Raw genomic sequence first — 54,014 nt, 5'->3', positions numbered from 1 at the left:
GGCGGGGGTGGTGGTCGTCGGGGCGGTAGCGGGCGCTTCCTCGACCGAGATGGCGTCGTCCACGGCTTCAGCGGCGTCGTTAGCCGACTGGGCAGCGGCATCGGCCGCGCTGTCGGCCGCATCGCTGGCGGCAGCGGCCGCGTCCTGCGCGGCGGTACCGGCAGCATCGACCGCATTATCGGCAGCCGATGCGGCGCTGTCGGCCGCGCTCTCGGCAGCGGCGGCAGCGTCTTCGGCCGCTTCCTCGGTCGCGGCGGTCGCATTGTCGACGGCATTTTCCGTCGCGGTGGCGGCACTGTCGGCGGCGGCTTCCGCATCGGCCGCGGCAGCCTCGGCATCGGCCGCAGCGTCGCTGGCAGCGCCGGGGGCGGCGGGCGCGTCGGTCGTGGTCACGGTGGTGGTGTCGCCATCGACGGCCACGGTGTCATCGCCGGTAAAGCGTTGCAGCACGAAATACGCCAGGGCCAGCGCCAGCAGGACGCCGATGATCAGCGGCAGAGGCGAAGAGCGACGTTCGACCGGTTCCACATAGGTCTCGTTGCGGACCAGCGGATCGGCGGGACGAGCGGGATCGGCGGGCCGGGTGCGGTTCGGGTCGTTTGGATCATGGGTCATTGCTGGCCTCCAAATTTCTGTGTTGAGACACCGGTTTCAGTGCCGCCTCCGGTCTGTCCTGCCTGCCGTCCGCTGTCAATTCGACCTGTCGGGCGGTAAGCGAAGCCAGCCGACTTGCGACCCGGCCTTCATGCGACTAACACCTTGGTCCTGATACGGTTCCGCCAGCCGGAGCAGCTTTCTTCATGCCGAGGATGCGATGACCACCAACCCAGGGAAAAATGTGCAATATCTTGCCGATTACCGGCCTTATCCCTTTGTTTTGTCGGCAACCCGGATGCGGTTCGCCCTGGCCGCGACCGACACGCGGGTGCGCACCGAACTGTCGCTGGCACCCCGCGACCCCGAATGGTCCGAGGATCTGGTGCTGGACGGCGGCAAGGCGGTCCGCCTGCTGTCCCTGACCATCGACGGCGAGGCCCCCGATCCCGCCCATGTGACCCGCGACGGCGAAACCCTGACTGTCGCCGCAGCCGCCCTGCCCCGCCATCCTTTCCTGCTGGAAACCGAGGTCGGCATCGACCCCTCGGCCAATACCGCCTTCGAGGGGCTGTATATCTCGAACGGGATGTTCTGCACCCAGTGCGAGGCCGAGGGGTTCCGCCACATCACCTTCTATCCCGACCGCCCGGACGTGATGGCGACGTTCCACGTCACCATCGACAGCGACCTGCCGGTGCTGTTGTCGAACGGCAATCCGGTCGGCCAGTCGCAGGGCCGGGCGGAATGGCACGACCCCTGGCCCAAGCCCAGTTATCTGTTCGCGCTTGTCGCGGGCGATCTGGTGGCGGTCAGCGACAGCTTCGCCACCCGGTCGGGGCGCCAGGTCGCGCTGAACGTCTGGGTCCGTCCGGGCGACCAGGACCGCGCGGGATTTGCGATGGAATCGCTGATCAAGTCGATGAAATGGGACGAGGATGTCTATGGCCGCGAATACGACCTGGATGTCTTCAACATCGTCGCCGTCGATGACTTCAACATGGGGGCCATGGAAAACAAGGGGTTGAACATCTTCAACTCGAAACTGGTTCTGGCCAGCCCGGAAACCGCGACCGATGGCGACTACGAGCGGATCGAGGCCGTGATCGCGCATGAATATTTCCACAACTGGACCGGCAACCGGATCACCTGCCGCGACTGGTTCCAGCTCTGCCTCAAGGAAGGGCTGACGGTCTTCCGCGACCAGCAGTTCACCAGCGACATGCGCTCTGCCGCCGTCAAGCGGATCGAGGATGTCCAGGCCCTGCGCGCCCGCCAATTCCGCGAGGATCAAGGCCCGCTGGCCCATCCCCCACGCCCGGACCGCTATGAGGAGATCAATAACTTCTACACCGCGACCGTCTATGAAAAAGGCGCCGAGGTGATCGGGATGCTGAAACGCCTTGTTGGCGACGACGGTTACCGCCGGGCGCTGGATCTGTATTTCGACCGCCACGACGGTGACGCCGCCACCATCGAGGACTGGCTGAAGGTGTTCGAGGACGCGACTGGCCGCGACCTGGCGCAGTTCAAGCGGTGGTATACCGATGCCGGCACCCCGCGCCTGACCATGACCGAGGATTGGCGGCCCGGCGAGGCGGGCGGCACGCTGACGCTGACCTTCAGCCAGCAGACGCCGCCAACGCCCGGACAGCCGGAAAAACCGTCGCGCGTGGTTCCGGTCGCCGTTGGCCTGATCGGACCCAATGGCGACGAGGTGACTCCGACCCAGGTGCTGGAACTGACCGAAGCCAGCCAGACTTTTGCCTTTGAAGGACTGGGCGCGCGGCCGGTCGTATCGGCCCTGCGCGGCTTTTCCGCCCCGGTGATGCTGTCGCGCGACCTGGACGACGCCACCCGCGCCTTCCTATTGGCCCATGACACCGACCCCTTTGCCCGCTGGGAGTCCGGGCGCGACCTGGCGCTGTCGGCGCTGACCGCCGCCGCGCAGGGACAGGCCACCGGCGGCAATTACGTCCAGGCCATCGGCCGCCTGATCGCCGACGATGCGGCCGATCCCGCCTTCCGCGCCCTGTGCCTGAACCTGCCCGGAGAGGAGGAGATCGCGACCCGCCTGTCCACCGGCGGAATCACGCCGGACCCGGATGCGATCCACGCCGCGCGGGAAAGCCTCGCCCGGCAGATCGCAGAAACCCACCTGGACCTGCTGGCGCGCATCTATCAGGACATGACGGTTGCCGGGCCCTATCGCCCCGATGCCGCCGATACCGCCCGCCGGTCCCTGCGCAATGCGGTGCTGGCGCTGCTGACCCGCATCGACGGCGGCGAACGGGCCGAGGTGCTGTTCGGCGTCGCGGGGAACATGACCGAACGGATGGCCGCCCTGACCGCCCTGCTGCGGCGCGGGCGCGGGCAAGCGGAACTGGCGGCGTTGCATGACCAGTTCGCCGACAACCGGCTGGTCATGGACAAATGGTTCGCGGTGCAGCCGATGGCCGCCCCGCCCGCCCAGGCGGCGCAGATCGCCCGCGACCTGGCCACGCGGCGGGACTTCGACTGGAAGAACCCCAATCGCTTCCGCGCGCTGCTGGGCGGCCTGTCGGCCAATCACGCCGGTTTCCACGCGGCGGACGGGTCGGGCTATGACTTCACCGCCGACTGGTTGCTGCGGATGGATCCGGTCAACCCCCAGATCGCCGCCCGCATGTCCACCGCCTTTGAAACCTGGACCCGCTACGACGCCGGGCGGCGCGCCAAGGCCCTGGCCGCATTGGAACGAATCGCCTCGACCAAGGGTTTGAGCAGGAACACCCGCGAGATGGTGTCGCGGATGATCGCGGCGGGCGCATGATGCGTCTTGCGGCAGGCCCCGCGCCGGGGCAGAAAGGCCGGAATGACTGACCGCCACGCCGATGCCAAGGCCGAGATGCAGGCCCGTCTGGACCCGCTGATCGCCGAGCGGGCGCCTTGGCTTTATTCCGGCAAGCCGCATCACCGGCTGGCGAAATGGGCGATGATGGGCCTGCTGCGCTATCCCACGACGTTGCGCCTAGGCGCCGAGTTCCGCGACCTTCCCACGGCCGAGATCATGCGCCGCATGTCGGATTTGATCGTCCGCGACGTGCGGGTCGAAGGGATGGAGCACATCCCCGCCAGCGGCCCCGCGTTGATCGTCGCGAATCATCCGACCGGGATCGCCGACGGGATCGTCGTCCATGCGTTGATGTCGCATCTGCGCGACGACCTGTTCATCTATGCCAACCACGACATGATCCGGGTGCTGCCGCAGACCGCCGACCTGATCGCCGGGGTCGAATGGCGCTTGGAAAAGCGCAGCCATGCCAAGACCAAGGCGACGATGGACTATACCCGAGAGGCGCTTGCGGCGGGGCGGATCGGGCTGATCTTTCCATCCGGGCGGCTGGCCAAGCGGCACGGGATGACGCTGCATGAACGGCCCTGGATGGCAAGCGCGGCGATGATCGCCCGCAAGTTCGGCGTGCCGGTCATTCCGATGAACATCCGCGCCCGAAATTCGGCGCTGTTCTATCTGCTGGACGCGATCCATCCGACGCTGCGCGACGTGACGCTGTTCAACGAGGTGCTGAACAAGCGCCGCCAGCCCTATCGCATCGCCATCGGCGCGCCCATCGACCCCGCCACCCTGCCCAAGGGAGAGGACGCGATCACCGTCCTGCGCGACCGGGTGCTGGCCCTGCCCGCGCCCGGCCCGGACGCCGCGCGCCTGATGCAGGATCGCGGCAAGGCCCGGCTGGTGCGCGGTACCAAGGGCCTGGCCTGAACATCCGGCCCGCGACCCGCCTTATCTTTTGTGCGGAAATATCCACGGGGGTCCGGGGGCAGTCAGCCCCCGGCCTTCGCCTGGCTGCTCAGATCGCCGCCTTGCGGCTTTCCTCCAGATAAATCTCGCGCAGCCGGGTGGCGACCGGACCCACCTGCCCCGTGCCGACCGCAGCGCCGTCGATTTCCACCACCGGCATCACGAAGGCCGAGGCCGAGGTGATGAACGCCTCGTCCGCCGCCTGCGCTTCGGCGATCGTGAAGCTGCGTTCCTCGACCTGCATCTGCGCCTCGGCGGCGAAGCGCAGCACGGCGGCGCGGGTGATGCCGTGCAGGATGTCGTTCGACAACGCGCGGGTCACGATGGTGCCGTTCTTCACGATATAGGTGTTGTTGCTGGTGCCTTCCGTGACCAGCCCGTCCTCGACCAGCCAGGCATCGTCCACGCCGCGCGCCTTGGCCTCCATCTTGGCCATCGAGGGATACAGAAGCTGCACCGTCTTGATGTCGCGGCGCGCCCAACGCTGATCGGGAATGCTGATGATCTTCCAGCCGGTTTTCGCGGCGGGGGCATCGGCCAGGCCGGGTTTGGACTGGGTGAACATCACCACGGTCGGGCGGGTGCCCGCGGGCGGATAGGCGAAATCGCGGTCGCCCGGATTGCCGCGCGTGACTTGCAGATAGATCATCCCGTCGGTGATCCCGTTCCTTTCGACCAAGGCGCGGAACGCCGCCAGATAGTCGTCGTCGGACAAGGGGTTATCCATCGACAGTTCGTCCAGGGACCGCTTCAGCCGGACCAGGTGGCCGTCGAAATCCAGCAGCTTGCCGTCCAGGACGCTGACGACCTCGTAGACGCCATCGGCCATCAGGAAGCCCCGGTCGAACACCGAAACCGTGGCCTGATCCTCGGGAAGATAGTCGCCATTCACATAGACCGTGCGCGTCATGATGCCCCCAGCGTCGCTTTTTCGTCGCTGCGGTCCTGCGCCCAAAGCTAGGCCGCGTCAAGTCGGCCAAGATGCTGCAACGCAGCCCTTGATGCTGCGGCTGCGAAATATTATTGCTGGACAGGACGCAAATCTTTTCGGAACGGATCCCATGAGCTTTCGCACCCAACCCCTGCCCCCCGCCCGCCTGAACCGCTGCCAGTTGTTCGGCCCCGGTTCGCGGGAAAGCCTTTTCGAGAAGATGGCGAAATCCGCCGCAGACGTGATCAACCTGGATCTGGAGGATTCAGTCGCCCCCGACGACAAGGACCGCGCGCGGGCGAACGTCATCCAGGCCATCGGCGACATCGACTGGGGCGACAAGACGCTGTCGGTGCGCATCAACGGGCTGGACACGCCCTTCTGGTATCGCGACGTGGTGGACCTTCTGGAACAGGCGGGCGAGCGGCTGGACCAGATCATGATCCCCAAGGCCGGGAATGCCGGCGACATCTATGCCGTGGACGCGCTTGCGACGGCGGTGGAACGCGCCAAGGGCCGGACCAAGCCGATCAATTTCGAGGTCATCATCGAAAGCGCGGCGGGCATCTGCCATGTCGAGGAGATCGCGGCGTCCTCGCCCCGGATGCAGGCGATCAGCCTGGGTGCCGCCGATTTCGCGGCCTCGATGGGGATGGCGACCACAGGCATCGGCGGGACGCAGGAAAACTATTATATGATCCGCGAGGGGCAGAAATACTGGCCCGATCCCTGGCACTGGGCGCAGACCGCCATCGTCGCCGCCTGCCGCACGCATGGGCTTCTGCCGGTCGACGGCCCCTTCGGCGATTTCAGCGATTCCGACGGCTTCGTGGCCCAGGCGCGGCGTTCGGCCACCTTGGGCATGGTCGGCAAATGGGCGATCCATCCCAGCCAGGTGGCGCTGGCGAACGAGGTGTTTTCCCCCAGCGAATCCGCCGTGACCGAGGCGCGAGAGATCCTGGCCGCGATGGAAAAGGCCAAGGCCGAAGGCGCGGGGGCGACGGTCTACAAGGGCCGCCTGGTCGACATCGCCTCGATCAAGCAGGCCGAGGTGATCGTGCGCCAAGCGGAACTGATCGCGGGATAAACGCGTCCTGCGGGGGCGTCACGCCCCCGCCTGCCACGCCTTCACCGCATCCATGGGCCACAGCAGCATCAGCACGTTCAGCGCCAGCCCGTCGCGGATCAGCCAGATCGTCAGGATCTCGAACCCGATGACGATGGCGGCGGACAGCCAGACCGGCAGCCAGCGGGCCAGATAGAAGCCCGCGACCATCGCCAGGATGTCGGCGACCGAATTGATCACGCTGTCGCCGTAATAATCCAGCGAGATCGTGACGCTGCGATAGCGTTCGATCACCGCATCCGAATTCTCGACGATCTCCCAGGCGGCCTCGATGACCGTGGCGATCAGCAGCCGCCAGCCAAAGCGCAGCCGCCGCGCCACCAGCCACAGCGCCGCATAGAAGATGATCCCGTGCAGCAGATGCGAGGGCGTGTACCAGTCGCTCAGATGTTGCGAGTTTTCGGAACTGACCGTCTGGCCGTGCCACAGCTTCACATGGCCGCAGTCGCAGATCGGCGCCCGGCCCGCCGCCAGCAAGATCAGCGCCGCCGCGGCAATCACAGCGGCCACGCACCAATAGGGAAAAGCCCTTTTCGTGAACACGTTGCGCTGAATTCCTTACGGTCGCCGCAGCTTCATGAATGCCGCCGACGCGCCCCATCCGGCGAACACCGCGACCGCCAGCGACATCAACCCGTAAAGGAACGGCTGGTCGAAGGCCAGACGGTACAGCCAGCGTTCCAGCCCCACCTTGCGCACGTTGATCGGCGCCACGAACACGTCGATCACCTGCCCGTCGCGCAGCAGGAAGATGCGGGTCTTGTAGGCGCCCTCGACCAGGTTGGCGGGCAAATTGACATCGGCCCGAAACAGCGTCTGGTCGATCAGCGACACGCTGCCCTCGTCCAGGCGGTACAGGCCCTGGTCCTCGCGGATGCGGATCAGGGCCTCGGTGAATGGCACCGCGCTTTCCACCGCGATCTGGCCCGCGAAGGCGCGCATCGCGTGCGACAGCGAAATCCGGTACCGGCTGTCCCATTCGGGCAGCAGGATGTCGTCCAGGGCGGCGGATGTGGCGACGGCATAGAAGCCCGGCGCCGCCCCGATCCGCACGGATTCGGCGTTGACCCAGATCCCCGCCTTGCGTTCCTTGCGCCAGACCGTGACGCCTCGGGACGGGGCCTCGACGGTGACGATCACCTGCAAGGGCGGGCCGGGGGGGATAGGGGTTTCGCGCTTGATCGCGCCATAGATCAGGATGTCGGATCCATCGAAGCTGGCGGTGATCGCCACGCTGTCGCTGGACAGGCCCGCGACCACCGTCTCGGCCGGGGGCGGATCGGCGGTGGGCGTGGCCTCGATCGGCGGCACGGGGGATTGCGCGCTTGCGGTGCAGGCCAGGACCAGCAGCAACAGCCCGGCGATCCGGCCCCGCATCAGCCGATCCCCGGCTGGATGACGTAAAAATCGTCCGGTGTCAGGAACAGGTCAAGCGCCAGCTTGCCGCAGACCGCCAGCACCAGCAGCGCCAGCAGGATCCGCAGTTGCTCGGCCCGCAGCTTTGCGCCCAGCGTGGTGCCGAACTGCGCGCCGACGACGCCGCCGACGATCAGCAGCACCGCCAGCATGATGTCCACGGTGTTATAGCTGACCGCGTGCATCAGGGTGGTGAAGGCCGTGACGAAGGTGATCTGGAACAGCGAGGTGCCGACGACGACCTTGGTCGGCATCCCCAGCAGATAGATCATGGCAGGCACCATGATGAAGCCGCCGCCCACCCCCATGATGGCGGCCAGCACCCCCACGGCCACCCCCACCAGCAGCGGGGGAAAGGCGCTGATATACAGGCCCGAGGCGCGGAACTTGATCTTCAGCGGCCAGCGGTGGACCCAATTGTGCTGGTGCAGCCGCCTGCGATAGCCGGGCGCGTTCGACCGCCGAAGGGCGCGAATGCTTTCCTGCAACATCATCGCACCGATCAGGCCCAGAAAGACGACATAGCAAAGCTGGACGACCAGATCGACCTGGCCCACCCGTTGCAGCAGGGTAAAGACCCAGACCCCCAGCCAGGAACCGACCAGGCCCCCGGCCAGCAGCACCCCGCCCATCCTGAAATCGACGCTCTTGCGTTTCACATGGGCCAGCACGCCCGATACCGACGACGCGACCACCTGGTTCGCGCCGGTCGCCACGGCGATGGCGGGCGGGATGCCGATGAAGAACAGCAGGGGCGTGATCAGGAAACCTCCGCCCACGCCGAACAGGCCGCTCATCAATCCGACGAGACCGCCCAGCCCGATCAGCGTGAAGGCGTTGACCGATACCTCTGCGATGGGAAGATAAATCTGCATGACCCGCGCCGTTTGCGTCGGCGGAAAGGATGCAACGCCCCGGCAGTCCCGTCAAACCGCTTTCGGGCCTTGCCTGTCCTTGAGCGCTTGAAGCGGGCGGGTCGCCCGGCTAAGCAGGAACGACAATGTGAACGGGCGCTGTCGCGGCGCCGCAGGACCGTGCGGACGGACGATGCGCATCTTGATCACCAATGACGACGGCATCAACGCACCGGGCCTGGCGGTGCTGGAGGAGATCGCCGCGACCCTGGCCGGTCCCTCGGGGCAGGTCTGGACGGTGGCCCCCGCCTTCGAACAGTCGGGCGTCGCCCATTGCATCAGCTATGCCCACCCGACCATGGTCGCGCGCCTGGACGAACGCCGCTATGCGACCGAGGGAAGCCCGGCGGACTGCGTGCTGGCCGCTTTGTGCGACATCATGGCGGACGGCCCCCCCGACCTGGTGCTGTCGGGCGTGAACCGGGGCAACAACTCGGGCGAAAACGCGATGTATTCCGGCACCATCGGCGGCGCGATGGAGGCCGCGTTGCAGGGCCTGCCCGCCATCGCCCTGTCACAGTACCTGGGTCCGCAGACGGCCAGCCTGGCCGACCCGTTCGAAAGCGCCCGCCGGCATGGCGCGGCGGTGATCCGGCGCCTTCTTGATTACGGCGACTGGACCTCGGACGCGGATTTCCGGCTGTTCTACAACATCAACTTCCCGCCTGTCCCGGCGGCGGCGGTGCGCGGCGCCCGCGTCGTGCGGCAGGGGCGCAGGCGGGGGACGAATTTCGGCGTCGTGCCCTATACCGCGCCGAACGGCCGGCGCTTCATGTGGGCGGCAGGCGGCGCGCAGGATGCCCCGGCCGCGCCCGAGACCGACGTGGCGGTGAACATGGACGGCTTCATCTCGGTCACGCCGATGCGGGCGGATCTGACCTGCCACGCCTCGCTGCTGGAAATGACCAATCTGTTCGATGACGTCCCCATCGGGGCGGGCGCCCCATGACCGAAGGCCATGACGATCCCGCCGAACGCAAGATGCGGTTCCTGTTCCAGCTGCGCTCTCGCGGGGTGACCGATCCGCGCGTGCTGGCGTCGATGGAAAAGATCGACCGGGGCCTGTTCGTGCGCGGCCAGTTCGCCGACCGCGCGTACGAGGACACGCCCCTGCCCATTCCCTGCGGCCAGACGATCAGCCAGCCCTCGGTCGTGGGTCTGATGACGCAATCGCTGCAACCCGGCCCGCGCGACACCGTGCTGGAGATCGGGACGGGATCGGGCTATCAGGCGGCCATCCTGTCGGGGCTGTGCCGCCGCGTCTATACCGTGGACCGCCACCGACGCCTTGTGACCGAGGCCGAGGCGATCTTCCGCCAGTTGGGCCTGCACAACATCACCGCGCAGGTGGCCGACGGGTCGCGCGGCTTGCCGGACCAGGCCCCCTTTGATCGCATCCTTGTCACCGCCGCCGCCGAGGATCCTCCGGGGCCGCTGTTGGCACAGTTGAAGATCGGCGGTATCATGGTCGTGCCGGTGGGCCAGTCCGACGCGGTCCAGACGCTGATCCGCGTGACGCGGACGGAAACCGGCTATGACTATGACGAATTGCGTCAGGTGCGATTTGTGCCGCTGGTCGAAGGGTTGGGACCGACATGACCCGGATCTGCGGCATGGCAGGTTAAGGACGACGGACATGAGCAGCAGTTTCAGACAGGCCGCCAGCATCGGGGCCGCGGCCTTTCTTTTGGCTTCCTGCGGGGCGACGGGATTTGACCCGGATCTGCGCGGCTGGATGCCGGGGGCGCTGAACACGGCCGATGCCGCCGCCCGCGCCGCCCCGCGCCCGCAGCCCGACGACCGTGGCGTGATCACCTTCCCCACCTATCAGGTCGTCGTCGCGCGCAGCGGCGATACCGTGGGCAGCGTCGCGGCGCGGCTGGGCGTCGATGCCGCGCGGCTGGCCCAGCACAACGCCCTGCCCGCCAACGCCCCGCTGGGCGCCGGGCAGACCCTGGTCCTGTCGCAGCGCGTGGCCGCAGGCGGAGCGGCGGCGGGGCGCGGCGGCATCGTCACCGATCCCTTCGCAGGACAGGCCGCGCGATCCGGGACGACGCCCGCCGCCGCCGCGAAACCGGCGTCCAGCCCGGCCAATCCGGCGCAGCATGTCGTCGCCTCGGGCGAGACGGCCTGGTCCATCGCCCGCAAATACGATGTCAGCGTGCAGGATCTGGCAGCCTGGAACGGGCTGCCGTCGTCCATGTCGCTGCGGGTGGGTCAGCGGCTGATCGTGCCGGTGGCCGGGCAAAAGGCCCCCGATCCGGCGGCCGTCACCACCGCGCCCGGCACCGGCAGCCCGACCCCGCGCCCGCCCTCGGCCGCCGAACCGCTGCCGTCGGAAACAACGGCACCCGCCGCCGCCCCCGGACCCAAGGCGCCCGTGACCGACCTGGGGGCCACTCGGACTGCCGCATCCGCCAGCGGACGGTTCCAGATGCCGGTGTCGGGGTCGATCATCCGGGTCTATGAAAAGGGCCGGAACGACGGCATCGACATTTCCGCTACTGCCGGGATTGCGGTCAAGGCTGCGGGCCGTGGCACGGTCGCGGCGGTTACGAAGGACACCTCGGGCGCGCCCATCGTGGTGGTGCGGCACGATGGGAACCTCATGACGGTCTATACGGGGCTGGACGGATTGGACGTGGCCAAGGGCGACAGCGTCTCGGCAGGCCAGTCCATCGGCAAGGCCGGTCGCGGCGGTTTCGTCCATTTCGAGGTCCGCCAGGGCTTTGACAGCGTGGACCCGGAAAAATACCTGAACTGACCGGATGGAACGCCCCCCAGTCCCGGACGTTTGCCTGCCACACGCAGTCCAACGGAGGATAGGACATGGATCATTCCCAACATCCCCGGCTGTTGCCGGATGAAATGACCGACGCGGTTCTGACCGGCGCCACCGTCTATGGTCCCGGAGACGAGACGGTGGGCACCGTGTCCCATGTGCATGGATCGGGCAGCAGCGCGCAGGTGGTGATCGACGTGGGCGGGTTCCTAGGGATCGGATCGAAGCCGGTGCTGGTTCCCGTGTCCGATCTGGACGTGATGCGGGACGGCGACGGGGTGGTCCACGCCGTCTCGCGGTGGGACAAGGAACACCTGAAGGCCCTGCCCGAACACCGGGATTGACGCAAAGGGCGGCGGTTTTTCCGCCGCCTTTTCAGACGGTGTCCAGATACAGTTCGACCGTCTCCTCGTCGGACAATTCGGCCATGTAGTGCAACTCCTGCCGCTTTGTCATGACGAAATTCTCGATCAGATGGGCCGGAAAGATGCGCCGCATTTCCGGGCACGCATGGAAGGCGTCGATCGCCTCGCCCCAGCTGGCGGGCAGTTGCGCAAGGTTCTGATCATAGGCGTTGCCCCGGAACGGTTCTGGCGCCTCCAGCTTTTCCTGGATGCCGTTCAGCGCTGCGCCCAGGATCGCCGCCACCGTCAGATAGGGATTCACATCGCCGCCCGCCACGCGATGTTCGATCCGCCGCGCCTTCGGCCCCGATGACGGGATTCGGATCGCCGCCGTGCGGTTTTCATAGGCCCAGCCGATCCCGGTCGGCGCATGGGCGTTCGGCACCAGCCGATCATAGCTGTTCTCGTGCGGGGCGAACAGCAGCGTGGAACCTGGCATGGCGCGCAGGCATCCGGCGACCGCGTGGCGAAGTTCCGCCGTGCCCTCGTCGCCGCCATTGTCGAAGATGTTGCGTCCGCTCCGGTCCAAGATCGAGAAATGCATGTGCATCCCGTTCCCCGAAAACGCCTCGTAAGGCTTGGCCATGAAGCTGCCCGCGAAGCCGTATTGGCGCGCGATGCCCTTGACCAGCATCTTGAACAGCCAGCTGTCGTCCGCAGCCTTCAGCGGGTCCGGCTGGTGCATCAGGTTGATTTCGAACTGGCCCGGCCCTGCTTCCGAAATCGCGGTGTCGGCGGGAATGTCCATGCTTTCGCAGGCGTCATACAGCGTGGTGAAGAACTGGTCGAAGGCGTCGAGCGCCCGCAGGCTGAGAACCTCGCCGCCGGTACGGCGCTTGCCGGATCGGGGACTGGGCGGCACGCGCAGGTGACGGCCCGAATCGTCGATCAGGAAGAACTCCAGTTCCGTCGCCACGACCGGAGTCAGCCCCGCGTCGTGATAGCGTTCGACCACGCGGGCCAGCGCCTGCCGGGGATCGCCCTCATAGGGGCGGCCATCGGGGTGGAACATCCACAGCGGCAGCAGCGCGGTCGGCGCGTCCAGCCAGGGCATCGGCAGAAAGCCCCGTTCCGTCGGCAGCAGCAGCCCGTCCGGGTCGCCGATCTCGAATACCAAGGGGCTGTCCTCGACATCCTCGCCCCAGATGTCCAGGTTCAGCACGGAATAGGGAAACTTGGTGCCTTCTTCCAGCAGCTTGCCGGCATAGCGGGCGGGGATGCGCTTGCCGCGCGCGACGCCGTTCAGGTCGGCTGCGGCGACGCGGATGGTCTTGACCTCGGGATGTTCTTTCAGCCAGTCCATAACTTTACCGGATCACTTGCGGACGATAGCGGATGCGCCGGGCGGCACCCGGAAGATGGCGGTTCAGGCGCCGGTTCACGATACCGAACAGCCCGATCAGCGCCAGCGTGCACAGGATGAAATATCCCGCCACGATGGGATAGGCGACGAAGGGGTTGAAGGTCTGGCCCGCGAAATAGCTGGCGTAATACAGGCTGTCGCCGCGCTGCTGGAACGCCGGGAAGCCCGAAAAGAACACCAGCGTCGTGGCGTGGAACAGGAAGATCGCCTCGTTGGTATAGGACGGCCAGGCCAGCCGCAGCATGGTGGGCCACAGCACGCGGCGGAACTTGGTCCAGCCGGTCATGCCGTAAGCCTCGGCCGCCTCGATATCGCCCTTGGGCACCGACATCAGCGCGCCGTGGAAGTTTTGCGCGGAATAAGCGGCCGTGTTCAGCGTCAGCACGATCAGCGCCCCTGCCCAGGCCTTGGCCAGCCAGCTTGTCGCGACGGTCAGGCCGAAGATCTCGACCCCCGCGCGGGGCAGCAGGACCAGGGCCTCGTAGGCCAGGAAGAACTGGATGAACAGGGGACTGCCCCGGAACAGGAAGATGAAGCCGTCGGCCGGCTTGCGCAGCCAGGGATTCGTGCTGGTCTTGGCAAGCGCCAGCCCGGTCGCCAGGAAGAAGCCGAACAGCAGCGCGAAGAAGGCGAAATACAGGTTCCAGATCAGCCCCGACCCGATCAGCGTGACCTGCTGGCACAGCGTGAAATCGCTGCGCGGCAGCAGCCGTTCGCCGATGCCCAGCGACCGCAACCCGTAATCCAGAATGGTCTGCGCGCAGCTCATGGGGCGACCGCCTTGCGCTGCGCCTCGCCCGCCAGGGTGGCCTGGCCTTGGGTCAGCCGCGCCGTCACCCGGCCCAGCACCCGTTCCGATACCCAGGTCATCAGCAGGTAAAAGACCAGCACGACCAGGAAATAGTAAAGCCGCCAGTCGGGATGCGGATAAGCAAACGAGCTGGTCTTGGCACCGCCCAGTTCCCGCGCCCAATAGACGATATCCTCGATCCCCAGCAGGAACAGCAGGGGCGTGGCCTTGATGAGGATCATCCACAGGTTCGACAGGCCAGGCAGCGCATAGGTCCACATCTGCGGGACCAGGATCCGCCGCGTGACCTGGCGGGGCGTCATGCCGTAAGCCTCGGCCGTTTCCAGTTGCGCGCGCGGCACGGCCTGCATGGCGCCATACAGCACATTGGCCGCGAAGGCGCCGAAGACGACCGAGAAGGCGATCACGGCCAGCGTCATTGCATAGATGTCATGGACCCATTCCGGGCTGGTGGACAGGGGCAGCTTGGCCGCCGCGCAGACGACGAAATCATTGCCCTGCCGCACCGGCGCATCGCTGTCGCACAGCGCCTTGTGACGCAGCCATTCCAGGCCCTGATCCAGGGCGATGGGCACGAACAGGAAGAAGATGATGTCGGGCACGCCGCGCACCATCGCGGTATAGATCCGCCCGAACCAGCGGATCGGCGCGATGCGCGACCGCGACGCCATCGCACCGCCGTAACCGAACAGCAGCGCGATGGGCGCGGTGATCGCCAGCAGCAGCAGGACCACCCCGAAGCTGGCATAGAACAGCATATGCGTGCCGGTCGTCAGATAGCACGACAACCACGCAAACCCGTCCAGCACCGAAGGATCGCTGCAATAGGAAAACATCATCCGTCCCGATCGGGGCCGCGGGTCGCCCCGCAGCCCGAGGCATCATTCATAGGTCTGCGCGTCGTCGCCGAAATGCTTCTTGATCAACGTGTTGAGGCTGCCGTCTTCCTTCATCGCGGTGATGGCCGCGTCCAGCTTCTCGCGCAGTTCGGTGTCGGACTGGCGCAGGCCCACGCCGATGCCTTCGTCCAGCTTGACCTGCTCGCCCACGAAGACCAGATCGTTGCTGTCCTCGACAAAGGGGCGCATGACCTCGTGGTCGCCGAAGCCCGCATCGGCCTCGCCGTTGCGGATGGCGGCCAGAACCTGGTCGATGTTCGGGAATTCCAGCATCGTCGCGCCCGTCTCGGCGATATGGGACGCCTGCACGGTGCCGGTCTGCACGGCGATCACCCCGCCCTCCAGGTCGACCCCCTCCTGCAACGCGACATAGGAGGAGGGCGCGGGCGGCAGGTAATCCTGGGTGAAGGCGATCACGGCCTTGCGTTCCTCGTTGATGCTCATCGCCGCCATGATCGTGTCATAGTTCGACGACACGAGGTTGGGGATGATCGAATCCCAGTCGTTCTTGACCCAGGTGCAGGACAGTTCGGCGCGCTTGCACAGCTCGTCGCCCAGCTCGCGCTCGAACCCGGCGACCTCGCCCGCCTCGTTGATGAAGTTGTACGGAGGATAGGCGCCCTCGGTTCCCATGCGGACGGTCGTCTGGGCCAGGCCCATGCCTGCGGTCAGGGCCAGGGCAGTCGCGGCAAGCAGCAGTTTCTTCATTGGTCGTCTCTCCTGTTGGTCGTTTTGTCAGTGCGTCGAGGCGCTGAGGAACTGGCGCAGCCGGTCGGTCCGGGGCGCGCCGAAAAGCTGATCGGGCGGGCCTTCCTCGGCGATCAGGCCCTGGTGCAGGAACACAACATGGTCGCTGACATCGGCGGCCAGGCGCATGTCGTGGGTCACGATGATCATGGTGCGGTGCTCGCCCGCCAGATCCTTGATGACGCGCACGACCTCTTGCTGCAATTCGGGATCAAGCGCGCTTGTCGGTTCGTCGAACAGCAGCGCCTTGGGGTTCATGCACAAGGCGCGAGCGATGGCCGCGCGCTGTTGCTGGCCGCCGGAAAGCTGCGCGGGCCAGGCGCCCGCCTTGTCGCCGATGCCCACCTTGTCCAGCAGGGCGCGGGCGCGGGCCTCGACCTGGGCGCGGTCCTGTCCCAGAACCGTCACCGGGGCCTCCATGACGTTTTGCAGGATCGTCATGTGGGACCACAGGTTGAACTGCTGGAACACCATCGACAGGTTGGTGCGGAACCGCATCACCTGTGCGCGGTCGGCGGGCACGCGGGCCATACCCTGCCCCTTCCACCGCACCGCCTCGCCCTCGAAGCTGATCTCACCGGCCTGGCTGTTTTCCAGCAGGTTGCAGCAGCGCAGCAGCGTGGACTTGCCGGAACCCGACGATCCGATCAGGCTGACGACATGGCCGCGCGGCGCGGTCAGGGATACGCCCTTCAGCACCTCGATCTGGCCATAGGCCTTGTGCAGCCCCTGGATCCGGATCACGGGCGCGGCATCGTTCAGGGCGGTATTGTCGTTCATCATCGGCGCATTGGGCGATAATCCCCGCGCTTTTGCAACGGGGTCTGCAAGGCAACCTGCCGATAAGCGCAGGTTGCCGCAGCGTCAGACGATCTCGACCGCGTATTTCTCGATCACGGTATTGGCCAGCAGGCCCTCGCACATCCGCTCGACCTCGGCTTTGGCGGCGGCGGCGTCGGTCGCGTCCAGGTCCAGTTCGATCAGCTTGCCCTGGCGCACGCCCGAGACGCCCCGATGGCCAAGGCCACCAAGCGCGTGGCGGATCGCCTCGCCCTGCGGGTCAAGGACGCCATCCTTCAGCATGATCGTGACACGGGCTTTCATGGCGTCTTCCTTCAATTGATCGCAGTCGGTTTCAGGCTGGTGGTGTTGGCGGGCATCAGGCCCAGACGGCGTGCGACCTCGGTATAGGCGTCGGTCAGGTTGCCCAGGTCGCGGCGGAACACGTCCTTGTCCAGCTTCTGCCCGGTCTTCATGTCCCACAACCGGCAGCTGTCGGGGCTGATCTCGTCGGCGACGATCAGGCGCATGAAGTCGTTGTCCCAGACCCGGCCGATCTCGATCTTGAAGTCGATCAGCTTGATGCCGACGCCGTAGAACACGCCCGACAGGAAGTCGTTGACGCGCAGGGCCAGCGACACGATGTCGTCCAGATCCTGCTGGGTCGCCCAGCCGAAGGCGATGATGTATTCCTCGGACACCATCGGGTCGCCCAGTTCGTCGTTCTTGAAGCTGTATTCGACGATGGGACGGGGCAGCAGCGTGCCTTCCTCAAGCCCCAGGCGCTTGGAAATGGACCCGGCGGCGAAGTTGCGCACGATCACTTCCAGAGGCACGATTTCCACCTGGCGGATCAGTTGCTCGCGCATGTTGATGCGGCGGATGAAGTGGTTCGGGACGCCGATATTCGTCAGCCCGTTCATGAAGAATTCGGACAGGCGGTTGTTCAGGACGCCCTTGCCTTCGATCACGGCCTTCTTCTGCGCGTTGAAGGCGGTGGCATCGTCCTTGAAATACTGGACCAGGGTGCCGGGTTCGGTGCCTTCGTACAGGATCTTCGCCTTGCCTTCGTAAACTTTCTTCCGGCGCGGTGCCATGGCGGGCGTCCTTTCGCATGTCCTTGTCCCACGGGCCTTACCTTACAAGCGGCCCTGGGGGCAATACGAGAGGCTTGCGCCCGGCGGCAGGCGGGCTAAGATCCCGACCAAGACAACCAGGAGGCCACGATGACCACCTTCGACGACCGCGAGCGCGGTTACGAATCCAAGTTCGCCCACGACGCCAACCTGCGCTTCAAGGCGGACGCGCGCCGCAACCGCCTGCTGGGCGAATGGGCGGCGGGCCTTCTGGGCAAGGAGGGCGACGATGCCCGCGCCTATGCGCTGACCATCGTCACCTCGGATTTCGAGGAACCGGGATACGAGGATGTCTTCCGCAAGCTGGCGGCGGATCTGGAAGGCAAGGCGGGCGAATCGGAAATCCGCACCAAGATGGCCGAACTGATGGAGGTCGCTCGCCGTCAGATTCTGGACGAGACCCAGTAACGGCCTTTCGGCGGCGCTGGATCGGGGGCCTTGCGGCCCCTTTTTCATGCCGCCGCAGCCTCGGCCCGTGGATAGCGCAGGGCCATGGCGACGCCGCGTGACAGGTTCAGGGCGGTCAGGGCTGCCCACAGCCCATGGTTTCCCCAGACCGGCGGCAGCAGCAGGACGGCCGCCAGGAACACCAGGGCCGACCAGATCATCGCCATGCGCATGTCGCGGGTCAGCGTGGCGCCGATGAAGATGCCGTCCAGCATCCAGGCGCCCACCCCGATCAGCGGCGCCGCGCCCAGCCAGGGCAGATAGACCCGCGCCTCGGCCCGGACCTCGGGCGAGGTGGTAAGCAGGTCGATGATCGCGCCGCCGCCGAACCAGAAGGCCAGGGCCAGGGCGAAGGCGCCGCCGATTCCCCAGGCTGATGTCAGCACGGACGCCCGCCGCACCCGGTCGGGCCTGCGCGCGCCCACCGCCTGCCCGACCAGGCTTTCGGCCGCGAAGGCGAAGCCGTCCAGGGCATAGGCGGTGATCGACAGGAATTGCAGCAGCACCTGATTGGCGGCCAGCGTTACGTCCCCCTGCCCCGCGCCCAGGAACACGAAGCTGGTAAAGCTGGCTTGCAGCAGCACCGACCGGATCATGATGTCACTGTTCACCCGCGCCAGCCGCGTCAGCTTGTCCCGCGCGAACAGTCCGGCCGCGGTCAGGCCCTGTGCGACGGCCTTGCGCGTCATCCACAGCCCCAGCATCAGCCCGCACCATTCAGACAGCAGCGTCGCCGCCGCGACCCCCTGTACGCCCCAATGCAGGCCCAGCACGAACCAGATCGACAGGGCCACGTTCAGCCCGTTCTGGATCAGGTTCAGCACCAGAACCGACCGGGCGCGCTCGACCGCGATCAGCCAGCCGGTGACGGCGTAAAGGCCGATGGTCGCGGGCGCCCCCCAGATGCGGATCGCCAGATAATCGCGCGCCAACGCCTTGACCGCGACGGATGTGGGGGCGATCCGAAAGGCCGCGCCAAAGACCGCGCCTTGCAGGAGGATGAAGCCCAGCCCCGCCGCCGCCGCGATGGCAAGCGCCCGCAGCAGATGCGCGCCGCTTTCCGCCCCCTGGCCCGCGCCGTGGCTTTGCGCCACCAGGCCCGAGGTGCCCATGCGCAGGAACCCGAAGATCCAGTAGATACTGGTCAGGATCACGGCGCCGATGGCCACCCCGCCGATCGCCTCGGGCCGGCCAAGCTGGCCGATCACGCCGGTATCGACCAGCCCCAGCAGCGGCACGGTGACGTTCGACAGGACGATCGGCAGCGCGATCGACAGCACCCGCCGGTTGGTCAGCCGGTCCATCCCGCCCGGCTCAGCCCTGCGGCATCAGGAAATGCCCGGTCGCCTGCGCCAGAAGCCGCGAGCGGTTGTCCTGCCAGGCCTCGACCTGCACGGACGCATAGCGCCGCCCGGACCGGACCACCCGCGCGCGCGCATAGGCGTCGCGCGGCAGGCCGCTGCGCAGGTAGTCCACGGTGAAGTCGATGGTCTTGGGCAGGCGCGGCGGGGCGATGGCGACCGCCGCATCGGGAACGGCACGGCCCGATTCCATATCTTCCCACATGGCGGTCCAGGCCAGTTCGATGATCGCGGTCGTCTCCAGGAACGCCGCCGTCACGCCGCCATGAAGCGCGGGCAGCAGCGGGTTGCCGATCAGCTTTTCGTCATAGGGCAGGATCGCGGTCAATTCGTCCCCGCGCCGGTCGAAGCGGATGCCCAGCCAGGCGAGGTAGGGCACCCCCGACACAAGCGCCGACAGCGCCGAATCGCGGCGCGACTTGATCTGGTCCAGCGGTTCGCGGCGGTCCATGGCCATCACCGTTCCACCGTGAAGGCGCCGGTGGCGGCGGCGACGGGCCTATCCTCGTCCTGGTCCAAGGCCACGGCGCGAACGAAGGCCACGGTGCGGGTGATGTGATAGCATTCGGCCCGCGCCGTGATCCGCTGCCCCTTCGTGGCGGACCGCATATAATCGATGCGCAGGTCGATGGTCGCGGTCGACGCCGGCCCTTCGGGATGGGCCATCACGGCCGCCCCGCAGCAGGTGTCCATCAGCGCCGACACCACCCCGCCATGCACGACCCCGCTGCGCGGATCGCCGACCAGATGTTCCGCCCAGGGCATGCTGATGGTCGCCATCCCCGCGCCAAGCGCATCGACCCGCATTCCCAGGGCGCGGGCATGGGGAATCGCCTCGATGAATTGCTGGGCGATCCGCGTCTGGTCCGAATCCGACATGCCTGCATCCCTGTCCATCGCGTTTTCCCCCGCTTGCCGCCTCCACGCTATCCGCGACAGGGGCGCGCACTCAACCCCCGTCCCTTGCGCACAGGCGCGCCAACCGGATAGCCTTCGGCCTGACGATGACGGGAGGGGCCGATGCCGGGCGAGCAGACAGTCAGCTTCAAGGAGATGTGCACGCGCTTCGACGTGACGCCCCGGACGCTGCGCTATTACGAATATATCGAACTGCTGAACCCCCGGAAGGAAGGCCGGTCGCGTTTCTACGGACCGCGAGAGATCGCCCGCATGACCCTGATCCTGCGGGGAAGGCGGTTCGGATTCTCGCTGGAGGATATCCGGCAATGGCTGCTGATCTATGAACAAAAGGGATCGCGCGAACAGTATCAGGTCTGGCTGGATCTGGCGGACCGGCAGCTTACGGTCTTGGATGAACAGATCGCCGACCTGACGGCCGCGCGCGCCGATCTGAAGGCCCTGCGCGAAACCGCGGCGCGGGAATTGTCCGATATGGCTTGACCATACGTCAGGTATCGCCTTGACTTCGCCTGTGACGCGGCGTCTCGCTTACGTTCGCGTCAACTTGCCCCTATATCTGTGGTCAAGGACGGCAGACGGTGAACGAGGAGGAACCGCGATCCATGTCCGACGAGCTGATGACGATTCGCCAGATGTGCGATGCGTTCGATGTCACCCCCCGCACGCTGCGTTTCTATGAGGCGCGCGAGCTGATCTTTCCCGAACGTCGCGGGCAGCATCGCCTGTACGACCGCCGGGACCGGGCGCGGCTGACATTGATCCTGCGCGGCAAGCGGTTCGGCTTCAGCCTCGAGGAAATCCGCCAGTTGCTTGAACTGTACGAGCCGGGCGGGACGAACAAGGCGCAGATCGCCGCGACCATCACGGTCGGGCGCCAACGCCTTGCCGACATGGAACGCCAATATGCTGAACTGAGCGAGGCGATTGTCGATCTCAAGTCCCAGCTTTCCGACGCAGAAACCCGACTTGCCGCCGCGTCCAACGACACGACCACAGGGTAATGCCATGACGATCTATATCCCGCCTGTCCGCGACATGCAGTTCGCGCTGCATGACGTGCTGAAGCTGTCGCAATCCGGCCTGCCGGGGCACGATGACCTGGACCGCGACTTCACCGAAGCCGTGCTGGACGCGGCGGGCAAGCTGGCGGCCGAGGTTCTGGCGCCGCTGAACGCGGTGGGCGACCGGCAGGGATGCCGGCTGGAAAACGGCGTGGTGCGCACGCCCGACGGATTCGACCAGGCCTTCCAGGCGATGAAAGAGGGCGGCTGGACCGCGCTCGACTGCGACCCGGACTATGGCGGGCAGGGAATGCCCTATGTGCTGGGCGTGGCCACGGGCGAGATGTTCGTGTCGGCGAACATGGCCTTCAACATGTATCAGGGCCTGACCCACGGCGCCTATTCGGCTATCCATGCCCACGGCACGAACGAACAGAAGGCGATGTATCTGCCGAAGATGGTCAGCTGCGACTGGACCGGCACCATGAACCTGACCGAACCGCATTGCGGCACCGATCTGGGGATGCTGCGCACCAGGGCCGAACCGCAGGAAGACGGCAGCTATCTGATCACCGGGACCAAGATCTTCATCTCGGCCGGCGATCACGACCTGGCTGAAAACGTCATCCACCTGGTCCTGGCCAAGGCCCCCGGCGGCGGCGAGGGCACCAGGGGCATCAGCCTGTTCATCGTGCCGAAATTCCTGGTGAACGCGGACGGCAGCCTTGGCGAACGCAACGGCGTAACGGTCGGCGCGCTGGAAGAAAAGATGGGCATCCACGGCAACGCCACCTGCGTGATGAACTATGACGGCGCGAAGGGCTGGTTGCTGGGCGACCTGCACAAGGGAATGCGGGCCATGTTCACGATGATGAACGAGGCGCGCGTGGGTGTCGGCCTGCAAGGCTATGCCTGCGCGGTGCCCGCCTATCAGAACGCGGTGGCCTATGCGAAGGACCGCTTGCAGGGCCGCGCCGTAACGGGGGCCGCGAACCCCTCGGGCCCCGCCGATCCGCTGATCGTCCACCCTGACATCCGCCGCAGCCTGATGGATCAGAAGTCGTTCCTGGAAGGCGCGCGGATGCTGGCGCTGTGGGGCGCGCACCTGATCGACAAGGGCCACAGTGGCGACGCGGATGCCGAGGGGCTGGTGTCGCTGCTGACGCCCGTCATCAAGGGCTTCCTGACCGACAAGGGGTTCGAAACCGCGGTGCTGGCGCAGCAGGTCTATGGCGGCCACGGCTATATCGAGGAACAGGGCATGTCCCAGTTCGTTCGCGACGCCCGGATCACGATGATCTATGAAGGCGCGAACGGCGTGCAGGCGCTGGACCTGGTGGGCCGCAAGCTGGCCCAGGACGGCGGCAAGCATGTCATGGCCTTCTTCGAACTGGTCAAGGGCTTCTGCAAGGACAATGCCGAAAGCGCCATCGCCGCCGACTTCGTCGCCCCCCTGAAAGCCGCGTCCAAGGATCTGCAGACCGCCGCGATGTTCTTCATGGAACGCGGCATGAAGAACCCCAACGACGCGCTGTCGGGCAGCTATGACTTCATGCACCTTTTCGGCCATGTCGCGCTGGGCTTCATGTGGGCGCAAATGGCGGCCGCCGCGCAGGCGGCGCTGGACGCGGGGACGGGTGACGCGGCGTTCCTGAAGACCAAGCTGGCCACCGGGGTCTATTATATGAAACGGCAGTTGCCGATGACCGCGACGCATCTGGCGCGCATCCAGTCCGGGGCCGCGCCGGTGATGGAGCTTGAGGCAGAGGCGTTCTGACGGGTTCGCGTGTGGCGGGGTCGGTATGGGTATTTGTGCAAAGAAGAAGCACAAGCAGGTGCGTCCCGGCCCCTCCTGCCTTCCGACAGGTATGGCATGTCTCAGCCAGGAACCGGGACGGCTTCTCCTTTGGCGGTCATCGGCTCCCCAGCCTGTACCGCGCCGACCGGGATAGGATGAAAAGCTTGAGGAAGACTTAACGGCTCTTCTTCTTTGCAGGAAATACCCCGCGGGGGTCCGGGGGCGCGAAGCCCCCGGCGGTGAAAGGAACAGGATGACCGCGCAACTCTGGTGCTTTGGCGAATCGGGCAATGCTTACAAGCCGGCGCTGACCATGGAACTGGCCGGTTACGACTGGTCGCCGGTCTTTGTCGATTTCTTCAACGGAGAGGCCCGCAGCCCCGCCTTTCGCGCAATAAACGCCATGGGCGAGGTGCCGGTCTTCCGCGAAGGCGACCTGACCCTGACGCAATCGGCGGTGATCCAGATGCATATCGCCGAACGGACCGGAAAATTCCTGGGCGCCGACCGCAATGAAACGCTCCGCTGGCTGATGTTCGACAATCACAGGCTGTCGGGTCAGGCGGGCCCGGCGCGGTTCCTGCTGAACTTCGTGCCCCAGGCGAAGCGCCCGGCAGGCGCGGCGGAATATCTGCAAGGGCGGCTGAAGGCCTCCTACAAGGTGCTGGACGACCACCTCGCCTCGCGGAACTGGATTGCCGATACCGCCCCCACGATCGCCGATTTCGCCTGCTGCGGGTACCTGTTCTATCCCGAGCCCTTCGGCTTCGACCGTCGGGACTGGCCCCATATCGACCGCTGGCTGAACGCGATCAGCGCCCTGCCCGGCTGGAAACACCCCTATGACCTGATGCCCGGCAATCCTGCCGACCGGGCGCCGAAGGAGGACACATGACCGACGCCTATATCTATGACGCCGCCCGTACCCCGCGCGGCAAAGGCCGCCCCGATGGCAGCCTGCACGAAGTCACGTCTCTGGCGCTGTCCGCCCGTCTGCTGAACGCCGTCAAGGAACGCAACAACCTGGAAGGCCATGCGGTCGAGGACGTGATCTGGGGCAATGTCACCCAGGTCAAGGAACAGGGCGGTTGCCTGGCGCGCAGCGCCGTGCTGGCCTCGGATCTGGACGAACGCATTCCCGGCCTGTCGATCAACCGCTTCTGCGCCAGCGGCATGGAGGCCGTGAACCTGGCCGCCAACCAGATCAGGGGCGGCGCGGGCAGCGCCTATATCGCCGGCGGGGTCGAGATGATGGGCCGCGTCGCGATGGGCAGCGACGGGGCCGCCATCGCGGTCGATCCCAGCCTGGCGATGAAAACCTATTTCGTGCCGCAGGGGATCAGCGCCGACATCATCGCCACCGAATACGGCTTCTCGCGCGAGGAGGCCGATAAGCTGGCCGTCGAAAGCCAGCGCCGCGCCGCCATGGCCTGGGACGAAGGGCGCTTCGCCAAATCCATCGTGCCGGTCAAGGACCAGAACGGGCTGACCATCCTGGACCGGGACGAATACATGCGCCCCGGCACGACCATGGAGGATCTGGCCAAGCTGAAGCCCGCCTTCAAGGACATGGGCGAGACGATGCCCGGATTCGACAAGGTGGCGATGCTGAAATACCCGCATCTGGACCGGATCGACCACATCCACCACGCCGGGAACAGTTCGGGCATCGTGGATGGCGCGGCGGCCGTGCTGATCGGAAACGCAGAGTTCGGCAAGGCCCATGGCCTGAAGCCCCGCGCCCGGATCCGCGCCACGGCGAAGATCGGCACCGATCCGACCATCATGCTGACCGGCCCGGTTCCCGTAACCGAGAAAATCCTGGCCGACAGCGGCATGTCCATCAGCGACATCGACCTGTTCGAAGTGAACGAGGCCTTTGCCGCCGTGGTCCTGCGCTTCATGCAGGCCTTCCAGGTCGATCCCGGCAACGTGAACGTCAACGGCGGCGCAATGGCGCTTGGCCATCCGTTGGGCGCAACCGGCGCGATCATCATCGGCACGCTGCTGGACGAGTTGGAGCGCCAGGACAAGGAAATCGGCCTTGCCACGCTGTGCATCGCATCCGGCATGGGCGCCGCCACCATCATCGAGCGGGTGTGATGCGAAAGCTTGATCTAACCGCGGTGCCGGTCAAGACCGGCTCGATCTATCCCGCGCCCTACGCGGCGATGATGGCGGGGCGGTCCAGCCTGCGCCTGGGCCAGGCGGCGGGGCTGACTCAGTTCGGCGTGAACCTGGTGACGCTGGAACCCGGCGCCCTGTCCTCGCTGCGCCACTGGCACCGGGCCGAGGACGAGTTCGTCATGGTGACCGAGGGCGAATGCGTCATGATCACCGAAGACGGCGAGGAGATCATGCGTCCCGGCGACTGCGTGGGATTTCCCGCCAACACCCCTGACGGGCATCACTTCGTCAACCGCAGCACCGCCCCGGCCCGCTTTCTGGTGATCGGCAGCAAGGCGGCCGAGGAAGTGGCGACCTATTCCGATGTCGATCTGGTGCTGACCCTGAAGGACGGGGTTGCGACCTATACCCACAAGGACGGGCGGCCCTATGCCCCCGAGGGAGAGAACGAATGACCGATTTCACCATGCAGAAGGACGCCGACGGCGTGGCCGTCATCACCTGGGACGTGCCCGGCAAGTCGATGAACGTGCTTTCTCTGGACGGCGCCGCCGAACTGAACGCGCTGATCGACGACGCCCTGGCAGATGATGCGGTGAAGGGCATCGTCATCACCAGCGGCAAGAAGGACTTCGCCGCCGGAATGGACCTGAACGTCATCGCGGGGATGAAGCAGGGTGGCGCGCAGAAGGTCTTTGACGGGATCATGTCGCTGCACCACGTCTTGCGCAAGATCGAGCGCGCGGGCATGGACCCCAAGACCCTGAAGGGCGGCAAGCCCATCGCCACCGCCCTGCCCGGCACCGCGCTTGGCATCGGGCTGGAACTGCCGCTGGCCACCCATCGCATCTTTGCCGCCGACAATCCCAAGGCCAAGATCGGCCTGCCGGAAATCATGGTCGGCATCTTCCCCGGCGGCGGCGGCACGATCCGCCTGACCCGCAAACTGGGCGCAATGGCGGCGGCGCCGTTCCTGCTGGAAGGCAAGCTGTCCGATCCGAAGAAGGCCAAGGCCGCTGGCCTGATCGATGACGTGGTCGAGGATCCCGTCGCGGCTGCCCGCGACTGGGTGCTGAACGCCAAGGACGCCGATCTGGTCAAGCCCTGGGATCAGAAGGGCTACAAGATGCCGGGCGGAGAGCCTTACCATCCGGCGGGGTTCATGACCTTCGTGGGCGCATCCGCCATGGTGAACGGCAAGACGATGGGCGTCTATCCCGCCGCCAGGGCGCTGCTGTCCGCCGTCTATGAAGGCGCGCAGGTTCCCTTCGACACGGCGCTGAAAATCGAGGCGCGGTGGTTCACGAATGTGCTGATGAACCCGTCCTCGACCGCGATGATCCGCAGCCTGTTCATCAACAAGGAGGCGCTGGAAAAAGGCGCCAACCGCCCCGAGGCGCCGGACCAGTCGGTCAGGAAGGTCGGCATCCTGGGCGCGGGCATGATGGGCGCGGGCATCGCCTATGTCAGCGCGATGGCGGGGATTGAGGTGGTGCTGATCGACGCGAAACAGGACAGCGCCGACCGTGGCAAGGCGCATTCCGCCGACCTGCTGGACAAGGCCATCAGCCGCCGGAAGGCGACCGAGGACAAGAAGGCCGAGGTGCTGGCCCGCATCACCGCCACCACCGACTACGCCGCGCTTGAGGGCTGCGACCTGATCGTGGAAGCCGTCTTCGAAGATCCCGCCATCAAGGCCGATGTGACGAAACGCGCCGAGGCCGTGATCCCCCCGGACGCGATCTTCGCCACCAACACCTCGACCCTGCCGATCAGCGATCTGGCGAAAGCCAGCGGGCGGCCCGATCAGTTCATCGGCATCCATTTCTTCAGCCCGGTGGACAAGATGGCCCTGGTCGAGATCATCAAGGGCCGCCAGACCGGCCCGCGCGCCGTCGCCAAGGCGCTGGATTTCGTGCGCCAGATCCGCAAGACGCCCATCGTCGTCAACGATGCGCGCTTCTTCTATGCCAACCGCTGCATCATCCCCTATATCAACGAGGGGATTCGCATGGTGGCCGAAGGGGTCAACCCCGTGCTGGTCGAAAACGCCGCCAAGCTGATGGGGATGCCGCTGGGTCCGCTGCAACTGGTCGACGAGACCAGCATCGACCTGGGCGTGAAGATCGCCAAGGCCACCCGCGCCGCGATGGGCGACGCCTATCCCGACGGCGCCGTGGACGAGGTGTTGTTCTGGATGGCCGACCAGGGTCGTCTGGGCCGCAAGGCCAAGGCGGGCTTCTATGCCTATGACGATGCGGGCAAGCGGCAGGGCTTGTGGGACGGCCTGGCGGCACGCTATCCGCAGTCGGACGATCAACCGGATCTGCACGATGTCCAGCACCGCCTGATGTTGGTGCAGGCTCTGGAGGCCGTGCGCGCCTTCGAGGACGGCGTGCTGGAGGACATTCGCGAGGGCGATGTGGGTGCGATCCTGGGCTGGGGCTTCGCGCCTTGGTCGGGTGGCCCGTTCAGCTGGCTGGACATGTTGGGCTCGGCCCGCGCGGTGCAGATTTGCGACCGGCTGGCGGCGGACCACGGCGACCGCTTCGCGGCGCCCAGGCTGCTGCGCGACATGGCCGACAGCGGCCAGGGCTTCTATGACCGCTATGGCAGTGGCGCGAAGGCCGCCTGAATGGCGCATGGCGGGCTGGAGGTCTTTTATGACGGCGACTGCCCGCTGTGCCGGAACTATGCGCAGATGCTGCGGCTGCGCGACGCCGTCGGTCCGGTGGACCTGATCGACGCGCGCGGCGACGATCCCCGCCTGGCGGACCTGCGCCGGGCGGGCTGCGACCTGAACACCGGGATGGTGGTCCGGCGCGAGGGCCGGATCTGGCATGGCGGTGAGGCGGTGTGGATGCTGTCGCGGCTGGCGGGACGCGGACCAATGGCCTGGCTGCTGCGCGACCGGCGGCGGGCGGCGGCGGTCTATCCGCTGTTGCGGGCCGGGCGCGGCCTGCTGCTGCGGCTGTTGGGGCGAGGGCCCATCGAATAGGGAAGGCGCCCCGGCCGGTCAGCCGGGCGCGCCTGATCCTGCCCCATGTTTTTTGTTCAGTCGTCGTCGTCATCATCGCGCCACCGGCCGCGGCGGTCGTCATCATCATCATCATCATCATCATCATCGTCGTCGTGATGGTCATGATAATGGTGGCCGTGACCCTCCGGCAGGCCGTAGAACCAGCGGCGGCCGTCGTCCCAGCCCCAGATCGACCACTGAAGCTGCGGGGTGGCGAAGCCCCGCAGCGGGCGGCGGAAATCGTCATCGTCATCGGCAAGGGCGATGCCCGGCATCACAAGGCTGGCGGCTGTCGCAAGGGCGATCAGAAAGCGGTGTCGTGTCATGGCTGCGGTCCTTTCATCCGGCGCAGGCCGTCCTGCCTGCGGGATGATGACGGACCAGCCACGGGTTTATTCCCGCGCGGCCAAAAAATCCGCTGCGCCTACAGCGCCATGTCGTCGCGATGGACCAGGGCGGCGCGGCCGGTATAGCCCAGGATCGCCTCGATCCGGTCGGAACGGTGGCCCGCGATGCGCCGCGCCTCGTCGGCGGTATAGCGGACCAGCCCGGTCGCCAGCGTCTCGCCCGAGGGGCCGGTAATCGCCACCGGATCGCCGCGCCCGAATTCGCCCACCACCGTGCGGACCCCGGCAGGCAGCAGAGACTTGCCCTGCCCCAACGCAAGGGCGGCGCCCTGGTCCACGACAAGCGCCCCCTTGGGCTTCATCGCCGCGATCCAGCGTTTGCGGGCAAGCTGCGGATCGCTTTCCGGCAGGAACCAGCTGCACCGCGCGCCATGCGCCACCGCCGACAGGGGGCGCATCACCGACCCCTCGGCGATCGCCATGGCGCAGCCCCCGGCGATCGCGGTGCGCGCGGCCATCAGCTTGGTCTTCATGCCCCCCTTGGACAGGCCCGAAACAGGATCGCCGCCCATCGCCTCGATCTCGGGCGTCAGGTGTTCGATCACCGGCAGGTGCAGGGCGGTCGGGTCGGTCTTGGGATTCGCGGTGTAAAGCCCGTCCACGTCCGACAGCAGCAGCAACTGGTCGGCCCCGCAGGTCACGGCGATCTGCGCGGCCAGCCGGTCGTTGTCGCCATAGCGGATCTCGTCCGTGGCGATGGTGTCGTTTTCGTTGACGATGGGCACCACGCCCAGCGACAGCAGCGTCTGCATGGTCGCCCGGCTGTTGAGATAACGGCGGCGGTCGGCGCTGTCCTCAAGCGTCAGCAGCACCTGGGCGGTGGTCACGCCATGCGGGGCCAAGGCTTCCTCATAGGCGCGCGCCAGCCGGATCTGGCCCACGGCGGCGGCGGCCTGCGCCTGTTCCAGCGGCAGCGCGCCCAGCGGCAGGCCCAGGACGCGGCGGCCAAGCGCGATGGAGCCAGAGGAAACCAGCACCACGTCGCAGCCGCGCCGCCGCCAGTCGGCCACGTCGTCGCACAAGGCCCGCAGCCAGTCGCCGCGCAGCCCCTGGTCGTCCACCAGCAACGCTGAGCCGATCTTGATGACAAGGCGGCGCGCGGCGGTCAGGGCCGGGCTTAAGGCTGCCATGGCGCCTCGGGCTCGTCCTTGGTGGCGCGCCGGGACGGCTCGATCTGCGTCCACAGGGCACGCAGCACCTCGGTCACGCCCAGCTTGGCGACGCCGGACATCAGGAACACCGGCCCGCCGATCTCGGCTTCCAAGGCGGCCTTGCGTTCGGCGATGGTCTCGTCATCCAGCGCGTCGATCTTGTTCAGGGCGGTCACGCGCGGTTTGTCCATCAGGATCGGCGAATAGGCCTCAAGCTCGGTCAGGATGGTGCGGGCGTCGACCGCTACGTCCTCGGACGTGCCGTCGACCAGATGCAGCAGCACGCGCGAGCGTTCGACATGGCCCAGGAACTGGTCGCCCAGTCCCCTGCCCTCGCTGGCGCCCTCGATCAGGCCGGGAATATCGGCCATCACGAATTCATGGCCGTCGATGCCGACCACGCCCAGGTTCGGGTGCAGCGTGGTGAAGGGATAATCCGCGATCTTGGGCCGGGCGTTCGACACCGCCGCCAGGAAGGTGGACTTGCCTGCGTTCGGCAAACCCACCAGCCCGGCATCCGCGATCAGCTTCAGCCGCAGCCAGATCGTGCGCTCCACCCCCGGCTGGCCCGGATTGGCGTTGCGCGGGCTGCGGTTGGTCGAGGTCTTGAAATGCAGGTTCCCCCAGCCGCCGTTGCCGCCCCTGGCCAGCAGCACCCGCTGGCCGGGTTCGGTCAGGTCGGCGATGACGGTCTCTTCGTCCTCGTCCAGGATCTCGGTGCCCACGGGCACTTTCAGCGTGATGTCCTCGCCCGACTTGCCGGTCATCTGGCTGCCCATGCCATGCTGGCCGGACTTGGCGAAGAAATGCTGCTGATAGCGGAAGTCGATCAGCGTGTTCAGCCCCTCGACCGCCTCGGCCCAGACATCGCCGCCATTGCCGCCGTCGCCGCCGTCGGGGCCGCCGTATTCGATGAACTTCTCGCGCCGGAAGGACACGCAGCCCGCGCCGCCCCCGCCCGAGCGGATATAGACTTTGGCGAGGTCGAGAAATTTCATGGCGCAGGCTCCTTTGCGGTCATGCGATACGCGCGTGGCCGCCGCCGTGCAAGTGTTCCGGCGGTTGCCGGGATTTCGCTTGATTAACCTATCGCAATCCACACACTCGCGCACACGGGAATGTGACCCGAATCTTTTTAAGGAGTGCATGATGTCCAGCAAGGCCCTGGCCGAATTCATCGGTACATTCATCCTGGTTTTCTTCGGCGTCGGCTCGGCGGTGTTGATGGGCGCGCATATCGGCTTTCACGGCATCGCCATGGCCTTCGGCCTGTCCATCGTCGCCGCCGCATATGGTCTGGGCGCGATCTCGGGCGCGCAGCTGAACCCGGCGGTGTCGCTGGGCTTCCTGACCTCGGGGCGGATGGGAATGGGGGATTTCATCGCCTATTGCATCGCGCAGGTTCTGGGCGCGGTCGCGGCGGCTGCGGTGATCTATGTCATCGCCTCGGGCAAGGCGGATTATGCCATCGCCCAGAACGGGCTGGGCCAGAACGGCTGGGGCGCGGGCTATAACGGCGGCTACAGCCTGACCGCCGCGCTGGTGTTCGAATTCGTGGCGACCTTCCTGTTCGTGACGGTGATCCTGGGCGCGACCCAGACCGACGCGCCCGCCGGTTTCGCGGGGCTGGCCATCGGCCTGACGCTGACGGGCATCCATCTGGTCGGCATCGACGTGACCGGCACCTCGGTCAACCCGGCGCGGTCCATCGGGCCTGCGGTCTTCGTGGGCGGGCAGGCGCTGTCGCAGCTGTGGTTGTTCATCCTGGCGCCGCTGGCCGGAGGCGCGGTGGCGGGCGCGCTGCACGGGGCGGGCATCACCCGGTCGCCGCACGTCAAGCCGCGCGGCTGACGCGCAGCCCTTTTTCCAAACCCCTCCTGCCCCTAGATGAAGAGGGACAGGAGGCCCGGATGATCCCTTTCGACAACAGCTATGCCCGACTGCCGCAGGGCTTCTTTGCCCGCGTGGCGCCGACACCCGTGGCCGCCCCCCGGCTGCTGGCGCTGAACGAACCCCTGGCTGATCGACTGGGCTTGGACAGCAACTGGCTGGCCGGACCCGAGGGGCTGGCGATGCTGGCCGGCAACGCGGTTCCCGACGGTGCGGAACCGATCGCCCAGGCCTATGCAGGCCACCAGTTCGGCGGCTTCGTGCCGCAGCTTGGCGACGGCCGCGCCGTCCTGCTGGGCGAGGTGGTGGCCCCGGACGGCGCGCGCTTCGACATCCAGTTGAAGGGCAGCGGGCCGACGCCCTTTTCCCGGCGCGGCGACGGGCGGGCTTGGATGGGGCCGGTGCTGCGCGAATACATCGTCAGCGAATTCATGCACGCGATGGGCGTGCCCACCACCCGCGCCCTGGCCGCCGTCGCGACCGGCGAAACGGTCTGGCGCGAAAGCGCCCTGCCCGGCGCCGTGCTGACCCGCGTGGCAGCAAGCCATATCCGTGTCGGCACCTTCCAGTTCTTCGCCGTCCGCGACAAGACCGACGCGCTTGCCGCCCTGACAGATCACGTCATCGCCCGTCATTACCCCACCGCCAACGGCCCGCTGTCGCTGCTGGATCATGTCGTGGCCCGGCAGGCGGAAACCATCGCGCATTGGATGGCCCTGGGCTTCATCCATGGCGTGATGAACACAGACAACATGGCCATCTCGGGCGAGACCATCGATTATGGCCCCTGCGCCTTCATGGATGCCTATCATCCCGACACGGTGTTTTCTTCGATCGACCGGGCGGGCCGCTATGCCTGGGCGCAGCAGCCGCAGATCGCGGTCTGGAACCTGGCGCAGCTTGCCACCTGCCTGATCCCGCTGATGGGCGAACGCGACGCCGCCATCGACGCCGCGACGAAATCCGTCCACAGTTTCGCACCGCTTTATCAGGCCGCATGGCGCCGCCGCTTCGGCGAGAAGCTGGGCCTGACCGAGGCCGCCGATGCGCAGCCCCTGGCCGAACGCCTGCTGACCCTGATGGCGCAGCAGCGCGCCGATTTCACCCGTGTGTTCGCGGGCCTGGCGGACGGCGCGGCGCGGGACGAATTCACCGACCGCGCCCCCTTCGATGCCTGGGCCGCCGACTGGCAGGCCCGGAACCCCGATCCCGCCCTGATGCGCCATGCGAACCCCCTGCGCATTCCGCGCAACCACCGGATCGAGGAGGCCATCGCCGCCGCCGTGGCGGGCAATCTGGATCCGTTCCGGCGGCTGTTCGACGCGGCGACGCATCCGCGCGAGGGGCGGCCCGGCTGGGAAGACCTGGCGGCGGCGCCCCGCAGCGAACAGATCGTGCATCAGACCTTCTGCGGCACCTGACCTGCCCCTTGCAACGACCCGGACCGTGACTATCCTGCGGCCAGCACGAAAGGCGGCATGTCCTTGTTGAGATTGGCAAGTTACAACCTGCACAAATGCCGTGGCCTGACCGGCCCGCATGCGCCGGAACGCAACCTTGCCGTCATCTCGGCCCTGCAACCTGACATCATCGCGTTGCAAGAGGTCGATTTCCGCCTGGGCGCGCGACCCGAGGCGCTGCCGCGCCGCCTGATCCAGAAAACCACCGGACTGGTTCCGGCCAATATGACGACGACCGGCGAAAACTCGTTGGGATGGCACGGCCAGACGATCCTGATGCGCCCGGATCTGGCCGAACAGGCCATCCTGCGCCGCCTGCCCCTGCCGGGGCTGGAGCCGCGCGGCGCGGTCGTGCTGCGCCTGCCGAAACTGACGGTGATCGGCGTCCACCTGGGCCTCGCGCGGTCGTCCCGCCGGGCGCAACTGGCGCGGATCACCGCGCAGGCGGCGCGGATCGCCGACGACAATATCGTGCTGATGGGCGATTTCAACGAATGGCACGACAGCCGGGGGCTGGAATCCCTGGCGGGGTTCCGCGTCATCGCCCCCGGCCCGTCCTATCCCGCGCCCCTGCCCCGGTTCCGCTTCGACCGGATCGCCATGTCGCATCACCTGACCCTGCTGGATCAGGGGGTCTTCACCGGGGCGCAGGCGCGCGACGCCTCGGACCATCTGCCGATCTGGGCCGAGATCGAGCAGCCGTGAATTTGCGGCTTTCGGCCTGCCCCTGCGGCAGCTATGAAGGCGCCGACACCAAACACCCCGAGGGACAATCATGACCGCCATCATCGACATCTATGCGCGTGAAATCCTGGACAGCCGCGGCAATCCGACCGTCGAGGTCGATGTGACGCTGGAAGACGGCACGATGGGCCGGGCGGCGGTGCCCTCGGGCGCGTCCACCGGCGCGCATGAGGCGGTCGAAAAGCGCGACGGCGACAAGGCCCGCTATCTGGGCAAGGGCGTTCTGGAAGCCGTGGCCGCCGTGAACGGCGAGATCGCCGAGAACCTGATCGGCGAGGATGCGACCGAACAGCGCGCCATCGACGCGATGATGATCGAGTTGGACGGCACCCCGAACAAGGGCCGGCTGGGCGCCAACGCGATCCTGGGCGTGTCGCTGGCCGTGGCCAAGGCGGCGGCGGATGCCTGCCAGCAGCCGCTGTATCGTTACGTGGGCGGGACGGCGGCGCGCATCCTGCCGGTGCCGATGATGAACATCATCAATGGCGGCGAACATGCCGACAACCCCATCGACATCCAGGAATTCATGATCATGCCGGTTTCTGCGGAGAACATCCGCGACGCCGTGCGCATGGGGTCCGAGGTGTTCCACACGCTGAAGAAGGAACTGTCGGCGGCGGGCCTGGCGACCGGCGTCGGCGACGAGGGCGGCTTCGCGCCGAACCTGTCCTCGACCCGCGACGCGCTGGATTTCATTCTGAAGGCGGTCGAGAAGGCGGGCTACAAGCCCGGCGACGACATCATGCTGGCGTTGGATTGCGCGTCGACCGAATATTTCAAGAACGGCAAGTATGAGATGAAGGGCGAGGGCAAGTCCCTGACCTCGGCCGAGAACGTGGACTATCTGGCCGCGCTGTGCGCCGACTATCCGATCCTGTCGATCGAGGACGGCTGCGCCGAGGATGACTGGGACGGCTGGAAGCTTCTGACCGACCGCCTGGGCAAATCGGTGCAGCTTGTGGGCGACGACCTGTTCGTGACCAACCCCGCGCGCCTGGCCGAGGGCATCGCCAAGGGCTGCGGCAACTCGCTGCTGGTCAAGGTCAACCAGATCGGCACCCTGTCGGAAACGCTGGACGCGGTGCGCCTGGCCGACCGCAACGGCTATACCAGCGTCATGTCCCACCGCTCGGGCGAGACCGAGGACGCCACCATCGCCGACCTCGCGGTCGCCACCAACTGCGGCCAGATCAAGACCGGAAGCCTCGCGCGGTCCGACCGGCTGGCGAAATACAACCAGTTGATCCGCATCGAGGAGATGCTGGGCGCAACCGCCGAATATGCCGGCCGCAGCATCCTGCGCTGAACCACGGCCAAGCCCCGGCGTCCCCCGCCCCCGTGCATCCGCCGGGGGCGGTTTCGTTTTTTCCGCCCGAGATACGCAGTCCCCTCGACAGGCCGAAATCGCTGGCTAAACTGGACCTCGCTTGGGGCGCGACCCCATTGGGCAACGATCCCGCTTGCCAACATCGGAGGAGAGTTCATGAAAGATTCCAAGACCCTGCACCGCAGGTCGTTCCTGACCACGGCATCGGTCGGCGGCGTTGCGGCGGCAGCCGGCGCGACGCTTGCCGCCCCTGCCATCGCGCAGGAATCGCCCACGATCAACTGGCGGCTGGCATCGTCCTTTCCCAAGTCGCTGGACACGATCTATGGCGGCGGCGAGGAGATCGCGACCCGCCTGAAGGAAGCCTCGGACGGCAAGTTCAACATCCAGGTCTTCGCCGCCGGCGAGATCGTGCCGGGCCTGGACGCCATCAACGCGGCGACGGACGGCACCGTCGAAACCGCGCATTCGGTGGGTTACTACAACTGGGGCAAGAACCCGGCCTTCGCCTGCGGCGCCGACCTGCCCTTCACCTTCAGCGCGCGCGCCAAGGCCGCCTATAACTATCACGGCGGCGGGATCGACCAGTACAACCAGTTCCTGGAAACGGTGAACCTGGTGGCGTTCCCGGCCGGGAACACCGGCGTGCAGATGGGCGGCTGGTACCGCAAGGAAGTGAACACCGTCGCCGACATGCAGGGCCTGAAGATGCGGATTTCCGGCCTGGCCGGGCGCGTCGTCGAAAAGCTGGGCGTGGTGCCGCAGCAGATCGCGGGCGGCGACATCTATCCGTCGCTGGAAAAGGGCACCATCGACGCCGCCGAATGGGTCGGCCCCTATGACGACAACAAGCTGGGCTTCCAGAAGGTCGCGCCCTATTACTATTACCCCGGCTTCTGGGAAGGCGGGCCGACGGTCAGCTTCTTTGTCAACAAGGCCAAGTATGACGAACTGCCCGAGCACTACAAATCGCTGCTGCGGACATGCTGCCAGGCGACCGACCAGAACATGCTGGCGAAATACGACTTCAAGAACCCCACGGCCTTGAAGGAACTGGCCGCGTCGGGCGCGCAGCTGCGGTCGTTCAGCGAGGAAATCATGAACGCCGCCTTCGCCGCCGCGAACGAGGTCTATGCCGAACTGTCCGCTGAAAACGAACATTTCAAGCGGCAGTACGAGGCGCAGCTGCAATTCCGCGACGACTGGTACCTGTACAACCAGACGGCGGAATATACCTTCGACACCTTCATGATGATCCAGCAGCGCAACGGCAAGCTGGCCCCCACCCAGGGCTGATCCCGCCTGTTGAACCGAAAACCGCCGCAGGGTTCTGCGGCGGTTTTTTCATGGCGTGGATCAACAAAAAGGGCCGGTTTCCCGGCCCTTTCGCGGTCCTGTCAGTTTCCGCCCAGGCCCGGCGGCGGGCCGCCCAGGCCCAGGCCGCCGCTGCCTTGCGTCTGGTCCGGCTGCGGTGCGGCGGGCGCCGGGGCTTCCGGGGTTGCAGGTGCTGCCGGGGCGCCGAAATTCGGCGCGCCGCCCAGCCCACCGCCCAGCCCGCCCGGAGCAGCGGGCGCTCCTCCCGGCGCGGCGCCCTGGCCGAAGGGCGATCCCAAGCCGCCGCCCAGGCTGCCGAAGCCGCCCGAATTGCCCGCCGGTATCTCCAGACGCACGCCCGATGTGTCGATGGGTGCGCCCTTGTAGTGCATGACAAGCTGCGGGAAGGCGATCACCACGCCGATCATCACGATCTGGATGCAGACGAAGGGCACCGCACCCCAGTAGATATGGCTGGTGCGCACCGGCTCCATCATCTTGCCGGTCAGGCGGTCCTTGTAGGGAAGCTTCGGCGCGACCGAACGCAGATAGAACAGCGCGAAGCCGAAGGGTGGGTGCATGAAGGCGGTTTGCATGTTCACGCCCAGGATCACGCCGAACCAGATCAGGTCGATGCCCAGGCTTTCGGCGGCAGGGGCCAGCAGGGGCACGATGATGAAGGCCAGTTCGAAGAAATCCAGGAAGAAGGCCAGCAGGAACACCAGGATCGACACGACGATCAGGAAGCCGTATTCGCCCCCCGGCAACGAGGTCAGCAGATGTTCGACCCACAGGTGCCCGTTCACGCCATAGAAGGTCAACGAGAATACTCGCGCCCCGATCAGGATGAACATCACGAAGGCCGACAGCCGCGTGGTCGCATACAGCGCCTGCCGGATCACGTCTATCGACAGGCGGCGCTTAATGCCTGCCATGAACAGGGCGCCGACGGCCCCCATGGCGCCGCCCTCGGTGGGAGTGGCGATTCCCAAGAAGATCGTGCCCAGCACCAGGAAGATCAGCGCCAGCGGCGGGATCAGGACGATGATGACCTGCTGGGCAAGCCGCGACATCATGTTGATCCCGAAGGTCTTGTCGATCAGCGCGACGACATAGATCACCGTGACCGCGATCACCATGCCCCAGATCGGCGCGTCGGACGCATGCGCGGGGCCGAGCCAGCGGGTCGTAGCCCAGAAGATCCCCGCAGCGACGGCCAAGGCCACGATCAGCGAGGTGACGCCGGAACCCAGGGTCCGCGCCTCTTTCGGAAGGGCGGGCAGGTAATGCGGGCGCAGGATCGACATCACGAAGATATAGGCCATGTACAGCCCGGTCAGCACCAGGCCGGGGATCATCGCGCCCTTGTACATGTCGCCCACCGACCGGCCCAGCTGGTCGGCCAGAACGATCAGCACCAGCGACGGCGGGATGATCTGCGCCAATGTCCCCGACGCCGCGATGGTGCCCGACGCGATCCGCCGGTCATAGCCATAGCGCAGCATGATCGGCAGAGAGATCAGCCCCATGGCGATCACCGAGGCGGCGACGACGCCGGTCGTGGCGGCCAGCAGCGCGCCGACGATGATCACCGCATAGGCCAGACCGCCCCGGATCGGGCCGAACAACTGGCCGATCGTGTCCAGCAGATCCTCGGCCATGCCGGATTTCTCCAGCACGATGCCCATGAAGGTGAAGAATGGCACCGCCAGCAATGTCTCGTTCGCGACAACGCCGCCGAAGAAGCGGTCGGGAATAGCGCCCAGCAACGGCCAGCTGAGGTTGATCGACCCGCCCGACAGCGGCGCCAGTTCCACCCCGATGATGAAGAACAGCAGCCCGTTGGCGCCAAGCGCGAAGGCCACGGGATAGCCGATCAGCAGGAAGATGATCAGCGAGACGAACATGATCGGCGCCATGTTCTGCGCAATAAGCTCCATCATTTGCGGGGTTCCTTGCGCGCGTCGTCGGCCAGATCGGTCAGCGGATGGTCGGGATCGGCAAAGCCCGCCTGGGCGGCCAGTTCGGGATCGATCTCCAGCGGCGCGTGATGGGCGGTGGCCGGGAAGGGATCGGGGATCAGGCCGCGCATCACGGCGATCTTTTTGATGATTTCCGAAATGCCCTGGAAGAACAGCAGCGCGAAGCCCGCGAACAGCAGCGCCTTGGCGGGCCACAGGATCAGCCCGCCCGCGTTCATCGACATCTCGCCGCCGCGATAGCTGCGCATCAGCCAGGGCCAGACGTAATACAGCGTCAGCAGCACGACCGGCATCAGGAAGAAGATCGTTCCCAGCAGGTCGATCCAGTGCTGGACCCGGCGCGAGAAGGCCCCATAGACGATGTCGATGCGGATATGTTCGTTTTCCAGCAGCGTATAGGCGGCCGCCAGCAGGAACGCGCCGCCATACAGGTACCATTGCAGTTCCAGATAGGCGTTCGACGACACGCTGAATACCTTGCGGACCACGGCGTTGATCGCGCTGACGAAGATCGCCAGCAGGATCAGCCAGGCCGCGCTGCGTCCGATCACGGTGTTGACGCGGTCGATGCCGCGCGACAGGGCCAAAAGGCCGTTCATCGAAATTCCTCCCCCATGGAAATCAGCCTTGTGCGCCGTCCGGCCGACTGTTCATCCTGTCGCGGTATGATCGAAGTGGCAAAATCGGTCAAGAAGTTCGGTGACTGGCGCGTCAAGGCGCCCCCCCTGGCCGGTTCAGGCGACGATCCGACGCAACGTCGCGGCGGCTGGGGCGATCCCGGTCAGGTCAGGCTGACCAAGCGTTTTCCGGTCAGAAAACGCCGCTTCCGCAGGCCGCTCTGTCACGGAACGCCGCGCCCTGCGACAGCCATGCGGCTTTACCTGCCGCGCTTCTGCGGTAAGTTGAGCGCCGCGCGTGCAGAAACAACACCAAGGGGAGCCGCCGATGTCCAAGCTGTTCACGACCACCGCCCTTCTTGCCGCCCTGACCCTTCCGGCCCAGGCCGTCCAGCCGGCGGCGGGCGAGACCTTGGCCGACAGCCAGACCTATACCTATTGGCTGCTGGACGCGATCAAGACACTGGACCCGGCCAAGAACACCGATGTCGAGGGTTCCGATGTCCTGCGCCAGGTGTTCGAAGGGCTGATGAACGAAGGTCCGACCGGCGCGATGGTCCCCGGAGTGGCCGAAAGCCATACCGAAAGCGACGACGGGCTGACCTATACCTTCACCCTGCGCGACGCCCGATGGTCGAACGGCGATCCGGTGACGGCGCAGGATTTCGTCTATGCCTGGCAGCGGGTGGTGAACCCGGAAACCGCCTCGGAATATGCGTGGTTCCTGGAACTGATGAACGTGCAGAACGCCACGCAGATCATCGCGGGCGACCTGCCGCCCGACCAGTTGGGCGTGCGCGCCGTGGACGACAGGACGCTGGAGGTCAGGCTGACCGCGCGCACCCCCTATTTCCTGAAAACGCTGTCTCACGCGACCACCTTCCCGGTGCCGCAAAAGGTCGTGGAACAGCACAGCGACGCCTGGACCCAGCCCGGCAATCTGGTCGGCAACGGCGCCTTCACGCTGCAAAGCCACAACCTGGGCGTGGACATCACCGTAGTGAAGAACCCGGAATACTGGGACGCCGCCAATGTCGTGATGCAGACCGTGCGCGGCGTGACCGTGAACGACAACAACATCGCATTGACGCGGTATCTGGCGGGCGAACTGGACCGCGTGCAGATCCCGGCGGGCCAGTATCCGCGCCTGTCTGGGGACTATCCCGACCAGGCTGTGTCGATCCCCTATGCCTGTTCCTATGCCTATGTCTTCAACGTTTCGGACAAGGGCCCCGAGGCGCTGAAGGACGTGCGCGTCCGCCAGGCGCTGTCCCTGGGCCTGAACCGCGACATCATCGTGGACCAGGTGCTGCAAGGCGGCCAAAAGCCCGCCTATAGCTGGACCCATTGGGCGATCGAGGGCTTCCAGGCCCCCGACACGGAAATCGCCGCCATGACGCAGGAACAGCGGACCGAAAAGGCCCGCGCCCTGCTGACCGAGGCGGGTTACGGTCCCGACAAGCCGTTGGCCCTGACCCTGCAATACAACACGGACGAGAACCACAAGAAGCTGGCGATCGCCGCCCAGCAGTTCTGGAAGCCGTTGGGCGTGAACATCACGCTGAACAATGTCGAATGGAAGGTGCATACCGACCGTATGCAGAACCAGGATTTCGACATGGCCCGCTATGCCTGGTGCGCCGACTATAACGAGGCTTCGACCTTCCTGGACTGGTTCCGCACCGAAGGCTATAATTCGGGCAAATGGTCGAATGCGGAATACGACAAGCTGATGGCCGAGTCCAAAACCGCCGCGGACACCGCCCCCCTGTATAAACGGGCCGAGGAAATCCTGGCACAAGAGGTTCCGGCGGTCTTCGTCTATCACTATGCCAAGGTCGACATGCTGAACCCGGCCGTGAAGGGCGTTCCCACGGAAAACGTCACGAATGCCTGGTATGCCAAGGACTTCTACCGGGTCGCCGACTAAGGCCCGCCGATGTTCGCCTATATCCTGCGGCGGCTGGCCATCGCGGTTCCCACGCTGCTGTTGCTGATCGTGCTGTCCTTCCTGCTGATGCACCTGGCGCCGGGCGGGCCGTTCACCCAGGAACGCGCCCTGCCGCCGCAAGTCCTGGCGAACCTGAATGCCAAATACGGCCTGGACGACCCGCTGTGGCGCCAGATCTGGAACTATGTCTGGGGCATCGTCGTGCATTTCGACTTTGGCCCCAGCTTCGTCTATCCCGACCGCACGGTGAACCAGCTGATCGCCGACGGTTTCCCGGTGACGCTGACCTATGGGTCGCTGGCCTTTCTGGCCGCCGTGGCCGTCGGCATCACCCTGGGCACGCTGGCCGCGATCCGGCAGAACACATGGCTGGATTACCTGGCGGTCGGCATCTCCATCGGCGCGCAGGTGCTGCCGAATTTCGTGATGGCGCCGCTGCTGGTGCTGGTCCTGACGCTGTGGCTGGGCTGGCTGCCCGGCGGCGGGTGGAGCTTTTCCGACCCCTCGTTCTGGATCATGCCGGTGATCGCGCTGTCCACCAGCTATATGGCATCCATCGCCCGGATCACCCGGTCGTCCATGCTGGAGGTGCTGGGCAGCAACCACATCCGCACCGCCCGGGCCAAGGGGATGCCGGAACACCGCGTCATCCTGCGCCACGCGTTGCGCCCCGCGATGCTGCCGGTCGTCAGCTATCTGGGGCCGGTCTTCGTGTCGATGATCACCGGATCGGTGGTGATCGACATCTACTTTTCGACCGGCGGGATCGGCAAGGCCTTCGTCGATTCGGCGCTGAACCGCGACTATGCGGTGATGATGGGCGTCACCATCCTGGTCGGCGCGCTGACCATCCTGTTCAATCTGGTCGTGGACATCCTCTATGCCTGGATCGACCCGAAAATCCGGTACTAGGCCATGGTGATCGACGAACGGAAGATGCGCTCGCTGGCCGCCCGGATGGCCCAGGCCGAGGTCAGGGGCCGGTCGCCCTGGGCCGATGCCCGCAGGCGGTTCTTCCGCAACAAGGCCGCCATGGCGGGCCTGATGATCCTGGTCCTGGTGGCGCTGTTCGCCATCTTCGGCGGCCAGGCCGCCGTGTGGTCGAACGAGGAGCTGGATTTCAGCGTCATGGGCCAGGTCGCCACCATGGGCGCACCTTCCTGGTCCAACGGCCATTACTTCGGCACCGACGACCTGGGCCGCGATCTGTTCGCCCGCACCGTCCAGGGCACGCAGATCAGCCTGCTGGTGGGGATCGTCGGCGCGGGCATCGCGGTGATCGTGGGCACGCTTTACGGCGCGGTCGCCGGCTATGTCGGCGGGCGCACCGACCAGGCGATGATGCGGCTGGTCGATATCCTGATGTCGATCCCCTACATGTTCGTGCTGATCCTGCTTCTGGTGATGTTCGGTCGGTCCATGTCGATGCTGTTCCTGGGCATCGGCCTGATTTCCTGGCTGGACATGGCCCGCATCGTGCGCGGACAGACCCTGTCGCTGAAGAACCGCGAATTCATCGAGGCCGCGCGCGCCACAGGCGTCCCCACATGGCGCATCATCACCCGCCATGTCGTGCCGAACCTGCTGGGCGTGGTCGCGGTCTATGCCACGCTGCTGGTGCCGCTGATGATCCTGACCGAAAGCTTCATCAGCTTCCTGGGCCTGGGCGTGCAGGAGCCGCTGACATCCTGGGGCGCGCTGATTTCCGAGGGCGCGGGAACGATGAACTATGGCACCCTGTGGCAGCTTGCCTTCCCGCTGTTCTTCTTCGTGATCACGCTGTTCGGCTTCTTCTTCGTGGGCGACGGCTTGCGCGACGCCCTGGATCCCAAGGATCGCTGACGATGCCGCTGCTTCGGATCGAGGATCTGTCCGTCCGCTTCCGCACCCATGACGGCGCGGTGCAGGCCGTGAACAATGTCACCCTGTCCGTCGATCCGGGAGAGACGCTGGGCATCGTCGGCGAATCCGGGTCCGGCAAATCGCAACTCGCCTTCGCGGTGATGGGCCTGCTGGCGCGCAATGGCGAGGCTTCGGGCCGGGTCCGGCTTGACGGGCAGGACATCCTGAACGCCCCGCCCAAGGTCATCAACCGGGTTCGCGCCGAAAAGGTCGCGATGATCTTCCAGGATCCGATGACCTCGCTGAACCCCTATATGCGCGTCTCGGACCAGATGGCCGAGGTGCTGGTCCTGCACAAGGGCCTGTCGAAACGCGACGCGGTGGCCGAATCCGTGCGGATGCTGGACGCCGTGCGGATCCCCGACGCGCGCGGCCGGGTGCGGCTTTACCCGCACGAATTCAGCGGCGGGATGCGCCAGCGGGTGATGATCGCCATGGCCCTGCTGTGCCGCCCGAAACTGCTGATCGCGGACGAGCCGACGACCGCGCTGGACGTGACGGTTCAGGCGCAGATCATGACGCTGCTGGCCGACCTGCAACGCGATTTCGGCATGGCGATGATCCTGATCACCCATGATCTCGGCGTGGTGGCGGGGGCCTGCGAACGGGTCGCGGTGATGTATGGGGGCCGGATCCGAGAACTGGGGCCGGTCGGGCCGGTCTTTGCCGATCCGGCCCATCCCTATACCCAGGGCCTTTTGTCGGCGATCCCGCGCATCGACGCAAGGGACGACGAACTGGCCGTCATCCCCGGCCAGCCCCCGGACATGAGCCGCCCGCCCCCCGGCTGCGCCTTCCAGCCGCGCTGCGCCTATCGCCGCGACGCCTGCGACGACCGCCCGCCGCTGGCACCCTTCGCCCCGGACCGCTGGCGCGCCTGCTTCGCGCCGCTGGACGAGCTGCGGGCGGGAACGAAGGCATTCCCATGACCCGACCACTTCTGACCGTCCGCGACCTGCGCGTCAGCTTTCCCATTCGCCCTTCCGGCGCGATGCCCTGGACCCGGTCCCGCCTGCTGCGTGCCGTCGACGGCGTGGATTTCACCCTGCCGGCAGGCCAGACGCTTGGCGTCGTGGGCGAATCCGGTTGCGGGAAATCTACCCTGGCCCGCGCCCTGATCGGGCTGGTCCCGGCCAAGGGCCGCGCGGAGTGGATCGACGGCGCCGATCTGATCGGCCTGTCACCCCGCCGGATGATGGCCTATCGCAGCCAGATCCAGATGATCTTCCAGGATCCGCTGGCCAGTCTGAACCCGCGCATGACCGTGGGCCAGATCATCGCCGAACCGCTGGCCACCCACCGCCCGGACCTGCCCAGGGCGCAGATCCGGGACCGGGTCAAGGCGATGATGGACCGCGTCGGTCTGCTGCCCAGCCAGATCAACCGCTATCCGCACGAGTTCAGCGGCGGCCAGTGCCAGCGGATCGGCATCGCCCGCGCGCTGATCGTGGAACCCCGGCTGATCATCTGCGACGAACCCGTCAGCGCGCTGGACGTGTCGATTCAGGCGCAGGTCATCAACCTGCTGATGCGCTTGCAGGCGGACTTGGGTCTGTCGCTGATCTTTATTGCCCATGACCTGTCAGTGGTGCGCCATATCAGCGACCGGGTGATGGTCCTGTATCTGGGCAAGGTGATGGAGATTGCGTCCTCGGACGACCTTTATTCGAACCCGCAGCATCCCTATACCCAGGCGCTGCTGTCGGCGGTGCCGGTCCCCGATCCGTCCCAGGATCCGGCGGCGCGGATCGTGCCGCTGCGGGGCGAACTGCCCTCGCCCACGGACCCGCCCTCTGGCTGCGTGTTCCGCACCCGCTGCCCCCGCGCGGCCGCCCGCTGCGCGGCCGAGGTGCCAGTTCTGGCGGGCAGCGACCACCAGACCGCCTGCCATTTCCCTGGCCCCCTCACGGCCCAGGAAATCGCCCGCGCCCGCACGGTCGAAGCGGCCTGACACCGCCGCTTCTTCTTTGTCCAAATACCCCCGCCGGAGGCGGACGCCCTCAGCCGACCACGATCCGCCCGGGGCCTTCAACCGCCCGCCCGATCACGGCCGCCTCGGCAAAGCCGTGTTCGGCAAAGATCGCCAGGGCCGCATCCGCCTGATCCTCGGCGCAGGCCACCAACAGCCCGCCGCTGGTCTGTGGATCGCTCAGCAGCGCGCGATCCGTGTCGGCGAAGCCCTCGGGCAACGCGACCTCGGCCCCATAGCTGGCCCAGTTTCGGCCCGACGCACCCGTCACATGGCCGCCCGACGCCAGGTCGCGCACCCCGGCCAGCAGCGGCACGGCGGACCAGTCCAGCCGCAACTCGCAGCCCGACCCCCGCGCCATCTCCAACGCATGGCCCGCCAGGCCGAAGCCCGTCACATCGGTCATCGCATGAACCCCCGGCAGCCGCGCCAGATCCGGGCCGGGGGTGTTCAGCCGGGTCGTGGCAGCGATCATCGCGCGATAGCCGTCATCGGGCAGCGCGCCCTTTTTCAGCGCCGCCGACATGACCCCGACACCCAGAGGCTTGCCCAGGATCAGCACATCGCCCGGCTGCGCGCCGGAATTGCGCTTCACATGCGCCGGGTCGACCAGTCCCAAAGCGACAAGGCCATAGATCGCCTCGACCGAATCGATGGTATGGCCGCCGCCGATGGGGATCCCGGCCTCGCGGCAGGCCATCGCGCCACCTTCCAGGATCCGGGCGATGGTCTCGCCCGACAGCGTGTTGATCGGCATCCCGACCAGCGACAGGGCCATGATCGGCGTGCCGCCCATCGCGTAGACATCGCTGATCGCATTGGTCGCGGCGATGCGGCCGAAATCCAGCGGATCGTCGACGATCGGCATGAAGAAATCCGTCGTCGCCACCAAGGCCTGCCGGTCGTTCAGTCTGTAGACCGCGGCATCGTCGGATGTCTCGATCCCGACCAGCAGCGCCTCGGGCACCGGCAACATCGCCGTGCCGCGCAGCAGGCCGGTCAGCACGCCCGGCGCGATCTTGCAACCGCAGCCGCCGCCATGGGACAGGGATGTCAGGCGGGGTTCGGTCTTCAACTGGTCGTCCATCGGCGCCTCCGTATCGTTGGCGCCACGCTATCACCTGCAAATCGCATCTTCAACGAAGCCCCGTTTGCGCTTAGGACGGTCCCGCAAGGAGAAGCCCATGCTCAAGACCCGCATCATCCCCTGCCTGGACGTGGCCGACGGCCGCGTCGTCAAGGGCGTCAACTTCGTGGACCTGATCGACGCGGGCGATCCCGTGCAGGCGGCCAAAGCCTATGACGCGGCGGGGGCGGACGAGATCTGTTTCCTCGACATCCACGCCACGCATGAAAATCGCGGCACCATGTTCGACCTGGTGACGCGCACCGCCGAACAGTGCTTCGTGCCGCTGACCGTGGGCGGCGGCGTGCGCACCCATGACGATGTGCGCGCCCTGCTGCTGGCCGGGGCCGACAAGGTCAGCTTCAACTCGGCCGCCGTGGCCGACCCTGACGTGGTGGCCCAGGCCGCCGACCGCTTCGGCAGCCAGTGCATCGTCGTGGCCATCGACGCCAAGACCGTCGCGGATGGCCGATGGGAGATCTTCACCCATGGCGGCCGCAAGCCCACCGGCATCGACGCCGTGGACTTCGCCCGCACCGTCGAGGCGAAGGGCGCCGGAGAGATCCTGCTGACCAGCATGGATCGCGACGGCACGCGGGCGGGCTTCAACATTCCCCTGACCCGCGCCATCGCGGATGCGGTGAACATCCCCGTGATCGCCTCGGGCGGGGTCGGCACGCTGGACCATCTGGTCGAGGGCGTGACCCAAGGCCATGCCAGCGCGGTCCTGGCTGCATCCATCTTCCATTTCGGCACCTTCACCATCGCCGAGGCCAAGGCCCACATGGCCGCCGCAGGCATCCCGATGAGGCTGACATGAGCGCGATCCACGACCTTGCCGCCACCGTCGCCGCCCGCAAGTCCGCCGACCCGGACGACAGCTGGACCGCGAAGCTGCTGGCGAAAGGCCCCGAGAAATGCGCCGAGAAGTTCGGCGAGGAGGCCGTCGAGGCGATCATCGAGGCCGTCAAGGGCGACCGCGACCGCCTGACCGCCGAGGCCGCCGACGTGATCTTCCACCTGCTGGTGATGCTGGCCGCGCGCGATGTGACGCTGGCCCAGGTCGAAGCGGAACTGGACCGCCGGGCGGGAACCTCGGGCCTGGCCGAAAAGGCGTCGCGGCCCACCTTGGGTTGAGAAACCCTTCCCCTTGACGCGGTTCCAAGGCTATAAGGCTGAAAAATCGTCGCGGCCGGGCAAGGTCGCGGCACCATAGGACATTGGCAGAGGACCGCATGAGCAACGATTCCCAAAACGGCAAGCATCACGAAGGCGACGTGGCTTTCATCCAGTCGCTTGCCGAACTGCTGAATGCCAGCGACCTGTCCGAACTGTCGGTGAAACGGGAATACGGCGAACATGACCGCCTGACGGTCAGCCTGTCCAAGCAGGGCAAGCAGGTCACCTATGCTGCGCCCGCCCCTGCCGCCGCTCCGGCGCCCGCGCCTGCTTCGGCCCCTGCCGCCGCCGCGCAATTGCCCGCGATCAGCGAGGATCCGGCCAGCCTGCCCGGCGCCGTGACATCGCCGATGGTCGGCACCGCCTATCTGTCCGCCGAACCGGGCGCCGCGCCCTTCGTCCAGATCGGACAGGCGGTGGCCGAAGGCGACACGCTGCTGATCGTCGAGGCGATGAAGACCATGAACCACATCCCGTCGCCCCGCGCCGGCACGGTCAAGCGCATCCTGATCGACGACGGCACCCCGGTCGAATTCGGCGCCCCGCTGATGGTCGTCGAGTGAGGGACGGCATGTTCGACAAGATCCTGATCGCCAACCGGGGCGAGATCGCCCTGCGCGTGATCCGCGCCTGCCGCGAGATGGGCATCGCCTCGGTCGCCGTCCATTCCACCGCCGATGCCGATGCGATGCATGTCCGCATGGCCGACGAATCGGTCTGCATCGGCCCGGCGCCCTCGTCGGCCAGCTATCTGTCGATGCCCGCGATCATCTCGGCCTGCGAGATCACCGGCGCGCAGGCGATCCATCCCGGCTATGGCTTCCTGTCCGAAAACGCCGCCTTCGTGCAGATGGTGGAAGACCACGGCATCACCTTCATCGGCCCGCGCGCGGAACATATCCGCATCATGGGCGACAAGATCACCGCCAAGGACACGATGAAGAACCTGGGCGTGCCCTGCGTGCCCGGCAGCGAAGGCGGCGTCGACGATGTCGAGGACGCGCGCAAGGTCGCGGCCGCCATCGGCTATCCGGTCATCATCAAGGCCACGGCGGGCGGCGGCGGGCGCGGCATGAAGGTCGCCCATGACGACAAGGGTCTTGAAGTCGCCTTCCGCACCGCACGGGCCGAGGCCAAGGCCGCCTTCGGCAATCCCGATGTCTATATCGAAAAATATCTGCAAAAGCCGCGCCATATCGAGATCCAGGTGTTCGGAGACGGCAAGGGCCGCGCTGTCCATCTGGGCGAACGCGACTGTTCGCTGCAACGCCGCCACCAGAAGGTGCTGGAGGAAGCGCCCGGCCCGACCATCACGCCCGAGGAGCGCGCCCGGATCGGCAAGATCTGCGCCGACGCGGTGGCCCGGATCGGCTATGCCGGGGCGGGCACTATCGAATTCCTGTACGAGGATGGCGAGTTCTACTTCATCGAGATGAACACCCGCCTTCAGGTCGAACATCCCGTGACCGAGGCGATCTTCGGCGTCGATCTGGTCCGCCAGCAGATCCTGGTGGCATCCGGCGCCGAGATGGAGTTCCGCCAGGAAGACCTGTCGATTCGCGGCCATTCCATCGAGGTGCGGATCAATGCCGAGAAGGTGCCGGGATTTTCGCCCTGCCCCGGCCGGATCACCCAGTATCACGCGCCGGGCGGCTTGGGCGTGCGCATCGATTCGGCGCTTTACGACGGCTATTCGATCCCGCCCTATTACGACAGCTTGATCGGCAAGCTGATCGTCCATGGCCGCGACCGGCCCGAGGCCTTGGCCCGGCTGGACCGCGCCCTAGGCGAGCTGATCGTGGACGGCATCGACACGACCGTGCCTTTGTTCACGGCGCTGTTGCAGGAACCCGACATTCTGGCGGGCAACTATTCGATCCACTGGCTGGAACGCTGGCTGGAACAGAAGTTCGGCTGACCGCGCCGATGCTGACCGCCGCGCAACTGCTGCAAGGCTATGCGCGCGGCGTCTTTCCCATGGCGGAAAGCGCGGCCGACCCGCGCCTTTACTGGTTCGATCCACCCCTGCGGGGAATTCTGCCGGTGGGCGGCGTCCATGCCGCACGGTCCCTGCTGCGCGACCTGCGCCGGGGCGGCTGGTCGGCGCATCTGGACGGCGATTTCGACGCGATGGTGGCGGCTTGCGCGAACCGGGAAACGACCTGGATCAACGCGCCGCTGGCCCGGCTGTACCGTCAGCTTCATCAGGCGGGACATGCCCATGCGTTTGAGGTGCGTCATGACGGCGCCTTCGCCGGGGGCCTTTTCGGAGTCACGCTGGGGGCGGCCTTTTTCGGGGAATCGATGGTGTCGGCGCGGACCAACGGATCCAGAATGGCGCTACTGTGGATGTCCAGCCATCTGGCCCGCTGCCGCTTCTCGCTGTTCGACACGCAGTTCCTGACGCCGCATCTTGAACGCATGGGCGGCCGGGAAATCCCCCGAGACGCCTATCGCCTGATGCTGGCGGATGCCCTGTCACGGCGCGCCGACCTGCATTCGCATCCGCTGCCGACCGCGGATCAGCTTTGGCAGGAAATCACCCAGACATCATAGCGCGTATCGTCAAGCGCCGACAGCGCGGGCGACGACGCGATCATCCAGCCGCTGAACAGCGTGACGTTTTCCGACATGTCGGTGATCGTCATCTGCGCATAGGCGTCGGAACTGGGATCGCCCGCCGGATAGCGGCACTCGCCCAACCGGACCTGCAGGCGGCCATACCGCACGGCCTCTCCGACATGGACCGGCAGGTCGGTGGTCCGGCCCGAGATCTTGTCCAATCCGCGCAGCAAGGCGCCCTCCGCGCGGGCAACCTCTTGCGCGGCGGCCGGGGCCGCCATGGCCGCGACCAGGGTAAGGGCGCGGATCACGAATTATCCTCGGCCTGGGCCTGGCTGTCCACGAACTTCATCATCAACTGCAACAGGCTGACGGCGCCCTGAACGTCCTCGATCTCGTCGCCCGGCGCCAGGTTGTCGGGGCTGCCGCCCGGCTGGATCTGGATATAGGCCCCGCCTAGCAGCCCGTCGGACTGGATGAGCGCGGCGCTGTCGCTGGGCAGGACGATACCGGCGGGAAGGCTCAGGCGGGCATCGGCCATGTAGGTGTCGGGGTTCAGCGTCACGCCGGTCACGCGGCCCACGGGAACGCCCGCCAGCCGAACCTCGGTCCCCACGGCAACTCCGTCCACATCGGGAAACGAGGCCCTGACCTCATACCCCGTCTCGCGCGCGAACCCCTTGCCGAAACCCCAGCCCAGGAACCCCGCCGCGACGGCCAGCACGACGGCGCCCGCCAGCAGTTCCGCTCGATGATCGGCCCCGGAGGTCATCTATTCCGGCTGCCAGGCGTCATAGTCACGCCGCTTCGGCTGTTCCGCCCGGTACAACGATCCTTCGGGATAATAGGCGCCGGGCGTCCCTGTCCGGTTTTCCTGATGCGGCTTTTCCCAGGGCTTGTGGGGCAGCGGCGCCTTGGTCGGCGGCTCGCTCCAGGTGTGGTGCAGCCAGCCGTGCCATTCGGGGCTGACCCTGCTGGCCTGCGATTCGCCGCTATAGATCACCCAGCGGCGCGATCCGTCCTTGTTCTGGTAGAATACGTTGCCCTCGGCATCCTCGCCCACCTTGATGCCGTTCCGCCAAGTCCAGAACTGGGTGTTGATGGTCTGGCTGTTCCACCAGGTCAAGGCGCGAAGCAGGAAGGACATGGGCGGAAACCTCTTGGTCTTTGGCTGGCACCGATATGGCGCAAAGCGCGGCGAAGATCCAGCCTGCACGAACGACACGGGGGGCCTTGCGGCCCCCGATGCTCAGCCCGCCACTGCTCAGCCAGCCGAGGCGGTTTCCTTTTTCGGATCGGAATGGATCAGCAGCGGCTTCGTGGCGGCGTTGTCCACGGCTTCCTCGTTGACCACGACCTCCTCGACGCTGTCCATGCCCGGCAGTTCGAACATGGTGTCCAGCAGAATGTCCTCCATGATCGAGCGCAGGCCGCGCGCGCCGGTCTTGCGCTTGATGGCGCGTTTGGCGATGGCTTGCAGCGCGTCGTCGGTGAAGGTCAACTGCACGCCTTCCAGGTCGAACAGGCGCTGATACTGCTTCACAAGCGCGTTCTTTGGCTTGGTCAGAATGATGATCAGCGCTTCCTCGTCCAGGTCGGTCAGAGTCGCGATCACCGGCAGACGGCCGACGAATTCTGGAATCAGGCCGAATTTCAGCAGATCCTCGGGTTCCAGTTCCTTGAACAGCTCGCCCACGCCGCGGTCGTCGTTCTCCTTGACCGAGGCGCCGAAGCCCATTGCCGTGCCCTTGTTGCGTTGCGCGATGATCCGATCCAGGCCCGCGAAGGCGCCGCCGCAGATGAACAGGATGTTGGTCGTATCCACTTGCAGGAATTCCTGCTGCGGATGCTTGCGCCCGCCCTGGGGCGGGACGCTGGCGACGGTGCCCTCCATGATCTTCAGCAGCGCCTGCTGCACCCCCTCGCCCGACACATCGCGGGTGATCGAGGGGTTGTCGGACTTGCGGGTAATCTTGTCGACCTCGTCGATATAGACGATGCCGCGCTGCGCCCGTTCCACGTTGTATTCCGACGCTTGCAGCAGCTTGAGGATGATGTTCTCGACATCCTCACCCACGTAACCGGCTTCGGTCAGGGTGGTCGCATCGGCCATGGTGAAGGGCACGTCCAGGATCCGCGCCAGGGTCTGGGCCAGCAGCGTCTTGCCGCAGCCGGTCGGGCCGATCAGCAGGATGTTCGACTTGGCCAGCTCGATATCGCCCTTGGCGCCGTGGTTCAGCCGCTTGTAGTGGTTGTGGACGGCCACCGACAGCACCCGCTTGGCATGTTCCTGGCCGATCACGTAATCGTCCAGGACCGCGCAGATTTCCTTGGGGGTCGGCACCCCGTCGCCGGATTTCAGCCCCGAGGATTTCGTTTCCTCGCGGATGATATCCATGCACAGTTCGACGCATTCGTCGCAGATGAAGACGGTCGGTCCCGCAATCAGCTTGCGAACCTCGTGCTGGCTCTTGCCGCAAAAGCTGCAATAGAGCGTGTTCTTGCTGTCACTGCCGGACTGGTTCGCCATCGTCCACGTTCCTTGATTGCCGCAGGTCTGCCAACCCGCAGGCGGCGCCGGTCGCCCTGTGCCGCATCTGAATTTTTCCGCGGCGAACAGGCCGCCACGGTGTCTGTCCTTTATGTTAGGGTTGACGCGCGCCCGTCACAATCCCCAACGGCCCTATTTCTTCTCGGGTTCCGCCTTGCCGCGCGGGGCGACGACCTCGTCGATCAGGCCCCAGTCCTTCGCCTCTTCGGGGGACATGAAGCGGTCGCGTTCCAGCGCCTCCTCGACCTCGGCCAGGCTGCGGCCGGTATGCTGGACATAGATCTCGTTCAGGCGACGCTTCAGCTTCTCGGTCTCTCGGGCATGGATCAGGATGTCGGTGGCCTGGCCCTGGAAGCCGCCCGAGGGCTGGTGGACCATCACCCGGCTGTTGGGCAGCGAATAGCGCAGCCCCTTTTCCCCCGCCGCCAGCAGCAGCGACCCCATCGAGGCGGCCTGGCCCACGACCAGCGTGGACACGCGCGGGCGGATATACTGCATCGTATCATAGATCGACAGTCCCGAGGTCACGACGCCGCCGGGGCTGTTGATATACATGCTGATATCCTTGTTCGGATTTTCAGCCTCCAGAAACAGCAGCTGCGCGCAGATCAGCGTGGACATGCCGTCATGGACCGGACCCGACACGAAGATGATCCGTTCCTTGAGCAGGCGCGAGAAGATGTCGTAGGCCCGTTCCCCCCGAGAGGTCTGTTCGACCACCATGGGCACAAGCGTGTTCATGTAGAATTCTGCCGGATCGGTCATCGTCTGTCCTTGCCTGGTGTCCCTGCCTGCGCGATTCGTCAGGGCGCTGATCCCATCTGTTAGCCGCGAAAGGTTGACAGAGTCTTAGTAACGGGCAAGGTCCGCCGCAAGGCATGGAACGAACTTCGCCCGGCCGGGCGGCAGGAGGATGGCGTGAAGCTGATCGTGGGGCTGGGCAATCCCGGCGCGAAATATGCGGCGAACCGGCACAATATCGGCTTCATGGCCGTGGACCGGATCGCCGCCGATCACGGCTTTTCGCCCTGGAAGGCGCGGTTTCAGGGGCTGGTCTCGGAAGGTCGGCTGGGAAACGCGCGGGTCGTCCTGCTCAAGCCGCAGACCTTCATGAACCTGTCGGGGCAATCGGTGGGCGAGGCGATGCGATACCTGAGGCTGTCCCCGGCCGAGGTGATCGTGCTGCATGACGAACTGGACCTGGCGCCGGGCAAATGCCGGGTGAAGCAGGGCGGCGGCCATGCGGGGCATAACGGGCTGCGGTCGATCCACCAGCATATCGGCGCCGATTACGGCCGGGTGCGGCTGGGCATCGGCCATCCCGGCCACAAGGACCGGGTTGCGCCCTATGTGCTGTCGGACTTTGCCAAGGCCGATGCGGACTGGCTGGACGACCTGCTGCGCGGCGTCTCGGACGAGGCGGCGGAACTGGCGGCGGGGCACGGGGCGCGGTTCCAGAACGCGGTCGCGGCGCGGACCCAGCCCGCCCGGAACAGCGGCACC

58 protein-coding genes are annotated in these 54,014 nt (G+C 66.4%); 32 read left to right on the top strand and 26 right to left on the bottom strand.

Annotation, left to right across the window (positions count from 1 at the left end; translation table 11 throughout):
- Window positions 1-615, bottom strand: a 615-nt coding sequence (locus PARHAE_RS18000) for a hypothetical protein (RefSeq protein WP_126155938.1), incomplete at its 3' end; no start/stop codon positions are given.
- Between the two features lie 199 nt (window positions 616-814).
- On the opposite strand from PARHAE_RS18000, the gene pepN reads away from it, so the two are divergent.
- Both pepN and PARHAE_RS17990 read left to right on the top strand, forming a co-directional pair.
- Window positions 815-3,406: an aminopeptidase N gene (gene pepN / locus PARHAE_RS17995; protein WP_126155937.1), complete on the top strand. Its 2,592-nt coding sequence runs from the start codon at window positions 815-817 to the stop codon at window positions 3,404-3,406.
- Window positions 3,407-3,448: 42 nt separating this feature from the next.
- Window positions 3,449-4,357 (top strand): 1-acyl-sn-glycerol-3-phosphate acyltransferase, encoded by a 909-nt coding sequence (locus tag PARHAE_RS17990; protein ID WP_241232875.1) that lies wholly within the window; start codon window positions 3,449-3,451, stop codon window positions 4,355-4,357.
- A gap of 88 nt (window positions 4,358-4,445) precedes the next feature.
- On the opposite strand, the gene PARHAE_RS17985 is transcribed toward PARHAE_RS17990, so the two are convergent.
- Window positions 4,446-5,306 carry a D-amino-acid transaminase gene (locus PARHAE_RS17985; RefSeq protein ID WP_126155936.1) on the bottom strand — a complete coding sequence of 287 codons (861 nt, stop codon included), beginning with the start codon at window positions 5,304-5,306 and terminating at the stop codon, window positions 4,446-4,448.
- 151 nt (window positions 5,307-5,457) lie between these two features.
- On the opposite strand from PARHAE_RS17985, the gene PARHAE_RS17980 reads away from it, so the two are divergent.
- Entirely contained in the window at window positions 5,458-6,414 is a 957-nt protein-coding gene (locus PARHAE_RS17980; RefSeq protein WP_126155935.1) for an L-malyl-CoA/beta-methylmalyl-CoA lyase, read from the top strand.
- 18 nt (window positions 6,415-6,432) lie between these two features.
- Here PARHAE_RS17980 and PARHAE_RS17975 read toward each other — a convergent pair whose 3' ends face one another.
- The 3 genes from PARHAE_RS17975 to PARHAE_RS17965 are packed head-to-tail and all read right to left on the bottom strand — an operon-like array spanning window position 6,433 to window position 8,744.
- A complete protein-coding gene (locus tag PARHAE_RS17975) occupies window positions 6,433-6,996 on the bottom strand; it encodes a DUF2585 domain-containing protein (protein WP_126155934.1) in 564 nt (187 codons plus the stop codon).
- Window positions 6,997-7,011: 15 nt separating this feature from the next.
- Window positions 7,012-7,830, bottom strand: a complete 819-nt coding sequence (locus PARHAE_RS17970; RefSeq protein ID WP_126155933.1) for a TIGR02186 family protein — start codon at window positions 7,828-7,830, stop codon at window positions 7,012-7,014.
- The gene (locus tag PARHAE_RS17965; protein WP_126155932.1) at window positions 7,830-8,744 is read right to left on the bottom strand and encodes a sulfite exporter TauE/SafE family protein; all 915 of its coding nucleotides are present in this window, start codon (window positions 8,742-8,744) and stop codon (window positions 7,830-7,832) included. The genes PARHAE_RS17970 and PARHAE_RS17965 overlap by 1 nt, the downstream gene beginning before the upstream one ends.
- A 172-nt stretch (window positions 8,745-8,916) precedes the next feature.
- On the opposite strand from PARHAE_RS17965, the gene surE reads away from it, so the two are divergent.
- The 4 genes from surE (at window position 8,917) to PARHAE_RS17945 (ending at window position 11,909) form a co-directional block, all read left to right on the top strand.
- Complete coding sequence (surE, locus tag PARHAE_RS17960; protein WP_126155931.1) at window positions 8,917-9,732, top strand: 5'/3'-nucleotidase SurE; 816 nt, start codon at window positions 8,917-8,919, stop codon at window positions 9,730-9,732.
- Window positions 9,729-10,382 carry a protein-L-isoaspartate(D-aspartate) O-methyltransferase gene (locus PARHAE_RS17955; RefSeq protein ID WP_126155930.1) on the top strand — a complete coding sequence of 218 codons (654 nt, stop codon included), beginning with the start codon at window positions 9,729-9,731 and terminating at the stop codon, window positions 10,380-10,382. The genes surE and PARHAE_RS17955 overlap by 4 nt, the downstream gene beginning before the upstream one ends.
- 37 nt (window positions 10,383-10,419) lie before the next feature.
- Window positions 10,420-11,547: a LysM peptidoglycan-binding domain-containing protein gene (locus PARHAE_RS17950; RefSeq protein WP_126155929.1), complete on the top strand. Its 1,128-nt coding sequence runs from the start codon at window positions 10,420-10,422 to the stop codon at window positions 11,545-11,547.
- A 65-nt stretch (window positions 11,548-11,612) separates the two neighbouring features.
- Window positions 11,613-11,909, top strand: a complete 297-nt coding sequence (locus PARHAE_RS17945; RefSeq protein ID WP_126155928.1) for a PRC-barrel domain-containing protein — start codon at window positions 11,613-11,615, stop codon at window positions 11,907-11,909.
- 31 nt (window positions 11,910-11,940) lie between these two features.
- On the opposite strand, the gene PARHAE_RS17940 is transcribed toward PARHAE_RS17945, so the two are convergent.
- From PARHAE_RS17940 to purC, 7 genes are all read right to left on the bottom strand, one after another.
- Window positions 11,941-13,272, bottom strand: coding sequence for a glutamine synthetase family protein (locus PARHAE_RS17940; RefSeq protein WP_126155927.1), 1,332 nt, complete (start codon window positions 13,270-13,272; stop codon window positions 11,941-11,943).
- Between the two features lie 4 nt (window positions 13,273-13,276).
- On the bottom strand, window positions 13,277-14,101 hold the full coding sequence (locus PARHAE_RS17935) for an ABC transporter permease (RefSeq protein ID WP_126155926.1): 825 nt from the start codon (window positions 14,099-14,101) through the stop codon (window positions 13,277-13,279).
- Entirely contained in the window at window positions 14,098-14,979 is an 882-nt protein-coding gene (locus tag PARHAE_RS17930; protein ID WP_126155944.1) for an ABC transporter permease, read from the bottom strand. The genes PARHAE_RS17935 and PARHAE_RS17930 overlap by 4 nt, the downstream gene beginning before the upstream one ends.
- 45 nt (window positions 14,980-15,024) lie before the next feature.
- On the bottom strand, window positions 15,025-15,750 hold the full coding sequence (locus PARHAE_RS17925) for a transporter substrate-binding domain-containing protein (protein ID WP_126155925.1): 726 nt from the start codon (window positions 15,748-15,750) through the stop codon (window positions 15,025-15,027).
- Window positions 15,751-15,777: 27 nt separating this feature from the next.
- Entirely contained in the window at window positions 15,778-16,572 is a 795-nt protein-coding gene (locus PARHAE_RS17920) for an ABC transporter ATP-binding protein (protein ID WP_126155924.1), read from the bottom strand.
- Window positions 16,573-16,653: 81 nt separating this feature from the next.
- The gene (gene purS / locus PARHAE_RS17915; protein WP_126155923.1) at window positions 16,654-16,893 is read right to left on the bottom strand and encodes a phosphoribosylformylglycinamidine synthase subunit PurS; all 240 of its coding nucleotides are present in this window, start codon (window positions 16,891-16,893) and stop codon (window positions 16,654-16,656) included.
- Window positions 16,894-16,904: 11 nt separating this feature from the next.
- A complete protein-coding gene (gene purC, locus PARHAE_RS17910) occupies window positions 16,905-17,666 on the bottom strand; it encodes a phosphoribosylaminoimidazolesuccinocarboxamide synthase (RefSeq protein WP_126155922.1) in 762 nt (253 codons plus the stop codon).
- A 129-nt stretch (window positions 17,667-17,795) separates the two neighbouring features.
- Between purC and PARHAE_RS17905 the strand changes: the two genes are divergently transcribed.
- Window positions 17,796-18,113, top strand: coding sequence for a DUF1476 domain-containing protein (locus tag PARHAE_RS17905; RefSeq protein ID WP_126155921.1), 318 nt, complete (start codon window positions 17,796-17,798; stop codon window positions 18,111-18,113).
- 44 nt (window positions 18,114-18,157) lie between these two features.
- On the opposite strand, the gene PARHAE_RS17900 is transcribed toward PARHAE_RS17905, so the two are convergent.
- The 3 genes from PARHAE_RS17900 to PARHAE_RS17890 are packed head-to-tail and all read right to left on the bottom strand — an operon-like array spanning window position 18,158 to window position 20,410.
- Window positions 18,158-19,456 carry an MATE family efflux transporter gene (locus tag PARHAE_RS17900; RefSeq protein ID WP_126155920.1) on the bottom strand — a complete coding sequence of 433 codons (1,299 nt, stop codon included), beginning with the start codon at window positions 19,454-19,456 and terminating at the stop codon, window positions 18,158-18,160.
- A gap of 10 nt (window positions 19,457-19,466) precedes the next feature.
- Window positions 19,467-19,970, bottom strand: coding sequence for a PaaI family thioesterase (locus tag PARHAE_RS17895; RefSeq protein ID WP_126155919.1), 504 nt, complete (start codon window positions 19,968-19,970; stop codon window positions 19,467-19,469).
- On the bottom strand, window positions 19,970-20,410 hold the full coding sequence (locus PARHAE_RS17890) for a PaaI family thioesterase (RefSeq protein WP_420899422.1): 441 nt from the start codon (window positions 20,408-20,410) through the stop codon (window positions 19,970-19,972). The genes PARHAE_RS17895 and PARHAE_RS17890 overlap by 1 nt, the downstream gene beginning before the upstream one ends.
- A 123-nt stretch (window positions 20,411-20,533) precedes the next feature.
- Here PARHAE_RS17890 and PARHAE_RS17885 point away from each other — a divergent pair, with 123 nt between their 5' ends.
- The 8 genes from PARHAE_RS17885 (at window position 20,534) to PARHAE_RS17850 (ending at window position 28,358) form a co-directional block, all read left to right on the top strand.
- A complete protein-coding gene (locus tag PARHAE_RS17885; RefSeq protein WP_126155918.1) occupies window positions 20,534-20,914 on the top strand; it encodes a MerR family transcriptional regulator in 381 nt (126 codons plus the stop codon).
- A 122-nt stretch (window positions 20,915-21,036) separates the two neighbouring features.
- Entirely contained in the window at window positions 21,037-21,435 is a 399-nt protein-coding gene (locus tag PARHAE_RS17880) for a MerR family transcriptional regulator (protein ID WP_126155917.1), read from the top strand.
- A gap of 4 nt (window positions 21,436-21,439) precedes the next feature.
- Window positions 21,440-23,212 (top strand): acyl-CoA dehydrogenase C-terminal domain-containing protein, encoded by a 1,773-nt coding sequence (locus PARHAE_RS17875; RefSeq protein WP_126155916.1) that lies wholly within the window; start codon window positions 21,440-21,442, stop codon window positions 23,210-23,212.
- Between the two features lie 274 nt (window positions 23,213-23,486).
- Window positions 23,487-24,128 (top strand): glutathione S-transferase family protein, encoded by a 642-nt coding sequence (locus PARHAE_RS17870; protein WP_126155915.1) that lies wholly within the window; start codon window positions 23,487-23,489, stop codon window positions 24,126-24,128.
- On the top strand, window positions 24,125-25,336 hold the full coding sequence (locus PARHAE_RS17865; RefSeq protein WP_126155914.1) for an acetyl-CoA C-acetyltransferase: 1,212 nt from the start codon (window positions 24,125-24,127) through the stop codon (window positions 25,334-25,336). Before PARHAE_RS17870 ends, PARHAE_RS17865 begins: the two co-directional genes overlap by 4 nt.
- Window positions 25,336-25,815 (top strand): cupin domain-containing protein, encoded by a 480-nt coding sequence (locus tag PARHAE_RS17860; protein ID WP_126155913.1) that lies wholly within the window; start codon window positions 25,336-25,338, stop codon window positions 25,813-25,815. Before PARHAE_RS17865 ends, PARHAE_RS17860 begins: the two co-directional genes overlap by 1 nt.
- Window positions 25,812-27,995 (top strand): 3-hydroxyacyl-CoA dehydrogenase NAD-binding domain-containing protein, encoded by a 2,184-nt coding sequence (locus tag PARHAE_RS17855; protein ID WP_126155912.1) that lies wholly within the window; start codon window positions 25,812-25,814, stop codon window positions 27,993-27,995. The genes PARHAE_RS17860 and PARHAE_RS17855 overlap by 4 nt, the downstream gene beginning before the upstream one ends.
- Window positions 27,996-28,358: a thiol-disulfide oxidoreductase DCC family protein gene (locus tag PARHAE_RS17850; protein WP_126155911.1), complete on the top strand. Its 363-nt coding sequence runs from the start codon at window positions 27,996-27,998 to the stop codon at window positions 28,356-28,358.
- 56 nt (window positions 28,359-28,414) lie between these two features.
- Here PARHAE_RS17850 and PARHAE_RS17845 read toward each other — a convergent pair whose 3' ends face one another.
- From PARHAE_RS17845 to obgE, 3 genes are all read right to left on the bottom strand, one after another.
- On the bottom strand, window positions 28,415-28,705 hold the full coding sequence (locus tag PARHAE_RS17845; RefSeq protein WP_126155910.1) for a hypothetical protein: 291 nt from the start codon (window positions 28,703-28,705) through the stop codon (window positions 28,415-28,417).
- Window positions 28,706-28,803: 98 nt separating this feature from the next.
- Window positions 28,804-29,916, bottom strand: a complete 1,113-nt coding sequence (proB, locus tag PARHAE_RS17840; protein WP_126155909.1) for a glutamate 5-kinase — start codon at window positions 29,914-29,916, stop codon at window positions 28,804-28,806.
- Window positions 29,904-30,935, bottom strand: a complete 1,032-nt coding sequence (obgE, locus tag PARHAE_RS17835) for a GTPase ObgE (protein ID WP_126155908.1) — start codon at window positions 30,933-30,935, stop codon at window positions 29,904-29,906. Before obgE ends, proB begins: the two co-directional genes overlap by 13 nt.
- Window positions 30,936-31,086: 151 nt before the next feature.
- On the opposite strand from obgE, the gene PARHAE_RS17830 reads away from it, so the two are divergent.
- From PARHAE_RS17830 to PARHAE_RS17810, 5 genes are all read left to right on the top strand, one after another.
- Window positions 31,087-31,788 (top strand): aquaporin, encoded by a 702-nt coding sequence (locus tag PARHAE_RS17830; protein ID WP_126155942.1) that lies wholly within the window; start codon window positions 31,087-31,089, stop codon window positions 31,786-31,788.
- A gap of 59 nt (window positions 31,789-31,847) precedes the next feature.
- A complete protein-coding gene (locus tag PARHAE_RS17825; RefSeq protein WP_126155907.1) occupies window positions 31,848-33,248 on the top strand; it encodes a protein adenylyltransferase SelO in 1,401 nt (466 codons plus the stop codon).
- Window positions 33,249-33,305: 57 nt separating this feature from the next.
- Window positions 33,306-33,992: an endonuclease/exonuclease/phosphatase family protein gene (locus tag PARHAE_RS17820; protein WP_126155906.1), complete on the top strand. Its 687-nt coding sequence runs from the start codon at window positions 33,306-33,308 to the stop codon at window positions 33,990-33,992.
- 70 nt (window positions 33,993-34,062) lie between these two features.
- Window positions 34,063-35,337, top strand: coding sequence for a phosphopyruvate hydratase (gene eno, locus PARHAE_RS17815; protein WP_126155905.1), 1,275 nt, complete (start codon window positions 34,063-34,065; stop codon window positions 35,335-35,337).
- Window positions 35,338-35,532: 195 nt separating this feature from the next.
- Window positions 35,533-36,654 carry a TRAP transporter substrate-binding protein gene (locus tag PARHAE_RS17810; protein WP_126155941.1) on the top strand — a complete coding sequence of 374 codons (1,122 nt, stop codon included), beginning with the start codon at window positions 35,533-35,535 and terminating at the stop codon, window positions 36,652-36,654.
- Window positions 36,655-36,755: 101 nt separating this feature from the next.
- Here PARHAE_RS17810 and PARHAE_RS17805 read toward each other — a convergent pair whose 3' ends face one another.
- Together PARHAE_RS17805 and PARHAE_RS17800 are read right to left on the bottom strand one after the other, a co-directional pair.
- Window positions 36,756-38,615, bottom strand: coding sequence for a TRAP transporter large permease (locus PARHAE_RS17805; RefSeq protein WP_126155904.1), 1,860 nt, complete (start codon window positions 38,613-38,615; stop codon window positions 36,756-36,758).
- Window positions 38,612-39,253: a TRAP transporter small permease subunit gene (locus PARHAE_RS17800; protein ID WP_126155903.1), complete on the bottom strand. Its 642-nt coding sequence runs from the start codon at window positions 39,251-39,253 to the stop codon at window positions 38,612-38,614. The genes PARHAE_RS17805 and PARHAE_RS17800 overlap by 4 nt, the downstream gene beginning before the upstream one ends.
- 346 nt (window positions 39,254-39,599) lie before the next feature.
- Between PARHAE_RS17800 and PARHAE_RS17795 the strand changes: the two genes are divergently transcribed.
- From PARHAE_RS17795 to PARHAE_RS17775, 5 genes are read left to right on the top strand one after another with little or no spacing between them, the layout of a single operon-like run.
- Window positions 39,600-41,201 carry a peptide ABC transporter substrate-binding protein gene (locus PARHAE_RS17795; RefSeq protein ID WP_126155902.1) on the top strand — a complete coding sequence of 534 codons (1,602 nt, stop codon included), beginning with the start codon at window positions 39,600-39,602 and terminating at the stop codon, window positions 41,199-41,201.
- Between the two features lie 9 nt (window positions 41,202-41,210).
- Entirely contained in the window at window positions 41,211-42,134 is a 924-nt protein-coding gene (gene oppB, locus PARHAE_RS17790; protein WP_126155901.1) for an oligopeptide ABC transporter permease OppB, read from the top strand.
- 3 nt (window positions 42,135-42,137) lie between these two features.
- Window positions 42,138-43,064, top strand: a complete 927-nt coding sequence (locus tag PARHAE_RS17785) for an ABC transporter permease subunit (RefSeq protein WP_164555310.1) — start codon at window positions 42,138-42,140, stop codon at window positions 43,062-43,064.
- 2 nt (window positions 43,065-43,066) lie between these two features.
- On the top strand, window positions 43,067-44,053 hold the full coding sequence (locus PARHAE_RS17780; protein ID WP_126155900.1) for an oligopeptide/dipeptide ABC transporter ATP-binding protein: 987 nt from the start codon (window positions 43,067-43,069) through the stop codon (window positions 44,051-44,053).
- Complete coding sequence (locus PARHAE_RS17775; protein WP_126155899.1) at window positions 44,050-45,075, top strand: oligopeptide/dipeptide ABC transporter ATP-binding protein; 1,026 nt, start codon at window positions 44,050-44,052, stop codon at window positions 45,073-45,075. Before PARHAE_RS17780 ends, PARHAE_RS17775 begins: the two co-directional genes overlap by 4 nt.
- 49 nt (window positions 45,076-45,124) lie before the next feature.
- Here PARHAE_RS17775 and selD read toward each other — a convergent pair whose 3' ends face one another.
- Entirely contained in the window at window positions 45,125-46,180 is a 1,056-nt protein-coding gene (selD, locus tag PARHAE_RS17770) for a selenide, water dikinase SelD (RefSeq protein ID WP_126155898.1), read from the bottom strand.
- 97 nt (window positions 46,181-46,277) lie between these two features.
- On the opposite strand from selD, the gene hisF reads away from it, so the two are divergent.
- From hisF to aat, 5 genes are all read left to right on the top strand, one after another.
- The gene (gene hisF, locus PARHAE_RS17765) at window positions 46,278-47,039 is read left to right on the top strand and encodes an imidazole glycerol phosphate synthase subunit HisF (RefSeq protein ID WP_126155897.1); all 762 of its coding nucleotides are present in this window, start codon (window positions 46,278-46,280) and stop codon (window positions 47,037-47,039) included.
- Complete coding sequence (locus PARHAE_RS17760; protein WP_126155896.1) at window positions 47,036-47,356, top strand: phosphoribosyl-ATP diphosphatase; 321 nt, start codon at window positions 47,036-47,038, stop codon at window positions 47,354-47,356. Before hisF ends, PARHAE_RS17760 begins: the two co-directional genes overlap by 4 nt.
- Window positions 47,357-47,454: 98 nt before the next feature.
- Window positions 47,455-47,961, top strand: a complete 507-nt coding sequence (accB, locus tag PARHAE_RS17755) for an acetyl-CoA carboxylase biotin carboxyl carrier protein (protein ID WP_126155895.1) — start codon at window positions 47,455-47,457, stop codon at window positions 47,959-47,961.
- An 8-nt stretch (window positions 47,962-47,969) separates the two neighbouring features.
- Complete coding sequence (accC, locus tag PARHAE_RS17750) at window positions 47,970-49,316, top strand: acetyl-CoA carboxylase biotin carboxylase subunit (protein ID WP_126155894.1); 1,347 nt, start codon at window positions 47,970-47,972, stop codon at window positions 49,314-49,316.
- Window positions 49,317-49,324: 8 nt separating this feature from the next.
- Window positions 49,325-49,954, top strand: coding sequence for a leucyl/phenylalanyl-tRNA--protein transferase (gene aat, locus PARHAE_RS17745; protein WP_126155893.1), 630 nt, complete (start codon window positions 49,325-49,327; stop codon window positions 49,952-49,954).
- Here aat and PARHAE_RS17740 read toward each other — a convergent pair.
- The 5 genes from PARHAE_RS17740 to PARHAE_RS17720 all read right to left on the bottom strand — a co-directional run bounded on the left by PARHAE_RS17740 (window position 49,921) and on the right by PARHAE_RS17720 (window position 53,276).
- Window positions 49,921-50,271 (bottom strand): DUF2155 domain-containing protein, encoded by a 351-nt coding sequence (locus PARHAE_RS17740; protein ID WP_241232873.1) that lies wholly within the window; start codon window positions 50,269-50,271, stop codon window positions 49,921-49,923. The genes aat and PARHAE_RS17740 overlap by 34 nt on opposite strands.
- Entirely contained in the window at window positions 50,268-50,732 is a 465-nt protein-coding gene (gene mlaD / locus PARHAE_RS17735; RefSeq protein WP_126155892.1) for an outer membrane lipid asymmetry maintenance protein MlaD, read from the bottom strand. Before mlaD ends, PARHAE_RS17740 begins: the two co-directional genes overlap by 4 nt.
- The gene (locus PARHAE_RS17730; protein ID WP_126155891.1) at window positions 50,733-51,107 is read right to left on the bottom strand and encodes an NADH:ubiquinone oxidoreductase subunit NDUFA12; all 375 of its coding nucleotides are present in this window, start codon (window positions 51,105-51,107) and stop codon (window positions 50,733-50,735) included.
- Between the two features lie 117 nt (window positions 51,108-51,224).
- The gene (gene clpX, locus PARHAE_RS17725) at window positions 51,225-52,490 is read right to left on the bottom strand and encodes an ATP-dependent Clp protease ATP-binding subunit ClpX (RefSeq protein ID WP_126155890.1); all 1,266 of its coding nucleotides are present in this window, start codon (window positions 52,488-52,490) and stop codon (window positions 51,225-51,227) included.
- 153 nt (window positions 52,491-52,643) lie between these two features.
- On the bottom strand, window positions 52,644-53,276 hold the full coding sequence (locus PARHAE_RS17720; protein WP_126155889.1) for an ATP-dependent Clp protease proteolytic subunit: 633 nt from the start codon (window positions 53,274-53,276) through the stop codon (window positions 52,644-52,646).
- 153 nt (window positions 53,277-53,429) lie between these two features.
- Here PARHAE_RS17720 and pth point away from each other — a divergent pair.
- On the top strand, window positions 53,430-54,014 hold a 585-nt coding region (pth, locus tag PARHAE_RS17715), incomplete at its 3' end, for an aminoacyl-tRNA hydrolase (protein WP_126155888.1).

This window comes from Paracoccus haematequi, assembly GCF_900631945.1.
Classification (GTDB): domain Bacteria; phylum Pseudomonadota; class Alphaproteobacteria; order Rhodobacterales; family Rhodobacteraceae; genus Paracoccus; species Paracoccus haematequi_A.
This window is presented reverse-complemented; position numbering and strand designations above follow the sequence as displayed.

Excerpts from the sequence above, each read along its gene's own strand:
- PARHAE_RS17875 (WP_126155916.1), top strand. The coding sequence starts at position 21,440 with ATGACGATCTATATCCCGCCTGTCCGCGACATGCAGTTCGCGCTGCAT.
- PARHAE_RS17805 (WP_126155904.1), bottom strand. The coding sequence starts at position 38,615 with ATGATGGAGCTTATTGCGCAGAACATGGCGCCGATCATGTTCGTCTCG.
- obgE (WP_126155908.1), bottom strand. The coding sequence starts at position 30,935 with ATGAAATTTCTCGACCTCGCCAAAGTCTATATCCGCTCGGGCGGGGGC.
- PARHAE_RS17930 (WP_126155944.1), bottom strand. The coding sequence starts at position 14,979 with ATGTTTTCCTATTGCAGCGATCCTTCGGTGCTGGACGGGTTTGCGTGG.
- aat (WP_126155893.1), top strand. The coding sequence starts at position 49,325 with ATGCTGACCGCCGCGCAACTGCTGCAAGGCTATGCGCGCGGCGTCTTT.
- pepN (WP_126155937.1), top strand. The coding sequence starts at position 815 with ATGACCACCAACCCAGGGAAAAATGTGCAATATCTTGCCGATTACCGG.
- PARHAE_RS17865 (WP_126155914.1), top strand. The coding sequence starts at position 24,125 with ATGACCGACGCCTATATCTATGACGCCGCCCGTACCCCGCGCGGCAAA.
- PARHAE_RS17980 (WP_126155935.1), top strand. The coding sequence starts at position 5,458 with ATGAGCTTTCGCACCCAACCCCTGCCCCCCGCCCGCCTGAACCGCTGC.
- hisF (WP_126155897.1), top strand. The coding sequence starts at position 46,278 with ATGCTCAAGACCCGCATCATCCCCTGCCTGGACGTGGCCGACGGCCGC.
- PARHAE_RS17730 (WP_126155891.1), bottom strand. The coding sequence starts at position 51,107 with ATGTCCTTCCTGCTTCGCGCCTTGACCTGGTGGAACAGCCAGACCATC.
- PARHAE_RS17925 (WP_126155925.1), bottom strand. The coding sequence starts at position 15,750 with ATGAAGAAACTGCTGCTTGCCGCGACTGCCCTGGCCCTGACCGCAGGC.
- PARHAE_RS17950 (WP_126155929.1), top strand. The coding sequence starts at position 10,420 with ATGAGCAGCAGTTTCAGACAGGCCGCCAGCATCGGGGCCGCGGCCTTT.
- PARHAE_RS17855 (WP_126155912.1), top strand. The coding sequence starts at position 25,812 with ATGACCGATTTCACCATGCAGAAGGACGCCGACGGCGTGGCCGTCATC.
- PARHAE_RS17890 (WP_420899422.1), bottom strand. The coding sequence starts at position 20,410 with ATGGACAGGGATGCAGGCATGTCGGATTCGGACCAGACGCGGATCGCC.
- PARHAE_RS17935 (WP_126155926.1), bottom strand. The coding sequence starts at position 14,101 with ATGAGCTGCGCGCAGACCATTCTGGATTACGGGTTGCGGTCGCTGGGC.
- PARHAE_RS17775 (WP_126155899.1), top strand. The coding sequence starts at position 44,050 with ATGACCCGACCACTTCTGACCGTCCGCGACCTGCGCGTCAGCTTTCCC.
- PARHAE_RS17845 (WP_126155910.1), bottom strand. The coding sequence starts at position 28,705 with ATGACACGACACCGCTTTCTGATCGCCCTTGCGACAGCCGCCAGCCTT.
- PARHAE_RS17985 (WP_126155936.1), bottom strand. The coding sequence starts at position 5,306 with ATGACGCGCACGGTCTATGTGAATGGCGACTATCTTCCCGAGGATCAG.
- PARHAE_RS17900 (WP_126155920.1), bottom strand. The coding sequence starts at position 19,456 with ATGGACCGGCTGACCAACCGGCGGGTGCTGTCGATCGCGCTGCCGATC.
- purC (WP_126155922.1), bottom strand. The coding sequence starts at position 17,666 with ATGGCACCGCGCCGGAAGAAAGTTTACGAAGGCAAGGCGAAGATCCTG.
- PARHAE_RS17780 (WP_126155900.1), top strand. The coding sequence starts at position 43,067 with ATGCCGCTGCTTCGGATCGAGGATCTGTCCGTCCGCTTCCGCACCCAT.
- PARHAE_RS17880 (WP_126155917.1), top strand. The coding sequence starts at position 21,037 with ATGTCCGACGAGCTGATGACGATTCGCCAGATGTGCGATGCGTTCGAT.
- PARHAE_RS17795 (WP_126155902.1), top strand. The coding sequence starts at position 39,600 with ATGTCCAAGCTGTTCACGACCACCGCCCTTCTTGCCGCCCTGACCCTT.
- proB (WP_126155909.1), bottom strand. The coding sequence starts at position 29,916 with ATGGCAGCCTTAAGCCCGGCCCTGACCGCCGCGCGCCGCCTTGTCATC.
- PARHAE_RS17860 (WP_126155913.1), top strand. The coding sequence starts at position 25,336 with ATGCGAAAGCTTGATCTAACCGCGGTGCCGGTCAAGACCGGCTCGATC.
- PARHAE_RS17945 (WP_126155928.1), top strand. The coding sequence starts at position 11,613 with ATGGATCATTCCCAACATCCCCGGCTGTTGCCGGATGAAATGACCGAC.
- PARHAE_RS17940 (WP_126155927.1), bottom strand. The coding sequence starts at position 13,272 with ATGGACTGGCTGAAAGAACATCCCGAGGTCAAGACCATCCGCGTCGCC.
- PARHAE_RS17800 (WP_126155903.1), bottom strand. The coding sequence starts at position 39,253 with ATGAACGGCCTTTTGGCCCTGTCGCGCGGCATCGACCGCGTCAACACC.
- PARHAE_RS17825 (WP_126155907.1), top strand. The coding sequence starts at position 31,848 with ATGATCCCTTTCGACAACAGCTATGCCCGACTGCCGCAGGGCTTCTTT.
- mlaD (WP_126155892.1), bottom strand. The coding sequence starts at position 50,732 with ATGACCTCCGGGGCCGATCATCGAGCGGAACTGCTGGCGGGCGCCGTC.
- PARHAE_RS17785 (WP_164555310.1), top strand. The coding sequence starts at position 42,138 with ATGGTGATCGACGAACGGAAGATGCGCTCGCTGGCCGCCCGGATGGCC.
- PARHAE_RS17820 (WP_126155906.1), top strand. The coding sequence starts at position 33,306 with ATGTCCTTGTTGAGATTGGCAAGTTACAACCTGCACAAATGCCGTGGC.
- PARHAE_RS17885 (WP_126155918.1), top strand. The coding sequence starts at position 20,534 with ATGCCGGGCGAGCAGACAGTCAGCTTCAAGGAGATGTGCACGCGCTTC.
- PARHAE_RS17760 (WP_126155896.1), top strand. The coding sequence starts at position 47,036 with ATGAGCGCGATCCACGACCTTGCCGCCACCGTCGCCGCCCGCAAGTCC.
- PARHAE_RS17850 (WP_126155911.1), top strand. The coding sequence starts at position 27,996 with ATGGCGCATGGCGGGCTGGAGGTCTTTTATGACGGCGACTGCCCGCTG.
- PARHAE_RS17920 (WP_126155924.1), bottom strand. The coding sequence starts at position 16,572 with ATGATGAACGACAATACCGCCCTGAACGATGCCGCGCCCGTGATCCGG.
- PARHAE_RS17720 (WP_126155889.1), bottom strand. The coding sequence starts at position 53,276 with ATGACCGATCCGGCAGAATTCTACATGAACACGCTTGTGCCCATGGTG.
- clpX (WP_126155890.1), bottom strand. The coding sequence starts at position 52,490 with ATGGCGAACCAGTCCGGCAGTGACAGCAAGAACACGCTCTATTGCAGC.
- PARHAE_RS17895 (WP_126155919.1), bottom strand. The coding sequence starts at position 19,970 with ATGGCCATGGACCGCCGCGAACCGCTGGACCAGATCAAGTCGCGCCGC.
- accC (WP_126155894.1), top strand. The coding sequence starts at position 47,970 with ATGTTCGACAAGATCCTGATCGCCAACCGGGGCGAGATCGCCCTGCGC.
- selD (WP_126155898.1), bottom strand. The coding sequence starts at position 46,180 with ATGGACGACCAGTTGAAGACCGAACCCCGCCTGACATCCCTGTCCCAT.
- accB (WP_126155895.1), top strand. The coding sequence starts at position 47,455 with ATGAGCAACGATTCCCAAAACGGCAAGCATCACGAAGGCGACGTGGCT.
- PARHAE_RS17990 (WP_241232875.1), top strand. The coding sequence starts at position 3,449 with ATGACTGACCGCCACGCCGATGCCAAGGCCGAGATGCAGGCCCGTCTG.
- PARHAE_RS17905 (WP_126155921.1), top strand. The coding sequence starts at position 17,796 with ATGACCACCTTCGACGACCGCGAGCGCGGTTACGAATCCAAGTTCGCC.
- PARHAE_RS17955 (WP_126155930.1), top strand. The coding sequence starts at position 9,729 with ATGACCGAAGGCCATGACGATCCCGCCGAACGCAAGATGCGGTTCCTG.
- purS (WP_126155923.1), bottom strand. The coding sequence starts at position 16,893 with ATGAAAGCCCGTGTCACGATCATGCTGAAGGATGGCGTCCTTGACCCG.
- PARHAE_RS17830 (WP_126155942.1), top strand. The coding sequence starts at position 31,087 with ATGTCCAGCAAGGCCCTGGCCGAATTCATCGGTACATTCATCCTGGTT.
- oppB (WP_126155901.1), top strand. The coding sequence starts at position 41,211 with ATGTTCGCCTATATCCTGCGGCGGCTGGCCATCGCGGTTCCCACGCTG.
- surE (WP_126155931.1), top strand. The coding sequence starts at position 8,917 with ATGCGCATCTTGATCACCAATGACGACGGCATCAACGCACCGGGCCTG.
- PARHAE_RS17970 (WP_126155933.1), bottom strand. The coding sequence starts at position 7,830 with ATGCGGGGCCGGATCGCCGGGCTGTTGCTGCTGGTCCTGGCCTGCACC.
- eno (WP_126155905.1), top strand. The coding sequence starts at position 34,063 with ATGACCGCCATCATCGACATCTATGCGCGTGAAATCCTGGACAGCCGC.
- PARHAE_RS17870 (WP_126155915.1), top strand. The coding sequence starts at position 23,487 with ATGACCGCGCAACTCTGGTGCTTTGGCGAATCGGGCAATGCTTACAAG.
- PARHAE_RS17965 (WP_126155932.1), bottom strand. The coding sequence starts at position 8,744 with ATGCAGATTTATCTTCCCATCGCAGAGGTATCGGTCAACGCCTTCACG.